The organism is Ligilactobacillus murinus DSM 20452 = NBRC 14221 (genome assembly GCF_001591685.1).
Lineage (GTDB): Bacteria > Bacillota > Bacilli > Lactobacillales > Lactobacillaceae > Ligilactobacillus > Ligilactobacillus murinus.
This window is the reverse complement of the sequence record NZ_BCVJ01000005.1, coordinates 1-57,671: the sequence shown is the minus strand read 5'-3', so window position 1 is coordinate 57,671 and position 57,671 is coordinate 1. Positions and strand designations below refer to the sequence as shown.

52 protein-coding genes and 1 riboswitch (1 of these 53 running past the window's edge) are annotated in these 57,671 nt (G+C 40.2%); of the genes, 47 read left to right on the top strand and 5 right to left on the bottom strand.

Features of this window, described 5'->3' with window-relative positions:
* The 4 genes in view from LMU01S_RS02170 to LMU01S_RS02155 are tightly spaced (at most 15 nt apart) and all read left to right on the top strand, a layout consistent with a single transcriptional unit that may run on beyond the window.
* Window positions 1-291, top strand: the 3' end of a protein-coding gene (locus tag LMU01S_RS02170; protein WP_056958442.1) for a sugar transferase. Its footprint begins 729 nt before the window's first position; 291 of the gene's 1,020 nt are visible here — the last part of the coding sequence; its start codon lies off the left edge, out of view; the stop codon is at window positions 289-291.
* Complete coding sequence (locus LMU01S_RS02165) at window positions 288-1,067, top strand: glycosyltransferase family 32 protein (protein WP_056958441.1); 780 nt, start codon at window positions 288-290, stop codon at window positions 1,065-1,067. Before LMU01S_RS02170 ends, LMU01S_RS02165 begins: the two co-directional genes overlap by 4 nt.
* Window positions 1,064-2,014: a glycosyltransferase family 2 protein gene (locus LMU01S_RS02160; RefSeq protein WP_056958440.1), complete on the top strand. Its 951-nt coding sequence runs from the start codon at window positions 1,064-1,066 to the stop codon at window positions 2,012-2,014. Before LMU01S_RS02165 ends, LMU01S_RS02160 begins: the two co-directional genes overlap by 4 nt.
* Window positions 2,015-2,029: 15 nt before the next feature.
* Window positions 2,030-2,932 carry a deoxyribonuclease IV gene (locus LMU01S_RS02155; RefSeq protein ID WP_056958438.1) on the top strand — a complete coding sequence of 301 codons (903 nt, stop codon included), beginning with the start codon at window positions 2,030-2,032 and terminating at the stop codon, window positions 2,930-2,932.
* 58 nt (window positions 2,933-2,990) lie between these two features.
* On the opposite strand, the gene LMU01S_RS02150 is transcribed toward LMU01S_RS02155, so the two are convergent.
* Entirely contained in the window at window positions 2,991-3,806 is an 816-nt protein-coding gene (locus LMU01S_RS02150; RefSeq protein WP_056958436.1) for a pyruvate, water dikinase regulatory protein, read from the bottom strand.
* 278 nt (window positions 3,807-4,084) lie between these two features.
* On the opposite strand from LMU01S_RS02150, the gene rpsU reads away from it, so the two are divergent.
* From rpsU to clpB, 15 genes are all read left to right on the top strand, one after another.
* The gene (gene rpsU, locus LMU01S_RS02145; protein ID WP_003694124.1) at window positions 4,085-4,270 is read left to right on the top strand and encodes a 30S ribosomal protein S21; all 186 of its coding nucleotides are present in this window, start codon (window positions 4,085-4,087) and stop codon (window positions 4,268-4,270) included.
* Between the two features lie 20 nt (window positions 4,271-4,290).
* Window positions 4,291-4,737, top strand: coding sequence for a GatB/YqeY domain-containing protein (locus LMU01S_RS02140; protein ID WP_004047933.1), 447 nt, complete (start codon window positions 4,291-4,293; stop codon window positions 4,735-4,737).
* A gap of 123 nt (window positions 4,738-4,860) precedes the next feature.
* The gene (locus LMU01S_RS02135) at window positions 4,861-5,844 is read left to right on the top strand and encodes a PhoH family protein (RefSeq protein ID WP_056958434.1); all 984 of its coding nucleotides are present in this window, start codon (window positions 4,861-4,863) and stop codon (window positions 5,842-5,844) included.
* 2 nt (window positions 5,845-5,846) lie between these two features.
* Window positions 5,847-6,326, top strand: a complete 480-nt coding sequence (gene ybeY / locus LMU01S_RS02130; RefSeq protein WP_004047930.1) for an rRNA maturation RNase YbeY — start codon at window positions 5,847-5,849, stop codon at window positions 6,324-6,326.
* A complete protein-coding gene (locus tag LMU01S_RS02125; RefSeq protein WP_004047928.1) occupies window positions 6,310-6,720 on the top strand; it encodes a diacylglycerol kinase family protein in 411 nt (136 codons plus the stop codon). The genes ybeY and LMU01S_RS02125 overlap by 17 nt, the downstream gene beginning before the upstream one ends.
* A gap of 23 nt (window positions 6,721-6,743) precedes the next feature.
* Complete coding sequence (era, locus tag LMU01S_RS02120) at window positions 6,744-7,646, top strand: GTPase Era (RefSeq protein WP_010689126.1); 903 nt, start codon at window positions 6,744-6,746, stop codon at window positions 7,644-7,646.
* A gap of 55 nt (window positions 7,647-7,701) precedes the next feature.
* Window positions 7,702-8,484, top strand: a complete 783-nt coding sequence (gene recO / locus LMU01S_RS02115) for a DNA repair protein RecO (RefSeq protein WP_056958432.1) — start codon at window positions 7,702-7,704, stop codon at window positions 8,482-8,484.
* Between the two features lie 307 nt (window positions 8,485-8,791).
* Window positions 8,792-9,709 (top strand): glycine--tRNA ligase subunit alpha, encoded by a 918-nt coding sequence (gene glyQ / locus LMU01S_RS02110; RefSeq protein ID WP_004047915.1) that lies wholly within the window; start codon window positions 8,792-8,794, stop codon window positions 9,707-9,709.
* Complete coding sequence (gene glyS / locus LMU01S_RS02105) at window positions 9,709-11,787, top strand: glycine--tRNA ligase subunit beta (protein ID WP_056958430.1); 2,079 nt, start codon at window positions 9,709-9,711, stop codon at window positions 11,785-11,787. Before glyQ ends, glyS begins: the two co-directional genes overlap by 1 nt.
* 281 nt (window positions 11,788-12,068) lie before the next feature.
* Window positions 12,069-13,931 (top strand): DNA primase, encoded by a 1,863-nt coding sequence (gene dnaG, locus LMU01S_RS02100; protein ID WP_056958429.1) that lies wholly within the window; start codon window positions 12,069-12,071, stop codon window positions 13,929-13,931.
* Between the two features lie 14 nt (window positions 13,932-13,945).
* Entirely contained in the window at window positions 13,946-15,070 is a 1,125-nt protein-coding gene (gene rpoD, locus LMU01S_RS02095; protein WP_035448208.1) for an RNA polymerase sigma factor RpoD, read from the top strand.
* Window positions 15,071-15,250: 180 nt separating this feature from the next.
* The gene (locus LMU01S_RS02090) at window positions 15,251-15,949 is read left to right on the top strand and encodes a tRNA (adenine(22)-N(1))-methyltransferase (protein ID WP_056958427.1); all 699 of its coding nucleotides are present in this window, start codon (window positions 15,251-15,253) and stop codon (window positions 15,947-15,949) included.
* Window positions 15,942-17,057 carry a Nif3-like dinuclear metal center hexameric protein gene (locus tag LMU01S_RS02085; RefSeq protein WP_056958425.1) on the top strand — a complete coding sequence of 372 codons (1,116 nt, stop codon included), beginning with the start codon at window positions 15,942-15,944 and terminating at the stop codon, window positions 17,055-17,057. Before LMU01S_RS02090 ends, LMU01S_RS02085 begins: the two co-directional genes overlap by 8 nt.
* Window positions 17,058-17,075: 18 nt before the next feature.
* Window positions 17,076-18,320 (top strand): peptidase T, encoded by a 1,245-nt coding sequence (gene pepT, locus LMU01S_RS02080; RefSeq protein WP_056958423.1) that lies wholly within the window; start codon window positions 17,076-17,078, stop codon window positions 18,318-18,320.
* Window positions 18,321-18,373: 53 nt separating this feature from the next.
* Complete coding sequence (gene clpB, locus LMU01S_RS02075) at window positions 18,374-20,971, top strand: ATP-dependent chaperone ClpB (RefSeq protein WP_056958420.1); 2,598 nt, start codon at window positions 18,374-18,376, stop codon at window positions 20,969-20,971.
* A 35-nt stretch (window positions 20,972-21,006) separates the two neighbouring features.
* Here clpB and LMU01S_RS02070 read toward each other — a convergent pair whose 3' ends face one another.
* The gene (locus tag LMU01S_RS02070) at window positions 21,007-21,204 is read right to left on the bottom strand and encodes a YjzD family protein (protein WP_004047900.1); all 198 of its coding nucleotides are present in this window, start codon (window positions 21,202-21,204) and stop codon (window positions 21,007-21,009) included.
* 208 nt (window positions 21,205-21,412) lie between these two features.
* Between LMU01S_RS02070 and dnaE the strand changes: the two genes are divergently transcribed.
* The 3 genes from dnaE (at window position 21,413) to pyk (ending at window position 27,683) form a co-directional block, all read left to right on the top strand.
* Window positions 21,413-24,718 (top strand): DNA polymerase III subunit alpha, encoded by a 3,306-nt coding sequence (gene dnaE, locus LMU01S_RS02065; RefSeq protein WP_056958418.1) that lies wholly within the window; start codon window positions 21,413-21,415, stop codon window positions 24,716-24,718.
* 128 nt (window positions 24,719-24,846) lie between these two features.
* Window positions 24,847-25,809 (top strand): 6-phosphofructokinase, encoded by a 963-nt coding sequence (gene pfkA / locus LMU01S_RS02060; RefSeq protein WP_056958415.1) that lies wholly within the window; start codon window positions 24,847-24,849, stop codon window positions 25,807-25,809.
* A 113-nt stretch (window positions 25,810-25,922) separates the two neighbouring features.
* Window positions 25,923-27,683, top strand: a complete 1,761-nt coding sequence (gene pyk / locus LMU01S_RS02055) for a pyruvate kinase (RefSeq protein WP_056958414.1) — start codon at window positions 25,923-25,925, stop codon at window positions 27,681-27,683.
* A 159-nt stretch (window positions 27,684-27,842) separates the two neighbouring features.
* Here pyk and dapF read toward each other — a convergent pair whose 3' ends face one another.
* On the bottom strand, window positions 27,843-28,835 hold the full coding sequence (dapF, locus tag LMU01S_RS02050) for a diaminopimelate epimerase (protein ID WP_056958412.1): 993 nt from the start codon (window positions 28,833-28,835) through the stop codon (window positions 27,843-27,845).
* A 215-nt stretch (window positions 28,836-29,050) separates the two neighbouring features.
* A riboswitch (Lysine riboswitch) is annotated at window positions 29,051-29,230 on the top strand.
* A gap of 90 nt (window positions 29,231-29,320) precedes the next feature.
* Here dapF and lysA point away from each other — a divergent pair.
* The 7 genes from lysA (at window position 29,321) to LMU01S_RS02015 (ending at window position 36,673) form a co-directional block, all read left to right on the top strand.
* Complete coding sequence (gene lysA, locus LMU01S_RS02045; protein ID WP_056958410.1) at window positions 29,321-30,613, top strand: diaminopimelate decarboxylase; 1,293 nt, start codon at window positions 29,321-29,323, stop codon at window positions 30,611-30,613.
* A 45-nt stretch (window positions 30,614-30,658) separates the two neighbouring features.
* Entirely contained in the window at window positions 30,659-31,369 is a 711-nt protein-coding gene (gene dapD, locus LMU01S_RS02040; protein ID WP_056958407.1) for a 2,3,4,5-tetrahydropyridine-2,6-dicarboxylate N-acetyltransferase, read from the top strand.
* Between the two features lie 5 nt (window positions 31,370-31,374).
* Window positions 31,375-32,538: an N-acetyldiaminopimelate deacetylase gene (locus LMU01S_RS02035; RefSeq protein ID WP_039936002.1), complete on the top strand. Its 1,164-nt coding sequence runs from the start codon at window positions 31,375-31,377 to the stop codon at window positions 32,536-32,538.
* A complete protein-coding gene (gene dapA, locus LMU01S_RS02030; protein WP_056958406.1) occupies window positions 32,538-33,461 on the top strand; it encodes a 4-hydroxy-tetrahydrodipicolinate synthase in 924 nt (307 codons plus the stop codon). The genes LMU01S_RS02035 and dapA overlap by 1 nt, the downstream gene beginning before the upstream one ends.
* The gene (gene dapB, locus LMU01S_RS02025; protein WP_004047889.1) at window positions 33,458-34,237 is read left to right on the top strand and encodes a 4-hydroxy-tetrahydrodipicolinate reductase; all 780 of its coding nucleotides are present in this window, start codon (window positions 33,458-33,460) and stop codon (window positions 34,235-34,237) included. The genes dapA and dapB overlap by 4 nt, the downstream gene beginning before the upstream one ends.
* 17 nt (window positions 34,238-34,254) lie before the next feature.
* Window positions 34,255-35,331 (top strand): aspartate-semialdehyde dehydrogenase, encoded by a 1,077-nt coding sequence (locus LMU01S_RS02020; RefSeq protein ID WP_004047888.1) that lies wholly within the window; start codon window positions 34,255-34,257, stop codon window positions 35,329-35,331.
* Between the two features lie 82 nt (window positions 35,332-35,413).
* Window positions 35,414-36,673: a tetratricopeptide repeat protein gene (locus LMU01S_RS02015; RefSeq protein WP_056958404.1), complete on the top strand. Its 1,260-nt coding sequence runs from the start codon at window positions 35,414-35,416 to the stop codon at window positions 36,671-36,673.
* Window positions 36,674-36,709: 36 nt separating this feature from the next.
* Here the strand turns inward: LMU01S_RS02015 and LMU01S_RS02010 are convergent, their stop codons facing one another.
* Entirely contained in the window at window positions 36,710-37,543 is an 834-nt protein-coding gene (locus LMU01S_RS02010) for a site-specific integrase (protein WP_056958402.1), read from the bottom strand.
* A 213-nt stretch (window positions 37,544-37,756) separates the two neighbouring features.
* Between LMU01S_RS02010 and LMU01S_RS02005 the strand changes: the two genes are divergently transcribed.
* The 5 genes from LMU01S_RS02005 to LMU01S_RS01985 all read left to right on the top strand — a co-directional run bounded on the left by LMU01S_RS02005 (window position 37,757) and on the right by LMU01S_RS01985 (window position 43,522).
* Window positions 37,757-38,629 (top strand): YitT family protein, encoded by an 873-nt coding sequence (locus tag LMU01S_RS02005; protein WP_056958400.1) that lies wholly within the window; start codon window positions 37,757-37,759, stop codon window positions 38,627-38,629.
* Between the two features lie 278 nt (window positions 38,630-38,907).
* Window positions 38,908-40,119 carry a CCA tRNA nucleotidyltransferase gene (locus LMU01S_RS02000; protein ID WP_056958398.1) on the top strand — a complete coding sequence of 404 codons (1,212 nt, stop codon included), beginning with the start codon at window positions 38,908-38,910 and terminating at the stop codon, window positions 40,117-40,119.
* Window positions 40,120-42,000 (top strand): ABC-F family ATP-binding cassette domain-containing protein, encoded by a 1,881-nt coding sequence (locus LMU01S_RS01995; RefSeq protein ID WP_056958396.1) that lies wholly within the window; start codon window positions 40,120-40,122, stop codon window positions 41,998-42,000. It begins immediately after the preceding gene.
* A 48-nt stretch (window positions 42,001-42,048) separates the two neighbouring features.
* Window positions 42,049-43,005, top strand: a complete 957-nt coding sequence (locus LMU01S_RS01990) for a thymidylate synthase (protein WP_056958394.1) — start codon at window positions 42,049-42,051, stop codon at window positions 43,003-43,005.
* Between the two features lie 16 nt (window positions 43,006-43,021).
* The gene (locus LMU01S_RS01985) at window positions 43,022-43,522 is read left to right on the top strand and encodes a dihydrofolate reductase (RefSeq protein WP_056958391.1); all 501 of its coding nucleotides are present in this window, start codon (window positions 43,022-43,024) and stop codon (window positions 43,520-43,522) included.
* 43 nt (window positions 43,523-43,565) lie between these two features.
* On the opposite strand, the gene LMU01S_RS01980 is transcribed toward LMU01S_RS01985, so the two are convergent.
* Window positions 43,566-44,168: a hypothetical protein gene (locus tag LMU01S_RS01980; protein ID WP_056958389.1), complete on the bottom strand. Its 603-nt coding sequence runs from the start codon at window positions 44,166-44,168 to the stop codon at window positions 43,566-43,568.
* Window positions 44,169-44,308: 140 nt separating this feature from the next.
* Between LMU01S_RS01980 and LMU01S_RS01975 the strand changes: the two genes are divergently transcribed.
* From LMU01S_RS01975 to hslU, 13 genes are all read left to right on the top strand, one after another.
* Entirely contained in the window at window positions 44,309-45,253 is a 945-nt protein-coding gene (locus tag LMU01S_RS01975) for an SGNH/GDSL hydrolase family protein (protein WP_056958387.1), read from the top strand.
* Window position 45,254: 1 nt separating this feature from the next.
* Entirely contained in the window at window positions 45,255-45,857 is a 603-nt protein-coding gene (locus LMU01S_RS01970; protein WP_004047868.1) for a YpmS family protein, read from the top strand.
* Window positions 45,858-45,871: 14 nt separating this feature from the next.
* Window positions 45,872-46,093 carry a YozE family protein gene (locus LMU01S_RS01965; protein WP_004047867.1) on the top strand — a complete coding sequence of 74 codons (222 nt, stop codon included), beginning with the start codon at window positions 45,872-45,874 and terminating at the stop codon, window positions 46,091-46,093.
* Entirely contained in the window at window positions 46,094-47,548 is a 1,455-nt protein-coding gene (locus LMU01S_RS01960; protein WP_056958385.1) for a S41 family peptidase, read from the top strand. It begins immediately after the preceding gene.
* Between the two features lie 102 nt (window positions 47,549-47,650).
* Window positions 47,651-48,178 (top strand): signal peptidase I, encoded by a 528-nt coding sequence (gene lepB, locus LMU01S_RS01955; protein WP_004047865.1) that lies wholly within the window; start codon window positions 47,651-47,653, stop codon window positions 48,176-48,178.
* Between the two features lie 52 nt (window positions 48,179-48,230).
* Window positions 48,231-49,085, top strand: a complete 855-nt coding sequence (ylqF, locus tag LMU01S_RS01950) for a ribosome biogenesis GTPase YlqF (RefSeq protein ID WP_004047864.1) — start codon at window positions 48,231-48,233, stop codon at window positions 49,083-49,085.
* A gap of 64 nt (window positions 49,086-49,149) precedes the next feature.
* Entirely contained in the window at window positions 49,150-49,914 is a 765-nt protein-coding gene (rnhB, locus tag LMU01S_RS01945; RefSeq protein WP_004047863.1) for a ribonuclease HII, read from the top strand.
* Between the two features lie 42 nt (window positions 49,915-49,956).
* On the top strand, window positions 49,957-50,817 hold the full coding sequence (dprA, locus tag LMU01S_RS01940; RefSeq protein WP_004047862.1) for a DNA-processing protein DprA: 861 nt from the start codon (window positions 49,957-49,959) through the stop codon (window positions 50,815-50,817).
* Between the two features lie 149 nt (window positions 50,818-50,966).
* The gene (topA, locus tag LMU01S_RS01935) at window positions 50,967-53,081 is read left to right on the top strand and encodes a type I DNA topoisomerase (RefSeq protein ID WP_056958384.1); all 2,115 of its coding nucleotides are present in this window, start codon (window positions 50,967-50,969) and stop codon (window positions 53,079-53,081) included.
* Between the two features lie 15 nt (window positions 53,082-53,096).
* On the top strand, window positions 53,097-54,410 hold the full coding sequence (gene trmFO / locus LMU01S_RS01930) for an FADH(2)-oxidizing methylenetetrahydrofolate--tRNA-(uracil(54)-C(5))-methyltransferase TrmFO (protein WP_004047860.1): 1,314 nt from the start codon (window positions 53,097-53,099) through the stop codon (window positions 54,408-54,410).
* A 228-nt stretch (window positions 54,411-54,638) separates the two neighbouring features.
* Window positions 54,639-55,538 carry a tyrosine recombinase XerC gene (xerC, locus tag LMU01S_RS01925; RefSeq protein WP_056958382.1) on the top strand — a complete coding sequence of 300 codons (900 nt, stop codon included), beginning with the start codon at window positions 54,639-54,641 and terminating at the stop codon, window positions 55,536-55,538.
* 16 nt (window positions 55,539-55,554) lie between these two features.
* A complete protein-coding gene (gene hslV / locus LMU01S_RS01920; protein ID WP_004047858.1) occupies window positions 55,555-56,097 on the top strand; it encodes an ATP-dependent protease subunit HslV in 543 nt (180 codons plus the stop codon).
* Window positions 56,098-56,117: 20 nt separating this feature from the next.
* Complete coding sequence (gene hslU / locus LMU01S_RS01915) at window positions 56,118-57,542, top strand: ATP-dependent protease ATPase subunit HslU (protein ID WP_056958380.1); 1,425 nt, start codon at window positions 56,118-56,120, stop codon at window positions 57,540-57,542.
* The last annotated feature ends 129 nt before the right edge of the window (window positions 57,543-57,671 follow it).

Genomic DNA, 57,671 nt, shown 5'->3' with positions numbered 1-57,671 from the left:
AGTTTTGGAAATTACCTAAAATATAATGACCCTCATAAGACTTCACTGTATTTGAGCTCGGGTCTTCCAGTCATCATCTGGAAAGAAGCGGCCTTGGCTGATTTTATTGTGAAAAATCAAGTGGGACTAACCGTCGAGAACTTAGCGCAATTAGATGAAATGTTAAATGAATTGACACCAGAGATGTATCACCAAATGTGTCAAAATGTAGCTAAAGTAGCTCATAAGATGCGGTTAGGGGCTTATTTGCAAGAAGCTGTGACAAAATTAGAACATGAGGTGACAAAATGATCCCTAAGATAATCCATTATTGTTGGTTTGGTCAAAATGAAATGCCTAAACAGTATCGTCAGTATATTGAAGGTTGGAAAAAACTTTGTCCTGATTATGAGATCATCGAGTGGAATGAAGAAAATTACGATATTGAGCAAGTAGCTTATACTGCGCAAGCTGCAAAAGCTGGTAAGTGGAGTTTTATCTCTGATTATTTAGGATTTGATGTTGTTTACCGCTATGGTGGGATCTATTTGGATACTGATGTTGAATTACTTCAAACGTTAGATCATATTTTAGAAAATGATGCTTTTTTTGCGATCGAAGAAAATGAAAGTGGAGCTGAAGTTGCACCAGGCTTAGGGTTTGGAGCTAAAAAAAATCACCCACTATTAAAGCAGTTGCGCGATATGTATAATGACTTGAAATTTATCCAAGCCGATGGATCGTTAAATACGGTCGCGATCCCAGTTTATACAACACAATTGTTGGAAAAGCTCGGCTTTAAACGCCAAGATAAACTACAGAAGTTGGGCGATGTGACGATCTACCCGACAAATTACTTTGCACCAATGGATTTTTTAACAGGACAGATAAAACTCAGTCCCGAGACGATCAGCATCCATCACTACAGTGCGTTATGGCAAACACCGACCAATTTACGTCATATCGAAAAAATGCGTCGGATCAATCGACGTTTTGGTAAAAAATGGGGGATGCGGATCAATTTTTTGTGGCGTGTTTGGTGGGCACTTGAACGCCGGAGCAAGAAGTTATGGGGGAAAAGTAAATGACAAAGATCAGTGTGATCGTTCCAGTCTATAATGTTGAAGCTTATCTATCAAAATGTATCTCAAGTTTAGTCAAGCAAACTTTCACGGACTTTGAAGTCATTTTAGTAAATGACGGGAGTACTGATAGTTCGGCTGAACTTTGTGAAAGTTATGCTGACCAATACCCATTGCTCATCAAAAGTTATACCAAGCCAAATGGTGGGCTGTCAGATGCGCGTAATTTTGGGATGCAATATGCGACTGGACAATATGTCATGTTTTTAGATTCGGATGATCATCTTGCACCTAATGCTTTGACAAATATGTATGCCTTGACAAATGAAGGCAACAAGAAGATCGTTGAGTGTGATTTTTATTGGGAGTATCCGAATAAAAAAATAAAAGATCAAGCACCTAAATATGTCTCACTCAAAGATTATATGATCCGTGGACGTGTGGTCGCTTGGAATAAGTTATATTTACGGACGTGGCTGTTAGACACAGATGTTAAATTTCCCAAGGGAAAACTCTATGAAGATCAAGATTTTTTCTTTAAATTAGTGACTTATTTAACGGATATCACAGATGTTGCCGTTGATCGCGAGTGTGAAGTTTATTACGTGCAACGCCAAACTTCGATCTCATATAGTGAGACGACGCGGATCGCTGAGATATTATGGATCTATCAAGATATCATCGATTTTTATCGAACAAAAGGGCTCTTTGAGACCTATTATCTTGAATTAGAGTATCGGTTTGTGCGAAACTTATTAGGAAATGTTTTATTACGCAAAGTCGTTAAATTAAAAGATAAACAACTAAAGCGTCAACTCCTAGATCAGATCTGGCAGCAAAAAAAGATCTGGTTCCCAGATTTTGCTAAAAATCCATATTTACGTCAAAAAAGTAAAGTTGATCTATATTTACGTTGTATCAATCCACTAACTTATCGACTATTTTATCTTTAAAAATGAGGTGAAAAAATGCTAATTGGTTCACATGTCGGCATGAAGGGAAAAGAAATGTTGTTAGGAGCAGCAAAAGAGGCAAATAGTTATGAGGCTTCGACCTTTATGATCTATACAGGTGCGCCCCAAAATACGCGGCGTAAACCGATCGCTGAGCTAAATATCGAAGCTGGCCAGGCGTATATGGCAGAACACGGCTTAAGCCAGATCGTTGTCCATGCTCCTTATATCATTAATCTAGGTAATACTAAAAAACCGGAAAATTTTGGTTTTGCAGTTGATTTTTTACGGGCTGAAGTTGAGCGAGCTGAGGCTTTAGGGGCAACTCAGATGACACTTCATCCTGGAGCACATGTCGGTGCGGGAGCAAAGGCCGGGATCGCAAGTATTGCTAAGGGCTTAAACGAAGTCATCCAACCTGATCAAAAGCTTCAGATCGCCTTGGAGACGATGGCAGGCAAAGGAACAGAAGTTGGGCGGAGTTTTGAAGAATTAGCTCAGATCATTGATTTGGTGAAGTATAATGACAAGCTATCTGTTACTTTGGATACTTGCCATGCAAATGATGCAGGCTATGCGATCAAAGATGATCTTTCTGGTGTTTTAACAGAATTTGATAAGATCATTGGTTTAGACCGGCTAAAAGTGATCCATTTAAATGACTCCTTGAACCCTCAAGGAAGCCATAAAGATCGGCATGCTAATCTGGGCTTTGGTACGATCGGATTTGAAAGTTTAGAAAAGATCGCTAAACTTGATGAATTAGCTTCATTACCGAAGATCTTGGAAACACCATATGTAGGACCAGATAAAAAAGATCGTTATGCTCCATATGGGTACGAGATCGCAATGCTACGTGCAGGTGAATTTGACCCTGAGCTACTTGATAAGATCTACCAAAATAAAGGGAAAAAATAGACACAAAAAAACTAAGATCTAAATTGAGCGTTTCAATTTACAGATCTTAGTTTTTTGTTTATCTTTGAGCGTTATTATCCAAACTTTCAGTGATGATCGTTGCAGTCTCTTCGATCGACTTATGTGCAACGTTGATCACAGGACAACCTAGCTTTTTGTAAAGTTCGTTAGCAAAATTCAATTCGCTTTCGATGTTGTCGATGTTTGAGTAGTGTGTATCGGGATCAAGACCATAAGAGATCATCCGTTCACGGCGGATCTCATTTAAGATCTCAGGGTCGTTGGTCAACCCAAAGATCTTGTTAGGATCAACTTTATAGATCTCTTCTGGGATCTGTGCTTTAGGAACAAGCGGTAGATTAGCCACTTTATAGCCCCGATTAGCTAGGAAAAGTGACAACGGGGTCTTCGATGTCCGAGAGATCCCTAGTAAGACTAGATCAGCCTTTAAAAAGCCAGCTGGGTCTTTACCATCATCATAGGTAACGGCAAATTCAAGGGCTTCGATCCGGTTGAAATATTCTTTATCAGTATTGTGATTGATCCCTGCTTTTTGTAATGGTTTTTCACCCGCTTTTTGTGAGAATTTTTGGATAACATCACTTAAAGCATCGATCACGGATAGGCCATTTTCTTGGCAGTAATTATTTACAAAAGTCGATAGTTCCGGATCGACAAAAGTATGCACGATGATAGCAGCTTCGCGTTTTGCCTTGTTCAAGATCCCTTGTACCAAAGAAATGGTCTTGATCAATGGGTAACGTTGGATCTTGAAATCCGCATTAGGAAATTGGACACTAGCAGCTTCGGCGATCGCATAGGCAGTCTCCCCAAGTGAATCTGAGATCGCATAGACATGTAATTCATTTGACATAAAATTGCCTCCCATAATTATGATAAAGTGTTAAAAAACGACTTATTCTATGAAAATTATAGCTTATCTAACGGGCGATTCCAAGAAAAATGGCTAGGGTAAAAAATACTGTAAAACTTCAACTTTTCGCCACGCAAACTACAAATGAACACTAATTATGTAAAAGTTTATAAAGTTATGTTGACTCTAACTTTTAATTTAGTTTATAATAGAAAGGAACTGTTGAGGTTTGTACAATTAAGACGGTTACATTTAAGCTCGGAGGGAGGGAAACAACCATGTCAAAGACAGTCGTTCGTAAAAACGAATCTCTTGATGACGCTCTTCGTCGCTTCAAACGTTCCGTTTCAAAAACAGGTACTTTGCAAGAATATCGGAAACGTGAATTCTACGAGAAGCCAAGTGTAAAACGTAAGAAAAAATCCGAAGCAGCAAGAAAGCGCAAAAATAAGCGTCGTTTCTAGTTTCTAGAGGAGGCTATGTGATGAGTTTATTAGATTCATTACAAAAAGATATGGTAGCTGCAATGAAGGCTAAGGATAAAGGCCGTTTGGCAACTGTTCGAATGCTCAAAGCTGCAGTTACAAATGAACAAATCAACGTTGGACACGACTTGACTCCTGATGAAGAAGTGAGCGTGTTATCTCGTGAGTTGAAGCAACGCAAGGATTCTTTAGAAGAATTCAAAGCTGCTGGGCGTGATGAAGCTGTCCAAAAACTCGAAGAAGAGATCAAAGTTGTTGAAGGTTACTTGCCAAAACAACTCAGTGCAGATGAAGTAAAGGCCGTTGTTGAAGAAACGATCAATCAGGTTGGAGCAACATCAAAAGCTGACTTCGGTAAAGTAATGGGGGCAGTGATGCCTAAGTTAAAGGGTAAAGCTGATGGTAAATTAGTCAACTCTACCGTAATGTCATTGCTTAATAAATAAGCAAAGAGTCGAGATGTTAGATCTCGGCTTTTTTCTTATTTGTTCAAGTTTACTTTGAATTTGATTATCGAATTGATAATCAGTATAATTGGGATTATAAAGTATGATAAGGGAGATGGGCGATTGAGCGCAGAACAATTAGTCGAAAAAAGTTTCGTTCTCAACGATTCTCAATTGCAAATTTCGCTGTCAGGCATCAATGACAGCCATTTTAAATTGATCGAAGAAGGCCAAGATGTGGTATTAAAGCCTTTTGGTGGTACGATAAAGATCACTGGTACTGAAGAAAACGTTACTTTAGTCTATCAGATATTGAGTGAGTTGACGGGACTTTTGCGTAAAAAAATCACTATAAGCAGTGCAGATGTTGTGTCAGCGATGAAGATGGCACAGCGTGGGACATTAGAGTATTTTAAAGATCTCTATACTGAAGAATTATTAAAAGACCGCCGGGGACGTTCGATCCGGGTCAAAAGTTATGGGCAACGCCAATATGTGCAAGAGATCAAGCATAAAGATCTTGTGTTTGGGATCGGACCTGCCGGAACAGGTAAGACTTATTTAGCCGTCGTAATGGCTGTTGCTGCTTTAAAGCGCCATGAAGTCGAACGGCTGATCTTGACGCGTCCGGCAGTCGAAGCCGGCGAATCATTGGGCTTTTTACCGGGAGATCTTAAAGAAAAAGTCGATCCGTATTTACGTCCGATCTATGATGCGCTAAATTCGATCTTAGGAGCAGAACACACGGAACGCTTGATCGAACGCGGTGTGATCGAGATCGCACCTTTAGCTTATATGCGTGGCCGCACATTAGATAATGCTTTTGTTATCTTGGATGAAGCGCAAAATACGACGCGAGCACAGATGAAGATGTTTTTGACCCGCCTTGGCTTTGGTTCTAAAATGATCATCAATGGTGATAGATCACAGATCGATCTACCTAAAGGACACAGTCAAAGCGGTTTGGTCGACGCGGAGAAGATCTTGAAGGGCTCACCACATATCGGCTTTGTAAAATTTGATGCTGTCGATGTTGTGCGCCATCCAGTCGTATCTGAGATCATTCGTGCATACGATAACTATAATTCAATGGAAAATGAGGAATAAAAATGGATCTGGAAGTTTATGATAATACTGAGCAAGTTTCAAGTGAGTGGAAGACACTCATTTGCGAGATCTTGGACTTTGCGGGTGATTATCTCAAGTTACCCTCAAATACTGAAATGTCAGTCACTTTGATGGATAATGCTGAAATCCATCGTATCAACAAAGAATATCGTGGTGTCGATAAGCCAACTGATGTGATCAGTTTTGCGATCGAAGAGGAAGATCCAAATGAGATCCCGATCATTTTACCAGACGAAGCTGAGTTTGAGATCCCTAAAAATATCGGAGATATCATGGTTTCGATCGATAAGGTCAAAGAACAAGCGGAGTATTTAGGACATTCGCAGGAAAGAGAATTGGGCTTTTTAGTTGTTCATGGTTTTTTACATCTCAATGGCTACGACCACATGCAAGCTGAAGACGAAAAGGAAATGTTTGGTTTGCAAAGAGAAATTCTCGAGGCGTATGGACTTAAACGATAAAGAACAAAAACAGCCGGTCAACAGCTGGAAAAATCGCCATTTTTTCCAGTCCTTGCGTTATGCGCTCGTTGGCTTGAAAACGGCTTATAAAGAAGAGCGCAATCTGCGGTTTCATGTGAGTGCGATAACTTTGGTCGTGATTATGGGACTCATTTTTAATGTGACTATCAGTGAGTGGCTCTGGCTATTTTTGAGTATCTTTTTGGTGATCTCCAGTGAAGTCTGGAATTCTGCCATCGAAAATGTCGTTGATCTAGCTACAAACTATAAACGACATCCACTTGCCAAAAAAGCTAAAGATATGGCGGCTGCAGCGGTATTACTAGCAGCGATCTTTTCTTTGATCACAGCAACCTTGGTCTTTGGTCCACATATTTGGCAATTATTTAACTGATATTGATTAGGGAAGTGTATATTTTGGAAGAAAAATTTCATTCAGGTTTTATTGCGATCGTAGGGCGACCTAACGTTGGCAAATCGACTTTTTTAAACAATGTGGTCGGACAAAAGATCGCGATCATGAGCGATAAGGCTCAAACAACACGCAATAAGATCCAAGGGGTATATACCACTGACAACGCGCAGATCGTGTTTATCGATACACCAGGAATCCATAAACCACATAGTCGTTTAGGCGATTTTATGGTCAAATCGGCACTTTCAACGCTTAATGAAGTCGATGCAGTGATCTTTATGGTCAATGCCGAACAAAAGCGAGGTCGAGGCGATGATTTTATCATTGAGCGACTAAAAAATGTCAAAAAACCTATCTATTTAGTGATCAACAAGATCGATAAGATCCACCCAGATCATTTATTAGAAGTGATGGATGATTACCGAGATACTTTAGACTACAAAGATGTCTTTCCGATCTCGGCTTTGAATGGTAATAATTGTGCTGAATTAGTCCACGATCTAGTTGAAGATCTACCGGAAGGTCCGCAATACTATCCAGAAGATCAAGTTACTGATCATCCCGAACGTTTTATCGTCAGCGAATTGATCCGCGAAAAAGTTTTACAATTGACACGCGAAGAAGTTCCACATTCCGTTGCCGTCGTTGTTGATCGGATCAAACGAGAAGATGATGAAAAAGTTTTGATCCAAGCAACTATCGTGGTCGAACGTTCTAGTCAAAAGGGAATTATCATCGGTAAAGGTGGTAAGATGCTAAAAGAGATCGGAACAAGAGCACGTAAAGAGATCGAATTTATGTTAGGTGATAAAGTCTTTTTAGAGCTTTGGGTCAAAGTTCAGCCTAACTGGAAAGACCGTCAAGTCGATCTAAAAGCGTTTGGTTACCGGCAAGATGATTATTAATTAAGGAAAAGAGGGGAAAATTCTCCTCTTTTTTGAGATTTTTGGGGGTAAAAAGATGGTGCTACAACAAGGTGTAGAGTTTTTAGGGATCGTAGTCTCACGTAAAGACTATAAAGAACGCGATATGCTAGTCAAAATTTTGACTGACAAATATGGCTTTAAAACTTTTTTTGTCCGTGGGGTCCGCAAGCGGGGCTTTAAATTAGGGGCAGCGATCTTACCCTTTACTCATGGGACCTATCTTGGAAGTATCAGTGATGAGGGCTTATCATTTATTACGACGACCCGTGACATCAGCCAATATCAACAGATCACGCAAGATATCGAGTTGAATGCTTATGCTTCGTATATCTTAAGTTTGATAGAACGTGCTTTAACGACGGAAGATCTTGTGAATTTAGGCTGGTTTTTAAGAGTTAAAAAAGCACTTGAGTTGATCGATGATGGTTTTGATCCTGCGATCATCACCAATATCATCGAGATCCAGTTACTTGCTAGTTTCGGGGTGAGACCGCAACTTGAAAGCTGTGTGATTTGTCAAAATACTACCCGTGCTTTTGATTATTCAGAAAGTTATGGGGGCTTATTGTGTCAGGCACATTGGCATTTGGACCCGCATCGGTTGCATTTAGACCAACGGACAGTCTATTATTTGCGCTTACTATCAGTTGTAGATATGGAGCGTTTAAATTCGATCAAGGTCAAAGATCAAACTAAAGCTAATTTAAGAAGAACTTTAGATGAGATCTATGAACATCAAGTTGGAATTTACGTACCAGCCAAAAAATTTCTCGATCAAATGGCGTCATGGGATCAATTTTTTAAGGATAATAAGTGATTTTACAACTAAATATGACTTGACAAAAAAACGCGGTTAAACTATCCTAAAAATATCAATAATGAGACGTTGATAAAAGAGGATCGGTCTAAGGGTAGAGTTAGCGAGTCTGGGATGGTGAAAGCAGATATCTATTGAGACATGATTGGCACTTTTGGAGTCTTAACGAATTAAGCTGCTAGTTATACTAGAAGTAGGGTGGAACCGCGATTTTCGAAAATCGTCCCTATGTGGCCAAAGGCGCTACATAGGGACTTTTTTGTGCGTTATTTGGCTGATTCGAAAATAAATCTTTGGAGGCAAAAAGATGGCAGATAAATTGTCAATGCAAGATATTATTTTGACATTACAACAGTTTTGGGCAAAGCAAGGCTGTATGTTAATGCAATCCTATGATACAGAAAAAGGGGCTGGCACGATGAGTCCTTATACTTTCTTACGTGCGATCGGACCAGAACCTTGGAACGTTGCCTATGTTGAACCTTCACGTCGCCCAGCTGACGGTCGCTATGGTGAAAATCCTAACCGTTTGTATCAACACCATCAATTCCAAGTGATCATGAAACCTTCACCAGATAACATCCAAGAACTTTATTTGGATAGTTTACGTGCCTTAGGGATCGATCCTTTAGAACATGATATTCGGTTCGTTGAAGACAACTGGGAAAACCCATCAATGGGTTGTGCCGGTGTGGGTTGGGAAGTTTGGCTCGATGGGATGGAGATCACCCAATTTACTTATTTCCAACAAGTTGGGGGCTTAGAAGTTCGTCCGGTCGCCGTTGAAGTGACTTATGGGCTCGAACGTTTATCCTCTTACATCCAAGATGTTAATTCAGTCTTTGAACTTGAATGGGCTGATGGAGTCAAATACGGCGATATCTTCAAAGAACCTGAATTTGAACATTCTAAGTATTCATTTGAGGAAAGCAACCAAGAGATGTTGTTTGAATTGTTTGATACTTATGAAAAAGAAGCTAAAAAGCAGATCGAAAATGGTTTAGTTCACCCAGCCTATGACTATATCCTAAAATGTAGTCATACCTTTAACTTATTAGATGCTCGGGGTGCAGTTTCAGTGACTGAACGTGCCGGTTATCTATCGCGGATCAGAAATATGGCTCGGATGGTCGCACGTGCTTTTGTGGCTGAACGTAAGAAATTGGGTTATCCATTGATCAAAGATGAAGCTTTACGCGCTAAATTGTTAGAGGAGGACAAATAATGGCACATACATTTTTGTTAGAGATCGGATTAGAAGAGATCCCAGCTCATGTCGTTACACCAAGTAGCCAACAATTGGTCAAAAAGATGACGGCATTTTTAGAAGAAAATCGCTTAGACTTTGATGAGATCAAGGCTTACTCAACTCCAAGGCGGTTAGCGCTCAAGGTTTTAGGCTTAGCTGATAAACAAGCTGACATTGAAGAAGAAGCTAAAGGTCCAGCTAAAAAGATCGCCTTGGATGCTGATGGAAATTGGTCTAAAGCTGCCCAAGGCTTTTCACGAGGACAAGGTTGCACCCCAGATGATATCTTCTTTAAGGAATTAAAAGGGGTCGAATATGCTTATGTTAAAAAATTCATCCCCGGTAAGAGTGCTAAAGAAGTTTTAAGTGATGTCAAAGAAGTCGTGATGGATCTTAAGTTCCCAACGATGATGCGCTGGAGCACTAATGATTTTGAATATGTACGTCCGATCAAGTGGTTAGTTTCCTTGTTGGATAAAGATGTCGTAGATTTTGAGATCTTAAACGTTAAGGCAGGGCGCCAAACATTAGGTCATCGTTTCTTAGGTAAAGCGATCGAACTTGCTGATGCCAATGATTATCCAGCTGCTTTAGAACCACAAATGGTGATCGCTGATGCCAAGAAACGTAAAGAAATGATCGTTTCTCAGCTAAATGAGCTTGCGCAACAAAATAACTGGCAAGTAGTGATCGATCCTGAGTTGTTAGAAGAAGTTAACAATTTGGTCGAATATCCAACTGTCTTTGCAGGAAAATTTGATCAAAAATATCTGACGATCCCAGATGCTGTTTTGATCACTTCCATGAAAGATCATCAACGGTTCTTCTACGTAACTGATGAAGCTGGTAACTTGTTACCAAACTTTATCTCAGTGCGTAACGGTAACCAAGCTCATTTGGAAAATGTGATCGCAGGTAACGAGAAAGTGTTGACGGCACGTTTAGAAGATGCTGCTTTCTTCTATGAAGAAGATCAAAAACAAACGATCGCAGATTATGTTGCACGTTTGAAGAAAGTAATGTTTCACGATAAGATCGGCACGATCTATGAAAAGATGGAACGTGTTCACTTGATCGCACATTACCTAGGCGAAAAATTGGGCTTAAGTGAGCAAGAGTTAGCTGATCTTGATCGTGCAAGTCAGATCTATAAATTTGACTTAGTAACTGGAATGGTCGGTGAATTTTCAGAATTGCAAGGTGTCATGGGTGAGATCTATGCTAGATTGCAAGGTGAAAATGAAGCAGTTTGTGTTGCGATGCGTGAAGAATACCTTCCAACCAGTGCTGAAGGTGAATTACCACAAACTAATGTTGGCGCAGTCTTATCGATCGCTGATAAAGTTGATAGCATCCAAGCTTTCTTTAGTGCAGGAATGTTACCAAGTGGTTCCAATGACCCTTATGCCTTGCGTCGTCAAGCTTTAGGGATCGTCCGGATCGCTTTAGCTAAAGGCTGGGCTCTTTCAACTCCATTGTTGCAAGCGGCAGTTGAATCTGCTTATGCTAAGCGCCCAGATCTATACGAAAAGATCGCTCCTGCTGAAAATAAAGCTATGATTCAAGACTTTATCGCAGATCGTTTACAACAGATCTTGAATGGACCGAACTTACGTCATGATGTGCTTGAAGCAGTTATGGCTAATAAAGCTAATGCGTTTACGTTAGCCCAAAAAGCAGCTGATCTTTTGGCAAAACATTTGGCAGACGAAGATTTCAAAGCAAATATCGAAGCTTTGACTAGAGCAAGTCGTTTAGCTAAAAAATTAGATGATCAAAGTGATCTTACGGTTGATACAACTTTATTTGAAAATGAAGCTGAACAAGGTCTTTACGAAGCCGTTGAAGCAGTTAGAAAAGATTTCAAAGCAGCTGATCTTGAAACCAAATTTATTGCTTTGAAGAATTTACGTGAACCGATCAATGCTTATTTTGAAAAGACGATGGTCATGGCTGATGATGAAAAGGTCAAGTTGAATCGTTTGCGCCAATTAGCGCAGATCGCACGTTTGACAGCTGTTTTTGGGGCTTTAGATGCCTTGAATACTAAATAATTTTTTAAGAGTGAGTCTAGTTTTTAGACTTGCTCTTTTTTTCGAGCAGTTATGTTGTCTAAAAAATGGTACGGTGTATTATTTAGATGTAAAAAAGCAGAGGAATAATTTTTGGAATAATGCTTGTCAAAAACATGCCAATTTGATATAGTAATTGTTTACGTTTACTCTTGCAATAAAGATATATCTATTATAAAATTAGTATCGGTATAATTTTATTATGAAAGGTCGTGCTTTTGTGTGCGACCTTTCGTAACTATATTTAAAAATGGGGTGAGGCCGTGGTAAGTCAACGTAGGATACCGACTGATGTGATCGATCAGATCAGATCGGATGTCAATATTTTGGATATCGTAGGCCAATATGTCCAGTTACACCGTTCTGGGAGCAATTGGTTCGGATTGTGTCCCTTCCATACAGAAAAAACGGGTTCATTTTCTGTAAACGAACCCAAGCAGTTCTTTCACTGTTTTTCATGTGGTCGCGGAGGAAATGTTTTCAAATTCTTGATGGAGATCGAGGACCTGACATTTCCGGAAGCCGTTTATCGTACGGCTGAGTTAGCTGGGATCGAGCTTGATGCTAAGTATTTACCGCAAAATGCTGGTGCAGAAGACACGCAGTCTGAGACTGGTAAATTAAAGCGGCTTTATGCGCAAGCTGGGCAGTTATATCATCACATTTTAGTAAATACTAAGTTAGGTCAGCCAGCTTTGGATTATTTGCATGAACGTGGTCTAAGTGATGAACTGATCGCAGAGTTTCAGTTGGGGTATGCCCCGCAAGCTGAGATCTTACAAGCCTTTTTTCATGAAAAAAAGCTTGATGATTATCAGACTTTGCGAAAATCGGGTTTGTTTAGCGAACGTGAAGGTGAAGATCTAGCTGAACGTTTCAATGATCGGATCATGTTTCCGATCAAAGATCAAACTGGATCGATCATTGCTTTTTCAGGACGACTCTTGACCCCTGATAAGAAATTGCCTAAATATCTCAACTCACCCGAGGGGATCTTATTTAATAAACGTAAAGTTCTCTTTAATTTTGATAAGGCTAAAAAGACGATCAGACATGAAAGTAAAGTCTATTTATTTGAGGGTTTTATGGATGTCTTAGCGGCATGGCGGGCCGGGATCAAAAATGGTGTAGCCTCGATGGGGACGAGTTTAACGAGTGAACAGATCTATCTTTTAGAGCAAACGGCAAGTAAACTCTATATCTGTTATGATGGCGATCTTCCGGGGCGCAAAGCTACTAAGCGCGCTTTGGAGTTGATCGCACCGTTGAGCAAGTTTGAGCTTGGAGCGATCTTATTACCTGAAAAGCTTGATCCAGATGAATATGTTCGTAAATACGGTCCAGAAAATTTTAAAGATTTTGTGACGTCACATGAACGCACTGAGTTAGAATTTTATCTAGAATATTTTCGGGTAGGCCGTAATCTTGAGACTGAAAGTGATCAATTAGCGTATATCACAGATGTTTTAGAAAAAGTTGCGCAGGTCAAAGATCCGTTGGCACGCGATCTGACGCTCAATCGTTTAGCCAAAGAGTTCGAGCTAGATAAGAATAACTTAACTAGTCAACTTCAGGCTTTGATGCAACAGGTCCAGTCAGAACAATTAAAACAAGATCAGGCAAATTCACTCAAACGCTCGGATAAAGTCGTTTATAGTACCCAACAGCGTCAAGAAAAAAAACGCTATAGCCCAGCTGAACAAGCCGAAAGATTATTATTGTACCGTTTATTACATGAACATGATGTCTTTTTGCGCATCAAAGGTCTAGCTGATTTTTCATTTATCCACGAAGAGTATGAAACGATCTTTTTATTGGCTGATGGATACTTTGATCGTTATTCCGAGTATGAAAGTGCGAGTTTTTTAGACTTTTTAAAAGATGAACATTTAAGACAGATCATCATTTCACTTGAATTAGGTGATTATGGTGAAGTAAATGAACAAGAGATCAGTGATTGTCTAGCCTTTATCATGCAACATTCTCCGTTAGAAGAGCAGATCAAGGTGGTAAAGACCCAATTAGAGCAAGCAAAACGTCTGGGAGATGCTAAAGCGATCATGGAACAGACGACTAAACTGATCGAATTATTGAAAAAAAAGCAGACAGAGAAGTCAATCATTTAAGGGAGGCCTCTATTTTGGCAGAAGAGAAAAAAAATACGAATTTCGATGCGGTGGCATATAAGAAAGCATTGCGTGAGTTATTACGTGAGTATAAACCAAAAAAAGAAATCAGATATGATGAATTGACTGATAAAATGGTAACGCCATTTCACTTAGATGCCGAACAAATGGACAGTTTGATCGTGCGGGTCGAAGATGCTGGGATCTCAGTTGTGGATGAAAATGGTGATCCAAGTGAACTTAGCTTGAAGAAAGCTAGTCATGAAGAAAAAGAATTAGCAAAAAGTGACTTATCAGCTCCATCTGGTGTTAAGATCAATGATCCAGTTCGGATGTACCTTAAAGAAATTGGCCGTGTCAATCTCTTGACTGCTGACGAAGAAGTGGCTTTAGCTTTGCGGATCGAAGAAGGCGATGAAGAAGCTAAGCAACGTTTGGCCGAAGCAAACTTGCGCTTGGTCGTTTCGATCGCTAAGCGCTATGTTGGGCGCGGAATGTCATTTCTTGACTTGATCCAAGAGGGTAACATGGGCTTGATGAAAGCCGTTGAAAAATTTGACTATCGTAAAGGATTCAAATTCTCAACTTATGCAACTTGGTGGATCAGACAAGCGATCACGCGTGCGATCGCTGACCAAGCACGGACGATCCGGATCCCTGTGCACATGGTGGAAACGATCAATAAATTGATCCGTATCCAACGCCAAATGCTCCAAGATCTCGGGCGTGAACCGATCCCTGAAGAGATCGGGGCAGAAATGAACATGCCAACTGAAAAAGTACGTGAGATCTTAAAGATCGCGCAAGAACCTGTTTCTTTAGAAACACCGATCGGTGAAGAAGATGATTCGCATTTAGGTGATTTTATCGAAGATCAAGATGCAACAAGTCCAGCTGAACATGCTGCTTATGAGTTATTAAAAGAACAGATCGAAAGTGTCTTAGATACTTTGACTGATCGTGAAGAAAATGTTTTGCGCCTACGTTTTGGTCTAGATGATGGTCGGACGCGGACTTTAGAAGAAGTTGGTAAAGTTTTTGGCGTTACACGGGAACGTATTCGTCAGATCGAAGCCAAAGCCTTACGTAAATTGCGTCATCCTTCACGGTCCAAACAACTAAAAGACTTCTTAGAATAAGCTTTGTCACAGGTCCGCCACTTTTTTGGTGGACCTTTTTTGTCGAGTCTGAAGATAAATGGTAAAATAATTTTTAAGAAACAACGTCAGCGGAAATAAAATGTGGCGCTGAGTCCAAAAAGTAGTAAACGAAAGGAATAGCTATATTTTCTAACCACATTTGATATAGCTAATAGTAACATGGATGCACATCATCTTTCACAACGCCTCTTATGTGTGGCTGATCTGATCGAAAAAGGAGCACGTTTAGCCGATATCGGTTCTGATCATGCTTATTTACCAGCATATTTGGCTTTAAAGGGGCAAATTGAATTTGGGATCGCGGGTGAAGTGGTCAAAGGACCTTATGAAAATGCAAAGCAAGAGATCAAAAAAGAGGGGCTAGAAGATAAAGTCCAAGCCCGCTTAGCTGATGGCTTGAATGCGATCGAGTTGGCTGACCAGATCAATGTGATCACGATCTGCGGGATGGGTGGTACGTTGATCTGTGATATCTTAGAAGCTGGCAAAGACAAGTTAAGCGAGCATCCACAGTTGATCTTACAGCCTAATGTTGGTGAAGAAAATGTTAGACGTTGGTTGTTAGCTAATAATTATCAGATCACAGCTGAATATATCATGGAAGAAGATGGACATATCTATGAAGTGATCGCAGCGAGCTATACTGATGAAAAACAAACTTTAACATCAGCAGAGTTACAGTTTGGCCCGTATCTTTTACAAAAGAAAAATGCTGCCTTTCAAGCTAAATGGCAAAAAGAGATTGCTAAGTTAGAAACTATCTTAAAAGAATTGAATAAAGCAAATCAAGTTCCAGTCGCTAAAAAACAAGCACTTAAAGCAAAAATAGCACAGATCGGAAGTGTTTTAAATGGTTAAAGTCAAAGAGATCGTGGCTCGTTTTGAGGAATTTGCCCCCCAGCAGATCGCCGAAAAAAACGACCCGATCGGATTACAATTAGGTAGTCTTGAGCATGAAGTCAAAAAAATGATGGTCACCTTGGATGTCAGACCAGAAGTCGTGGAAGAGGCGATCGCAGCGGGAGTAGATTTTATTTTTGCCCATCATCCAGCGATGTTTGTTCCGGTAAAACATTTTGATCTAGCAGATCCACAAAATCAAATGTATGCTATGCTCATCAAACACGACATCACGGTCTATGCAGCTCACACCAATTTGGACAATGCTAATGGTGGTATGAACGATTGGCTAGCAGAAGTATTAAATATTGAAGATCCAAAACCGTTACTACCACCTAAAGCTGAAATTTGGTATAAATTAGCAGTATTTGTTCCTAAAGAACATGCTACAGTTTTACGTCAAGCCTTAGCTCAAGCTGGTGCTGGACATTTAGGTGAGTATACGGCGTGTTCATATTCTTTAAGTGGGACAGGGCGTTTTAGACCCAAGGAAGGTGCTACCCCATATTTAGGTGAAGTTGGTCAAGTAAGTAAAGTAGCTGAAGAAAAAGTCGAAGTGGTTTTTCCAGCTAAAATAAAAGCAAAAGTTTTGCAGGCAATGCAAGCTGGGCATCCCTATGAAGAGATCGCTTTTGATCTATATCAAGTCGAAGGACTGGGTCAAAGTACGGGGATGGGGCGCGTTGGTAAGTTGAATGCGCCGATGACAGTAAGTGAGTATGCAGTGTTTTGTAAACAAGTTTTAGGACTAAAGGGCTTGCGTTTAGTAGCTAAAGATCCTACCAAAACGGTGAAACGAGTCGCGGTCTTAGGCGGTTCAGGGGCTAAATTTTATCCCTTTGCGTTAAATGCGCAAGCTGATGTTTATGTTACAGGTGATGTCTCTTACCATACAGCTCATGATATGTATGAAAGTGGTTTGGCAGTGATCGATCCAGGACATCATTTTGAAGCGATCTGTAAGCCCCATCTAAAACAACTTTTTACTCATTGGAATGAGCAAAATACTTGGCAGATCGAGGTAATTTCTTCTAAATTAAATACAGATCCATTTACATTTATCTAGCAGAAAAGAGGAGTTATAATGACAAAATATGATAAATTAGTACCACGTTTTTTGGATTATGTTAAAGTCGAAACACGTTCCGATGAAAATTCGATAACGATCCCCTCGACGCACTCACAAGTTGAGTTCGCCCAAAAACTAGCGGCTGAATTGACTGCGATCGGCTTAGAAAATGTCCGTATCTCAGCTAAAAGTGGTTATGTTTTTGCTGAATTAAAAAGCAATTTGGCCGATGATACCGGTGTAAAAAAAGTCGGCTTTTTAGCTCACATGGATACGGCTGATTTTAATGCAACTGATGTAAGACCACAGATCATTGAAAATTATGACGGGAAAAGTGATATCAAATTGGATCCAGCTGGCGCCTATGTCTTATCACCAGCTGAATTTCCAAGTTTGAAAAAATATCAAGGGCATACCTTGATCACCACTGATGGCTCAACTTTACTTGGGGCTGACGATAAAGCGGGAGTAGCTGAGATCATTACGGTCATGGAATATTTAGTGGCTCATCCCGAGATCAAACACGGGGATATCAAGGTCGGGATCGGACCAGATGAAGAGATCGGAACTGGCTCACGGCAATTTGATGTGGCCGAATTTGGGGCTGATATTGCTTATACGGTCGATGGTGGTCCTTTAGGGGAATTAGAGTATGAGACCTTTAATGGAGCGCAGGCTAAGGTCAAATTCATCGGCAAAGACGTTCATCCGGCGACCGCAAAGGGGATCATGGTCAATGCGATCCAGTTAGCAATGGATTTCCATGCTTTATTGCCTAAAGATGAAGTTCCTGAAAAAACAGAAGGACGTCAAGGCTTTTTCCATGTGCTTGATATGCAAGGAACAGTTGATCAAGCTAGTTTGACTTATATCATTCGTGATCACGATCATCAAAAATTTGAACAACGTAAACAATTGATGCAAGACATTACAGCTGAGTTAAATGAAAAATTGGGACAAGAGCGCGTTGTTCTTGAATTAAAGGATCAATACTACAACATGCGCGAAGTTATCGAAAAAGATATGACAGTCGTTGAACTTGCTAAACAAGCGATGGAAAATCTTGGTATCACACCAGAGATCTATCCTGTTCGTGGGGGGACAGATGGTTCAACGATCTCATTTATGGGCTTACCAACACCTAATATTTTTGCGGGGGGCGAGAATATGCACGCCCGCTATGAATACGTTTCTAAGCAAGTTATGGAACAAGCAGCTGACGTGATCTTAGAGATCATCAAGTTGGCAGCAACTAAATAGTTTTAAAGCGTGACAAGTAAGTCGCGCTTATTTGTGAAATGGGGTAGTTAAAGATGAATAATGAGGATAATTTGACTTCAGCAGTTCAAGCCGCATTGGGTGAAGCTCAACAGATCGCGATCACGCGTAAACAACAAGAGATCGATATTGTTCACCTCTTTAAATTTTTAGTGCAACCAGGTGAACTTGTTGGTGAGATCTATAAAAAAGCCGGGGTCGACCTTAAAAACTTTGAACAAGAGATCGACCGTGTCTTAGAACAATTACCAGTCATTTCTGGCAGTGTCCAATATGGTCAAGCATTTAGCACAAAGTTATTGCAGCTATTGCGTGATGCTGATGAGATCAAGCAAGAATTTGGCGATGAATACATCTCTTTGGATACTTTGGTCTTGGCTTTGATGAAACAGACCTATGATCCATTAGTACGGTGGTTGACCGAGCATGGTGTTACTGTTACTAAGCTACAACAGACCATCACTAAGATGCGAGCTGGTGAGCGGGTGACTTCTAAAAATCAAGAAGAACAATATCAAGCTTTGGAAAAATATGGGGTCGACTTAGTTAAACAAGTACGCCAAGGTAAACAAGATCCGATCATCGGCCGGGATGAAGAGATCCGTGATGTGATCAGGATCTTATCACGCAAGACGAAAAATAATCCGGTCTTGATCGGGGAGCCAGGGGTCGGTAAAACTGCGATCATTGAAGGTCTGGCGCAACGGATCGTCAGAAAAGACGTACCTGATAACCTAAAAGATAAGACGATCTTTTCTTTAGATATGGGCTCTTTGATCGCAGGCGCTAAATACCGGGGCGAATTTGAAGAACGCTTGAAAGCTGTTTTAAAAGCTGTTACCAAAAGTCAAGGACAGATCATTTTATTTATCGATGAGATCCATAATATCGTTGGGGCAGGGAAGACAGAAGGCAGTATGGATGCTGGTAATCTGTTAAAACCAATGCTTGCTCGAGGCGAATTGCATTTGATCGGAGCGACGACTTTAGACGAATATCGTGAGTATTTGGAAAAAGATAAAGCCTTAGAGCGTCGTTTCCAAAAAGTTTTGGTCAAAGAACCGACCGTTGAAGACACGATCTCAATCTTACGTGGACTAAAGGAACGCTATGAGATCCACCACGGTGTTTCGATCCATGATAGTGCCTTAGTGGCAGCAGCGACTTTATCTGATCGCTACATCACCGATCGTTTCTTACCAGATAAAGCGATCGATCTAGTCGATGAAGCTTGTGCTGAGATCAGAGTAGAAATGAATTCGATGCCGACCGAACTCGATCAGATCACGCGACAATTGATGCGTCAAGAAGTCGAAGAAGCGGCCTTGAAAAAAGAATCTGATCCCGCTTCTAAGAAACGCTTAGCTGAAATGCAAAGTGAGTTAGCTGAGTCGCGTGAGAAAGCTAACCAGTTAAAAATGCGTTGGGAAAGTGAAAAAGAAGACGTCCAAAAGATAAGTGATAAAAAATCAGAACTTGATCAGGCTAAGCATGAACTAGAAGAAGCAGAAAATAACTATGACCTTGAAAAAGCTGCTAAATTGCAACATGCTGTGATCCCAGAATTGGAGAAACAATTGGCCAAACTAGAACAAGTAAAGCGCCCTGATAATTGGTTAGTCGAAGAATCAGTGACCGAAGAAGAGATCGCTTCAGTCGTCAGTCGCTTAACAGGTGTGCCTGTAGCTAAATTAGTTCAAGGTGAACGGCAAAAGCTCTTACATTTAGCCGAAAATCTGCATAAGCGCGTGATCGGTCAAGATGAAGCGGTCGATGCAGTCTCAAATGCGGTCTTACGTTCCCGGGCTGGGTTGCAAGATCCATCTAAACCATTGGGCTCATTTATGTTTTTAGGACCAACTGGGGTCGGTAAAACTGAATTAGCTAAAGCCTTAGCCGAAGATCTCTTTGATTCCGATAAGCATATGGTTCGGATCGATATGTCAGAATACATGGAAAAAGCTAATGTTTCCCGCTTGGTCGGAGCTGCTCCAGGGTATATTGGCTATGAAGAAGGGGGACAATTGACCGAAGCGGTTCGCCGTAATCCATACACGATCGTATTATTCGATGAGATCGAAAAAGCTCATCCGGATGTCTTTAATATCTTGTTACAAGTCTTAGATGATGGTCGTTTGACTGATGGACAAGGGCGAACGGTCGATTTTAGAAATACGATCTTGATCTTAACATCTAACTTAGGTTCAGAGATCTTGTTAAATGATCTCGAAGCTGACGATAAGATCTCACCTGAGGCTAAAAAACAAGTATTGGATGTTGCTAAAGCCCACTTTAAGCCAGAATTTCTCAACCGGATCGATGATATCATCATGTTCTCACCATTATCGCTAAATGCTATTGGAAAGATCGTGGATAAATTCATTGCGCAACTATCAAACCGCCTTGAAGAACAAGAGATCAGCTTGACGATCAGTGATAGTGCGCGGCAATGGTTGGCTCAAAAAGGGTATGATCCTGCCTATGGAGCCCGCCCACTTCAACGCTTCATCACTAACCAAGTCGAAACACCATTGGCACGTGAGATCATTTCAGGTGAGATCTTGCCCCACAGTAAAGTTGAGATCGATCTAAGGGATGAAAACTTAGTCTTTAATAAGACAGTTATTGAATAACAAAAAACCGAGGCTACAACTAGTCTCGGTTTTTATTACTTATCAGTTTTTGTTGCCTTTTTTGGGCTTTTAACAAAAGCGAGTAGGCAATTTACGGCGATAAAGCCACCGACCATTGCGATCAGCCCACTTTGAAGTGGTTCAAAGGGACTACCGGAAAGTGCAGAAAGCACATAGCCGATAACTTCACCATAGATAAAGCCCCAAAAAAGAATTGTAAGTTGTTTTGCCATTTGACAACACCTCGCATTCTCATTAAGTAGTTTAGCACAAAGAATTTTAATTTACAACGAATGACTAGGGGCAATTTTAGTAGACTGTCGCAGTTATCTATCCGGTATTTTCCGTACTATGATAAAAAGGCGAACGTATTTTTGAAAAGATACGGACAAATTTGTATAATTAAGACAAAGACTTTTATTTAGAAAGGTGGCGGTCGTTTTGTTTGCACCATTACAAGTTATCAGTGCTAATAGTTTGTTAAAGAGCACTTTGCGTATTGAAGATTATGTCAAACGTGCTGCCGATCTAGGATACCAAAGTTTAGTTTTAAGCGATATCGATGTGATGTATGGTGTTTTAGATTTTTATCATGCCTGTCAAAAATACCAGATCAAGCCGATCTTTGGCTTGACATTAGAATTTGAAAGTGATGCGAAACTGTTATTGATCGCCAAAAATAACACGGGCTACCACAATTTACTCAAATTGTCTTCGCTAAAAATGACAACGTTCAAGCAAGAACTTCCAGATCTAGAAGAATTTTTAAAAGCGGTCATGACCTATAGTCAAGACCTCTTTATCATTTCACCAGCTAAGGAAAGCCTATTATTAAAATACTACGAACAAGCGGGTGCGATCTTAGAGCGTTTGAAACAAACTAAGACTGCTGGGATCTACTTAGGGATCGATCCACTCTTATCTAAACAAGAATTATTAGCGATCAAATTATTAGCTCAACAAACGCAGACAGCATTGATCGCTGCCAGTGCAGTTCATTATTTAGAACCAGCTGATTATTTTGAAGTCAAAGTTTTGCGAGCGATCGGCAAAGCAGAGAAGTTAGGTGGGGGATGGAATAAGAAAAACACTTTAGGCAAAAACTATCTCAAAGAGATCCGGCAATATCATGAAGAATATCAGAATTTGGGTTTAAAAAAAGCATTAGATGAAAATGCCAGGCTGTGTGATCTGGCACAAGTGACACTAGCTTTTCCCAAGACTAAATTGCCTCACTTTAAGACGCCTAATGGGCTAAGTGCTAAAGCCTATTTACAAAAACTTTGTCAAGAAGGGTTGCGGCAACGATTAATAGCTGATCAAATAACCGAGACCAAGCCGTATTTTGACCGGTTGAAGCAAGAATTAGCCGTGATCGATGAGATGGGCTTTGATGATTATTTTTTGATCGTTTGGGATGTAACTAATTATGCGCACAACAACCAGATCCGGATCGGCCCAGGGCGAGGCTCAGCAGCTGGATCGTTAGTTTCATATGTTTTAAAGATAACCGATGTCGACCCTTTACGGTATGGCTTGTTATTTGAACGTTTCTTAAATCCAGAACGAGCCCAAATGCCCGATATCGATCTGGATATTCCAGATGCTAAACGTGATCGGATCATCAAATATGTTCACCAAAAGTACGGGCATGAACATATGGCTCAGATCATAACCTTTGGAACTTTGGGGGCACGCCAAGCGATCCGCGATGTTGCTCGAGTTATGGGGTTGACGAGCTTTGAGATCGATGAATGGTCAAAAGCATTGCCTCATAAATTTAAATTGACCTTAAAAGAGGCCTATCAGGAATCGCAAAAGGTCAAAAATTTGATCGCTGATAGTCAAAGAAACGAAGTGTTGTTCAAAACAGCGCTTAAATTAGAGGGACTACCGCGACATTATTCGACGCATGCCGCAGGGGTGATCTTAAGTGATGAGGTCTTGAGCGACTTGATCCCAGTTCAATTAGGGACTGATCAGATCTTGTTATCACAGTTTGCTAAGGACCAAGTTGAAGAAGCTGGTCTATTGAAGATCGACTTTTTAGGCTTACGGAATTTGACGATCTTAGATAATGCACTTAAATTTGTCCGTAACGGTTACCAAGAAAAATTAGACCTAAAACAGCTCTCTTTAGATGATCCTTTGACTTTACGCCTCTTTCAAGCGGGACAGACAAATGGCGTCTTTCAATTTGAATCGACGGGGATCAAAAATGTTTTACGGCGTCTACATCCAACTTCATTTGAAGATGTTGCTGCGGTCAATGCTTTATATCGTCCAGGACCGATCGGAAATATCGATGAATTTATTGCGCGTAAACATGGAAAGCATCCTGTTAGCTATCCAGAAAAAAGTTTAAGACCGATCCTAGCTAAAACTTATGGGATCATGGTCTACCAAGAACAAGTCATGCAAGTTGCTTCAGCGATGGGAGGCTTTAGTTTAGGTGAAGCTGATCTCTTGCGGCGAGCGATCAGCAAAAAAGATCAATTGAAGATCGATAAATTGCAAGCGCGGTTTGTTATGGGAGCTGAGAAAAAAGGATATACGGTCGCTAGTGCGCTAGAGGTCTATGAGTATATGAAACGCTTTGGTAATTACGGTTTCAACCGCTCACACGCAGTTGCATATTCTAAAATGGCGTTTGAGTTAGCCTATCTTAAGAGCCATTATCCAGCTGCTTTTTTTGCTGCTTTATTGAATTCGGTGATCGGAAATGATAATAAGTTAAAAGAATATCTAGGTGAGATGCGCCAGTTCAAGTTACAAGTTGCTGGTCCAGATATCAACACCAGTCAGCTCTATTTTTCACTTAAGAACAAAAAGGTCGTCTTTGGCCTAGGATCGATCAAAACTTTACGCGGTGATCTGGTCAAAGCGATCTTACAAGAGCGCCGACAAAACGGTAATTTCAAGAGCTTGGCCGATCTTATTCGGCGTTTAGATAAAAAGCTCTTAAAAGAAGAACAACTAAAAGCTTTGATCTATGCTGGAGCCCTTGATCAAATAGAGTCAGATCGAAGCAAGCTATTATCACAATTACCGATGGTGTTGAGTAATATCGCTTTAAGTGGCGAAAATCAGACTTTGTTTGAGATGTTAGCGCCTAAAGAAGAAAAGTCGGCTGAAAAGCTCTCAACGGCTGAGCTTTTAGAAAAGGAATTTTATTACTTAGGGACGTATCTATCGGGACATCCAGTCGAAAAATATGCTTGGCTACGTCAAAGGCAACATGCAAAACTATTAGCAAAACTTATACCAAATGAAAATATCAAGACGGTCGTTTACGTTAAAAATAAGCGCGTGATCCGAACTAAAAAAGGCGAGCAGATGGCCTTTTTACAAGTTGCTGATGAAAGTGGTGAAACTGAATTGGTGATCTTTCCACGGGAATATCGGCGTTTTGCTACTTTATGTGAGCCACAAAATATCTTATTAGTAAGTGGAAAAGTTGAGGTGCGCAATGAAAGAAAGAGTATCTTAGTTTCAGATATGGTTGCTGCAACTGACATCAAAAAGCAATACTACTATTTACGTTTAGAAAGGTCACTAGCTGAGAAAACACGCCAGCAACTTTGGCAGATCTTGCGCGCCCATCACGGTGATGTTCCTGTAATCATAATCGAAGAAAATGAGAATAGGAAAATAATTTTGCAAGAAAATTTATGGTTACGTCCAGATGAAAGTACAAAAGAAGCGCTAACAACCTTATTAGGTAGCAAAAATGTCGTTTTGAAGTAATGAAAATTCATGAAAACTGCTTTTAAATTATTGGTGAAAATGCAATTTTTTACAAGACAACGGCGCTCAAAAGTGATAAGATTACATTTGGAGAATGTAGTACTACAATTATTACTTGAGGTGAAGAAATGAAACGCATTGGTATTTTAACAAGCGGTGGCGATGCCTCCGGGATGAACGCTGCTGTACGTGCGATTGCTCGTTCCGCTATGAATGCGGGCCTTGAAGCCTATGGTGTCAACTATGGCTACAAGGGTCTTGTTGAAGGTAACATTTTCAAGATGGAATCTTCCCAATTGGACGGTATCATCAATCGTGGTGGCACCATTCTTTACTCTGCACGTTTCCCAGAATTTGCAGAAGAAGAAGTACAATTAAAAGCGATCGAACAACTTAAAAAGTTTGGGATCGATGCTTTAGTTGTTATTGGTGGCGACGGTTCTTACCACGGTGCTTTGAAACTTACAAAGCATGGCTTTAACTCGATCGGTGTTCCAGGAACGATCGATAACGACATTCCAGGAACTGATTTCACGATCGGTTTTGATACAGCTGTCAACGTAGCAACTGATGCTTTAGATCGTATCAACGATACAGCAACATCACACCAACGTGTCTTTGTTGTTGAAGTTATGGGTCGTGGCGCTGGGGATATTGCATTATGGTCTGGGATCGCAGCCGGAGCAGATGCAATCGTTATTCCAGAACGCGATTATGACGTCAAAGCAATTGCTGATAAGTTGACTAAGAACCGTGAACAAGGTAAAGACCACGGCTTGATCGTCTTAGCTGAAGGTGTAATGTCTGCTAAAGACTTCAAAGAAGAACTTGACAAGCATGGTGAATTTGACAGTCGTGCAATTACTTTAGGCCACGTTCAACGTGGTGGCGTACCAACTGCTAAAGACCGCGTGTTAGCTAGTCGCTTCGGTGATTATGCTGTCCGTTTATTGCTTGAAGGCAAGGGCGGTTTAGCTATTGGTATTCGCGACAACCAACTTGTTGCAACTGATATCATCGATACTTTAGAAAACCACAAGCATGTGACAGACGTGTCATTGCTTGACTTGAACGAACGTTTGAGCTTCTAAAGTAGCAATTTATAGGTAGAGTTGAAACTACCTTAACAGGCAACTGTTTAAACTTTTGATATTTCAACGTAAAATGCAGAGCATTTAAGATTTTCAAAGGAGAGAATTAACTCATGAAAAAGACCAAGATCGTAAGTACACTTGGACCAGCTAGTTCAGATTTAGATACAATTTGCAAATTGATCGAAGCAGGCGCTAACGTCTTCCGCTTCAACTTCTCTCATGGTGACCATGAAGAACATTTAGGCCGTATGAACCTTGTGCGTGAAGCTGAAAAGGTTACTGGTAAGATGGTTGGTATCATGCTTGATACAAAGGGTGCTGAAATCCGTACAACTGTTCAACAAGGTGGCAAGCTTCACTTCAACATCGGCGATGAAGTTCGTATTTCTATGGATTCTTCTATCGAAGGTACAAAAGAAAAGATCGCTGTTACTTATGCTGACTTATACGATGATGTTCATGAAGGTGGCCACGTATTATTTGACGATGGTTTGATCGACATGAAGATCGAAAAGAAAGACGAAGCTAACCGTGAATTAGTATGTACAGTTCTTAACGAAGGTACACTTGGTTCACGTAAAGGTGTTAACGCTCCTGGTGTTTCCATCAACTTACCTGGTATTACAGAAAAAGATGCTGACGATATCCGCTTTGGTTTAGATAACGAAATCAACTTTATCGCTGCTTCCTTCGTACGTAAGCCTCAAGACGTTTTAGATATTCGTGAATTATTAGAAGAAAAGAACATGGAACATGTTCAAATCTTCCCTAAGATCGAATCTCAAGAAGGTATCGATAACTTTGATGAAATCTTGAAAGTTTCTGATGGTTTGATGATCGCTCGTGGTGACATGGGTGTTGAAATCCCAGCAGAAAATGTTCCTTTGGTACAAAAATCATTGATCAAGAAGTGTAACGCTGCTGGTAAAGCTGTTATCACAGCTACACAAATGCTTGATTCTATGCAAGAAAATCCACGTCCTACGCGTGCTGAAGCTTCTGACGTTGCTAACGCTGTGTTTGACGGTACAGATGCAACAATGCTTTCTGGTGAATCTGCAAACGGTGACTACCCAGTTGAAGCTGTTGCAACAATGGCTCGTATCGACGTTAAAGCTGAAAATGCATTACGTCAACACAAGTCATTCTCATTGAACGAATTTGACAAGACAGACGTTACAGAAGCAATCGGCCGTGCCGTTGCTGAAGCAGCTGACAACTTGAACATCAAGACGATCGTTGCTGCTACAAAATCTGGTCACACAGCTCGTATGATCTCCAAGTATCGTCCAGATGCTGATATCTTGGCAGTTACATTTGACGAACGTACACGCCGTGGTTTGTCTGTAAACTGGGGTGTCTTCCCTGTTGTTGCTGAAACACCAGCTTCAACAGATGAAATGTTCAACTTAGCAACAGAAAAAGCTAAAGAAGCTGGCTTTGCTAAGGAAGGCGATTTGATCTTGATCACAGCTGGTGTTCCAGTTGGTGAAAAGGGTACAACTAATGTTATGAAGATCCAATTGATCGGTTCTAAATTAGTTGAAGGTCAAGGTGTTGGTGACGAAACTGTTATCGGTAAAGCTGTTGTAGCTACATCTGCTGCTGAAGCTAACGAAAAAGCCGTTGAAGGTGCAGTTCTTGTAACAAAGACAACTGACAAAGACTACTTACCAGCTATCGAAAAAGCATCTGCTTTGATCGTTGAAAACGGTGGTTTAACATCACATGCTGCTGTTGTTGGTATCTCAATGGGTATTCCTGTTGTTGTTGGTGCTGCAAACGCAACTGAATTGATCGCTGACGGTGAAGTTGTAACAGTTGATTCTCGTCGTGGTATTGTTTACCACGGTGCATCAAACGCACTTTAAGCCGAACGCTTAAATTTATAATAAATAACTAGTTATCGGGCCCGCTTCGTTTGAGGTGGGCCTTTTTTTGTGTATACAGATACTTTTTTAATGATAGATCAAAAAAACTGCGTAATGAATAATATCATTACACAGTAAAAAGTATAGCGTCTATTTTTATTAGGCATTTAGATGTTGAATAAATTTTAAGTAAGCTTCCTGTTCACCAGTCGCTTGGATCTGGCAAACATCAGGAGTAACTGTGTTGTGGTGCAAGTGTTTTTCAGCAACTAAAATATCGTGAGTGAAAGTTGCATTACCGATCAACTGGATCTTAAACTGATCATCCAATTGTTGCACTTTAGTTTTGACCATTCCCCCAGGATTGAAGACTGTGATCTCTTGTGTGAGATCACATTGCTCAGGATGACTGAGATAAAAGGCTAAACTTGTAGCTGACATTCCAGTCCCACAAGCATTAGTAAAACCTACGCCCCGTTCATAAGTACGCACAAATAGTTTGTTTGGACCTAGGATCTGAGCAAAGTTGACATTGACGCCATCTGGGAAATAAGGATTTAGAGTATTTAATTTAGCACCCAACTCGCCTAAAAATGTTCCGGCTTTCTCAATATCGGGTACGAAACTGATCAAGTGGGGATTAGGTACAGCCATGATCGTAAAGTGTAATTTTTTCTGAGGTTCAAATTCCACTAAGGGACGGTCGATGATCTGCTCAGCTCCTAAGTTATCAAAGGGGAGGTAGCGCTTCTCAAAATGAACAGGTGAGATCTCAACACCAAATGCAGGAACATTAGGGGCTAGTTCAGCCTGCTTTTGAACTTCTAAGTCGCTTTGGCGAGTCTGGACTTTAAAAGAGGTCAGCGCGTGTTTTTCGGCCAAATAACGTGCAACTGTGCGAAGACCATTGCCACACATCGATGCTTCGCTACCATCAGCATTGATAACCCGCATTTGTGCCACCGTATTGGGAGTGGAACTCTTTTGAACGACTAAGATGCCATCAGCGCCCCCTAAGATACCGGTAGCTTTATCTGTGAGTGTTTTGGTCAATGTGACCAATTCTTGTTCAGTCAAAGGTGTAGTTAGTAATGTTTGATCTAAGATAAAAAAACTATTCTGTGATCCATGGACTTTTTTTAAATTTATCATGAATACTCCTCCAATTTTTTAAGCGAATAAGGGGACATTTTACCTCATCTCATATGGTGAGGGGTGATCTCGCTTTAATTTTTCGATAACTGAATTGTATCATTTTTTAATTAATAACAAGTATAAAATTCTAGATTTTTTATAAAAAAGTGGATTTTCAAAAAAATAATATTAAAATTCCTTGACGTATCACATTAAAAATTATAATATTATGTTAAATCGAAGAGGCGCAACTGACATGAGTAAAGACCCTTAGCTGCTATAACAGTGTTTGAATGGTTCTAAAAAGGGGAAGTTGCCGAAGCTTTAGGTGTTTATAGACGCTTGATGCTGGGCTGTGGTTTAAGAGATCACAGACTGTCGCAAACTAAACTTTGCGGAGTGCTATCGATCAAACAGAATTTTGCAATTATTCCAGCAAGATCTTTTTAGGCGATAGGACTAAAAAGATCTTTTTTTGTGCAATTTATTTTGGAGGAAAGCTTATGATGTTACCAACGAATAAAGCTGGTCATTTAACGATCGGCGGTGTAGATGCAGTCAGCTTAGCACATCGATATCAAACTCCATTAGTCGTGTATGATGTGGCTTTGATCAAGGAGCAGATCACTAAATTTAAACGAGTTTTTGAAGAACAAGCTGTTGAATATGAAGTCAGCTATGCTAGTAAAGCATTTTGTGCAGTAGCGATCTATCAGGTGATCAATGAATTGGATTGTCATACAGACGTTGTGTCTGGTGGTGAATTAGCAACTGCCTTAAAAGCGGGTTTTCCCGCTGAAAAGATCAGTTTCCATGGAAATAATAAATCGATCGCTGAACTTGAATTTGCGATCAAAGCAGGCGTTGGTGTGATCATCGTGGATAATTTTTATGAGATCGACCTTTTACAAAGAGTTTTACGGGAGCAAAATGCTAAAACTAAAGTCATCTTGCGTGTGACGCCTGGTATTTCAGCACATACCCATGAATACGATCAAACTGGCCAGACTGATAGTAAATTTGGATTTGATCTAGCTTCAGGTCAAGCTGACAAAGCTTTGACTCAGTTACTGGCTGATCCACAGATCACAGTTTTAGGACTCCATGCCCATATTGGGTCCCAGATCTTTGAATTAGGTGGCTTTGAGCTGGTGGGCCAAAAGTTGATGGAAGTGGCTCATTCTTGGAAACAAAAATACGGTTATACGACTAAGGTTATCAACGTTGGTGGTGGCTTTGGTATCAAATATACAGCTGAAGATGATCCTTTAGCACCAGAAAAGTTTGTCGAACAGATCATTAAGGTTGTAAAGCAAAAAGCTATAGAATATGAGTTAGAGCTTCCAGCGATTTGGATCGAACCAGGGCGTTCGATCACGGGACCAGGAGGATATAACTTATATACAGTAGGGGCAAGAAAAGATATTCCAGACCATCTATCATATTTAGCAGTTGATGGTGGAATGGGAGATAATATTCGCCCTGCCTTATATCAAGCTAAGTATACGGCTGTTTTGGCCAATGATCCAAACGCTAAAGTGACTCAGACAGTGCATTTAGCTGGAAAATATTGTGAATCGGGTGACATTTTGGTCGATAGAGCGACTTTACCTAAGACAAAACCAGGTGATATTATCGCATTGTTAGCAACGGGAGCATACGGTTATGCGATGGCCTCAAATTACAATCGCAATCCGCGTCCTGCAGTCGTTTTTGTCGAAAATGGGCAGGCTAAGTTAGTAGTCAAACGTGAGACTTACGCTGACTTATTGAAATTGGATCTACCTTATAAATAAAATTAAGAAAGGAAAGCTACTTTTTAGTGGTAGCAATTAAAGAAGATGGCAGAATTAAACGCACAAGAAATTATCAATTTTATCGCAAATGCAGACAAAAAGACACCAGTCAAAGTTTATTTGAATGCTCAAATCGCTGACCTTGATATCCCAAATGAGATCAAAGTTTTTAGAGGTGCAGATAGTGCCGTATTATTTGGTGACTGGCAGATCGTCAAACCATTTTTAGCTACTAACCAAACTAAGATCAAAGACTATGTGATCGAAAATCAAACGCGAAATTCCGCTGTACCGTTATTAGATCAAAAAGACATCAATGCCCGGATCGAACCCGGCGCTTTGATCAGAGACCAAGTCTTGATCGGGGACAATGCTGTCATCATGATGGGAGCGATCATCAACATTGGGGCTGAGATCGGTGCTGGTTCAATGATCGATATGGGCGCTGTTTTAGGTGGTCGTGCGATCGTAGGTAAGAATTGTCATATCGGTGCCGGCACTGTTTTGGCTGGCGTAGTCGAACCAGCTTCCGCAACGCCTGTGATCATTGAAGACGATGTTTTGATCGGCGCTAATGCTGTCGTTTTAGAAGGTGTCCGGGTCGGTAAAGGCGCAGTCGTGGCAGCTGGTGCGATCGTGACTAAAGATGTTGAACCTTACAGTGTTGTTGCTGGTGTACCAGCTAAATTTGTTAAATACACTGATGATAAGACAAAAGAAAAGACAGGTTTAGAAGATGATCTAAGAAAGTTGTGAGCAAAATGTTAAGTGAAAGTAAGTTGACAAAGATCTATCAAAAATTACATCAGATCCCAGAGTTAGCATTAGAAGAAGTCAAAACGAAAGCCTATTTACAACAAGAGATCGCAAAATTAGATCAAAGTTACTTAGAGATAAAAGAGATCTCTGAGTTACCAACGGCTTTATTGGTCAAAGTGTTGGGAAGTGATCCTAAAAAAACGATCGGCTATCGGTGCGATATCGATGCGTTGCCCCTCACAGAAGAAACGGGCTTAGAGTTTAGTTCGAAAAATCCCGGGGTGATGCATGCTTGTGGTCATGATATCCATATGACAGTAGCATTAGGAGTTTTAGCTTATTTTGCAACTACTCGTCCTAAAGATAACTTGATCTTTTTCTTTCAACCAGCTGAAGAAAGTAAAAATGGTGGTAAATTAGCTTATGAATTGGGCGTTTTTAGTGGAAAATGGCGTCCAGATGAATTCTATGCTTTACATGATGCGCCTGAACTACCTGCTGGGGCGATCGGATGTAATTTAGGAACTTTATTTGCAGGAACAACTGAAGTCGATATCCATTTGTATGGTAAAGGCGGACATGCAGCTTATCCACATCAAGCCAATGATATGATCGTTTGTGCTAGTGCTTTGATCATGCAGGCTCAAACGATCATCTCGCGCAACGTCGATCCGACTAAGGGTGGCGTCTTAACATTTGGTGAATTAAGGGCCGGTACGATCAGAAATGTGATCGCCGGAGAAGCGATGATCAAAGGGACCATTCGTGGTCTGACACAAGAGATGATCACCTTGATCCAAAAAAGGTTACGAGAGATCTGCGATGGTGTAGCCCAAAGTTTTGGTGCTAGAGTCGAGCTTAACTTAAATCAAGGTGGTTATCTACCAGTCGAAAATGATCCTTTATTGACGAATTTTTTTATTGAATATATGCAAAATGCTCCAGATGTTGAATTTATCGAAACTGAGCCGAAAATGACCGGGGAAGATTTTGGATACTTACTTTCAAAATTTCCTGGGACGATGTTTTGGTTGGGTGTAAATGATGTACATGCTTTACATAGCAATAAGCTAGTACCTGATCAAACAGCGATCCTTAAAGGGGTCAATGCAATAACTGGATTTTTATGTGCCCGTATGAAACAAGAGAAAGAAGTGGATGCTTAATGTTAACAAGATCACAGATCATAACCGCGATCGTGACACCATTTACAGCTGAAGGTCAGATCGATTATCCTGCATTGGAAAAATTGACTGAATATTTGTTACAAAGTGGGGCCCAAGGCTTTGTAGTCGGCGGTACAACGGGTGAGACACCGACTTTGACGCATCAAGAAAAACTAACGCTTTACCAAAGATTTGCGCAAATAGTTGCTGGGCGTGTCCCAGTGATCGCTGGTTGTGGCACTAATGCGACCCAAGCGACTTTAGAATTTATCAATGAAGTTGCAAAGATCTCGGGAATAGATTACGCTTTGACGGTAGTCCCTTATTACAATAAACCAGATCAAGCTGGGATAAGAGCACATTTTGAATATTTGGCAAAAAGAGCTGAACTTCCCTTGATCATGTATAACATCCCCAGTCGAACTGGGGTCAAACTTAGCCAAGAAGTGATCGTAGACCTAGCCAAGTTGGATAATATTGCTGGAGTAAAACAATGTGGCAGTCTAGCTGAGTTAGAATATATCATCGATAATACGCGTGATGAAGATTTTAGTGTCTTTACTGGTGAAGATGCTCAGGCTTTAGCAGCTAAGAAATTAGGCGCAGTTGGAGTTATTTCAGTGGCGGCCCATATTTATGGTGAACAGATGACACAAATGTATCAAGCATTCGCTAAGGCTGATCAAAGTAGAGCTAAAAAATTGGAACAATGGCTGCTCCCTAAGATGCAAGCTTTGTTTATGTATCCATCACCTGCTCCAGTCAAAGCTGTGTTGAATGCGCAAGGTTTTGCTGTTGGTGGGCTTAGATTACCGTTGCTTGCTTTAAATGCTACTCAAAAACAAGAGTTAGCATCAAGATTAGGTTTAGATAAAAATGCTTTATCAAAGCGATTATCATTAGATTTGGGGGAAATAAAATGATCAAGATCTTAGTTGCAGGTTATTCAGGTTCGATGGGCCAACAGGTCTTAAAGTTGATCGATGAGACGCCTGATTTTGAATTGGTAGCAGTTTTTGCTTTAGGGGCTACAGAAAATGATCGTCAACGCTTGGGCCTTGGTGAACAAGTCAAGATCTATAATGAGCTATCACAGATCGAACAAGGAGCAGATGTTTGGATCGATTTTACCGCTCCGAGTGCTGTATTTGAAAATGTCAAATTTGCTTTAAAACATGGAATGTGTCCCGTAGTAGGAACTACCGGCTTGACAGATGAAGAGTTAGTTGAACTTAAGCAGTTAGCGTTAGCACAGCAGCTAGGTGGTTTGGTAGCACCTAATTTTGGAATGTCAGCGGTATTATTGATGAAATTTGCCAAAGAAGCAGCCAAATATTTCCCTGATGTCGAGATCATTGAAATGCATCATGATAATAAAAAAGATGCACCCTCAGGGACGGCTTTGATGACGGCCAAATTGATCGCACAAAATCGCTTGCCTCATCATCAAGGTGTAGCTGATGAGACTGAAACGTTGGCGCATGTACGTGGTGGCGATTATGAAGGTATCAAGCTCCATTCAGTTCGGTTGCCAGGCTATGTGGCTCACGAACAGGTCCTTTTTGGTGGTGCCGGCGAAGCCTTGACGATCCGCCAAGATTCATTTGATCGGGCTTCATTTATGAGCGGTGTAAAGCTCGCAGTAAAAAAGGCTCAGGCATTAGATGGTTTAGTAGTTGGGTTAGAAAATATTTTATAAAAAGAAGGTAAAGTAAAATGAGAGAATATACGGTTGCTATTTTAGGTGCTACTGGTGCAGTTGGTTCACGGTTGATCGAACAGTTAGAACAGTCAACGATCCCAGTCAAGAAGGTAAAATTGCTTGCTTCTAAGCGTTCTGCGGGTAAGCAGCTCAATTTTAAGGGTCAAGCGATCACGATCGAAGAGGCAACACCAGAGGTATTTGAAGGTGTTGATCTAGTTTTAGCCTCAGCTGGTGGGGCTGTTTCTAAGAGATTACTCCCTGAAGCAGTTAAGCGTGGAGCGGTGTGTGTCGATAATACGAGTGCTTTTCGGATGGAACCAGAAGTACCACTAGTCGTTCCAGAAGTCAATGAACAAGCATTATTTGAGCACCGTGGGATCGTAGCGAATCCTAATTGTTCAACGATCCAAATGATGGTCGCTTTAGAACCGATCCGTCAAAAATTTGGCTTAGAACAGATCATCGTTTCGACTTATCAAGCAGCTTCAGGAGCAGGCCAAACCGCTTTAGACGAAATGCTTTCAGAAGCTAAAGACTATTTGAATGGGGAAAAAATGGAAGGTAAGATCTTTCCAGTCAAGGGTGATAAGAAGCATTATCCGCTGGCTTTTAATCTTTTGCCCCAGATCGATGTCTTTGAAGACGATGGTTATTCCCATGAAGAATGGAAGATGATCCATGAAACAAAAAAGATCATGCAAGGCGACATGAATGATCCAAAACTCAAAGTGACCGCGACTTGTGTTCGGGTCCCAGTCGTGATCGGACACGGTGAATCAGTCTACTTTAAGACTACAGATACGACTTTGACTGTTGAACAGCTTAAAGAAACGCTTCAAACTGCACCCGGAGTAGTTTTACAAGATGATCCGGCCCACCAAGAATATCCACAGCCACTGACAGCTGAAGGTAAACGTGAGACTTTTGTGGGGAGGATCCGTGCTGATAAGGAAAATCCCGGGAGTTTCAACATGTGGATCGTGTCAGATAATTTGTTGAAAGGCGCTGCTTGGAATACGGTTCAGATCGCTGAGCGCTTAGTTGAAAATGATCTTGTACATGTTCCAACTGAGCCATATTTAGGATAGTACCAAAGAAGTTGTTATTAATTTAGCAACTTTTTTATGTTATGATGGTAGCTAGAAGTTATTAAGTAAGGGTGGTAACCACATGACTTATTCGGAAGAAACACTGGATCATTTGGCGCAGGGAGATTTTTTAAAAGCAAATGAAACTTTAGAGCTTGCGTTGACTAGAGACGAAGATGATATGCTATACAGTTTGGCCGAAGAGCTGTATTCATTGGGCTTTTCTGAGATGGCTGCTAAAGCATACGAAACTTTGGTCAAACGCTACCCCAATGAAGATAGCTTAAAGACCGCTTTAGCCGAGATCCAGATCGGTGAAGGCAATGATGATCAAGCCTTAGCGATCTTGTCTCAGATCACTCCAAAATCTAATGCTTACTTGGAAGCACTTTTAGTTAGTGCTGATCTCTACCAGACTCAAGGGGCTTTTGATGTCAGTGAACAAAAATTGCTAACGGCTTATCAATTAGCACCGGATGAACCCGTGATCGAATTTGCTTTAGCCGAGTTATACTTTAACATTAAAGAATATCGTAAAGCAGCTCAATTTTATCGTTCTTTATTAAAACAAGGGATCTTGGAGTTTTCTCGGGTCAATTTAGTGGCTCGTTTGGGTCTTTCTTATGCAGGCTATGGCAAGTTTGAGACAGCTTTAGGCTATTTAGAACAGATCCCAGAAGAACAACTCGATAATGATACGTTGTTCCAATTAGCTTTTACCCAACGTGAATTAGGCAATCTTGAAGCTGCTACAGCTAACTTTGAGAAGTTGCGCAAACGTACACCAGATTATGTGACGGTCTATCCCTATCTAGCTGATCTCTACGAGCAAGCTGGTCAATTTGGTCAAGCTTTGATCACGGCCCAAGAAGGTCTAGCCGTGGATGAATTTAACGAAGCATTATATCAAAAAGCCAGTCAGTTAGCTGCTAAATTAGGCAAAAACAAGGAAGCAACTGATTACTTAAAAGAAGCTCTAGCACTAGATCCAAGTAATTTGACATTAGTTTTAGAGTTGAGTAATCAATTATTGGCTACACAACAAGATCAAGAAAATATTGCACTCTTGAAAGATTATTTAGCTAAAGATGAAGTTGATCCACAGATCTATTGGAATCTAGGGCGTTCGTATGCCAACTTGGATGATTATGAACAAGCTTTGCCTAATTACGAAACGGCTGATTGTTATTTAGATGATAATGCCGAATTTTTAAGAGATGCGGCTTTCTTCTTTAGAAACGCAGGTCGCCGTGTTGAGGCTAGTGCAGCGGCTAAAGCTTATCTCATGCAAGTTCCGACCGATTATGAAGTCGAAGATCTATTAGATGAATTACAGTATTGATAGTAATAAAAAGCGCTCGAGATCGAGCGCTTTTTATTATTGAAGTTCGTATCGGATCAGTTCTTGCCGATAATAGTTGAGTGAAGTCCCATCAAGGTGCAATTTGTCACTAAGTTGCTGCTCAGTTAAGTGTTGTTTTGTCAATAAAGCATTGAAAATCGCAGCTTGGTAGAGCTTACGAGGAATCAGAGGTAAGAAGCATTTAGGTTGATCGGCTTTGAGATATTTATGTAAGCCAGGTAAAGTCAGTCGTGGTTCGACTAGATCGATCCGCTGTTTTAAGAAAAGATCTTGACTGTGTTGTTTAGTTTGCAAAGGAACAAGATATTCTTTAAAGCAGGCTAAGAAGTGCTGTTCGTTTGGCGCAAAGTTTTCCGTGTCTAATATTTGATAAAAGCCACTTTGTAAGATCTCAGTGATCGTATAGTAGTGTGAGATGAATAATAAAGTTGCGCGCGTATAATATGATAAGTCATTGTTTTCCAGTAATAGCGACAATTCTTCTTGCCAATTTACAGGTACCAAATCATTTTTAGAGCGTTTTAATCCCTTCAATGGCAGGGTCGGTAGACTAGTTGAAAGCCGTTCATTGAAGAGAAAAGTAAAATAGACATTAAGGTGTGTCAGATATTTATTGTAAGTCGTGTTTTTGATCTCACGTTTGACTTGTAGCATATTTAAATAATCACGGATATCGCTTTCAGTCAGGTTAGACAGGTCTGGATCTGTGCGGTAAAGACTATTGAAATTTCTTAGGTAGTTAAAGAGATCAGCGACATCACGACAAAGATCATCACAAGTATTTTTTTCAAGTACCCGATCATATTCTAAATAATGCCGAAATCTGTCTTCATAAGGAAATTGCGCCATCTTCGATCACCTCAATAATAATAATTTGTTACTTTAACAATAGCAAAAAAACCAGCTCAGCACAAGTTATTAAAAAAATAAAATGTTACTTTAACTTAGAGAAAAAAATAAAAGACTGCGCCAAAAACCGGCGCAGTCCACAAAACATTTTTCGCACGATCACGCATTAGCAACTAACTTATGCTATTATAAAACAGGAAAGGGTGTGTTTGCATGGTATCAAATGAACGTTTAAGTATAATAGATCTTATCATGATAAGTTTAGGGTGTGCTTTTTATGGTTTGGGGCTGGTCTCTGTCAATATAGCCAATCATTTAGCTGAAGGTGGAGTCACAGGGATCACGTTGATCATTCGTTATTGGTTACATATCGATCCAGCGTTATCAACGATCTTGATCAATATTCCCTTGATCATCATTGGCTATCGTTATTTAGGGAAAAAAGCTTTAGTTTATACCGTTTATGGAACATTAGCGCTGTCATTTTGGATCTGGTTTTGGCAAAGATTTTATATTCCAATAAATATTCATAATGATCTCTTTATTGCCGGTATCTTAGCTGGGATCTTTGGGGGTGTTGGTTCTGGGATCGTTTATAAATTCGGGGGGACCACAGGTGGGACCGATGTCGTAGCTCGGATCTTGGAAAAAGAAAAAGGGATCCAGATGGGAAAAACACTACTTGCGTTAGATGCTGTCGTTTTGACGTTATCACTGAGCTATTTAGATCTACGTCAAATGATGTACACTTTGCTTGCTTCATATGTTTTTTCACAACTAGTTAATTTTATCCAAGGTGGAGCGTATGCAGCGCGAGGAGTTGTCATTATTTCACGTTTTCCAGATGAGATCGCAAAATCGATCATCCAAGATCTTGATCGAGGTGTTAGTTATTTAGCTGGACAAGGCGCTTTTTCCAATCAAGACTTTAAAGCGATCTACTGTGTCGTCAGCCCTAGTGAATTGACGGCTATCAAGCGGATCGCAGAACATCATGATCCTAAAGCATTTATCTCAGTTTTAGATGTGACAGAAGCATTAGGTGAAGGGTTTACGTATAATCGGCCCAAGAAAAAAATCCTCTGAGCTGAGTATGTTCGTTCTAAGTGAGCCCAAAATATTTGTAGATTTTCATGTACGAGTACGGAGTTTAACTTAACAGGTGAAAAACATTATGATCTAGAAGAATTTTACTGGCCTAAGTAACGCCCGCAAAAAAAGAATATATCATAAAATTAAAATAATTTACCTTAGCATTCAGCAAAAGTTGAGTGCTTTTTTGTTAGATACTTTTAATTGTAACGCTGAATTGAGACAGCTATAATAATACTGACTATATATTTAGAATAGGTTGGATATAGATTATGCAAGTAGAAAAAATACCTCAAGAATTTATGGTAGCTTTACCGTTGTTACAACAGATAAGAGCTGCTGGCTTTGAAGCTTATTTTGTGGGAGGAAGTGTCCGGGATACGATCCTAGGCTTGCCGATCCACGATGTTGATATTGCAACTAGTGCATATCCGGCCGAGATAAAAGCGATCTTTGAGCGGACAGTTGATACTGGGATCGAACATGGAACTGTTATGGTGTTAGACCATGGTGAAGGTTACGAAATCACGACTTTTCGGACAGAAAGTGGCTATCAAGATTTTCGGCGACCTGACAAAGTCGAGTTTGTCCGTTCTTTAAAAGAAGATCTCAAGCGACGTGACTTAACGATCAATGCTTTAGCTTTAGCACCTGATGGAACTGTGATCGATACGTTTTCTGGTTTAGATGACTTGGAAAATAAGACGATCCGTGCCGTGGGTGATCCGACTGAACGTTTCTTTGAAGATGCTTTACGCATGATGCGGACAGTGCGCTTTGCTAGTCAGCTGGATTTTAAGATCGAGCCTCAAACTTTACAAGCGATCAAAGCCAATGCACATTTACTTGAAAAAATCGCAGTTGAACGGATCCAAGTCGAATGGATCAAATTACTACTAGGTAAAAATGTAGTCCAAGGCTTAGACGCTTTTTTAGAAACAAAACTATATAAATACTGCCCACAATTTGCTACGCGTGAGCAAGCTTTACGTAAAATTGCAAAATTACCACAATTAAAACTAGCCGATGAATTAGAGTGTTGGGCGTTATTGGCCTATGTCTTTGAGCTTACGCCTAAACAAGTGCGTAGTTTTCTCAAAGCTTGGAAAACTTCAAATGAGATCAGCACAGAAGTTCAAAATGTCTTGTCGATCCTTGAGCAAGCTACATCTGATCTTGATCCTTTGGTCTGTTATCATGCTAAAGAACGCGCAACTAAAGCAGCAAGTCATCTATTAGATATTCTACAGTTACCTTTAACAGGTGCTAAACTTTTACAGACTTATACAGCATTACCGATCAAAGATAAGGCACAGTTAGCTTTGAATGGTAAAGATCTCCTCCATACACTGGGACTAAAACCGGGACCAGGCTTAGGAAAGATCTTGAATACGCTCGAACAAAAAGTTGTGTTAGGTGAACTAGCCAACGATAAAACAGTTTTATTAGCTCAAGCTGAAAAATTAAGTAAGGAATTGAATTAGATGCAAACACTTCGAATTGAAAATTTAACTAAGACCTATGGCGATAAAACATTGTTTCAAGATGCAAGTTTTATCATCAATGAACATGACCGGATCGGCTTGATCGGGACTAATGGTTCGGGGAAGACAACTTTTTTGAATGCGATCAGTGGTTTTGATCCCGCTGATTCTGGTGAATTGATCGCGCCTAACAATTATCGGATCAGTTATCTAAAGCAACAACCGGAATTGGATCCAGAAAAAACGATCATGGAAGCTGTTTTTGATGGTGCAGCTCCCGTTTTTCAGACGATCAAACATTATGAACAAGCATTGACTGCCTACAGTAATGATCCAGAAAACGAAAAGCTCCAAAAACGCTACGATGAGGCTGAAGCTAAGATGAATCAAGAAGATGCTTGGAGTGCTGATAGTGATATCAAGACGATCTTAACACAGTTACACATCAACGATTGGCATCAAAAGATCAAGACACTTTCTGGTGGTCAGGTCAAGCGAGTCGGCTTAGCCCAAGTTTTGATCCAAGAACCAGACCTATTGATCCTAGATGAACCGACAAACCACTTGGATTTTGATTCGATCGCTTGGTTAGAAAATTATTTAGCTTCGTATAAGGGCGCGCTTTTAGTCGTGACCCACGATCGTTATTTCCTAGACCAGATCGCTAATCAGATCGTTGAACTATCATTTGGTAAATTATATTTTTATACTGGAAATTATCAAGATTTTGTTGATCAAAAGGCAAAACGTGTTGAGCGTGAATTAACTGCTGAACATAAGCAACAACAGCTCTATAAAAAAGAATTAGCTTGGATGCGTACTGGAGCTAAGGCACGAACGACTAAACAGCAAGCTCGGATCAATAGCTTTAATGAATTAAAAGGAAATCTCAACAAAGTTCAAGTTGATGGCAAAGTCGATATCAACCTAGGACAACAACGCTTAGGTAAAAAAGTTTTAGAACTAAAACATGCTTCATTGAACTTAGATGAGCATACGATCTTAAAAGACTTTGATCTGTTGATCCAAGCCGGTGATCGGATCGGGATCACGGGGATCAATGGGGCTGGTAAGTCAAGTTTATTGAATGTTTTAGCTGGAAAGCTAGCTTTAGACAGTGGTGAGTTGATCACAGGTGAGACAGTCAAGATCGCTTATTACCAACAAAAAACTGAAGGCATCCCTGAAGATAAACGAGTTATCAGTTATCTAAATGATGTTGCCCAAACGATCGTCAATAAAGATGGTGAACATGTTAGCACAACACAATTACTGGAGCAGTTTCTCTTTCCAAGATCAATGCATGGTACATTGATCAAAAAACTTTCAGGGGGTGAAAAACGGCGCTTATATCTGTTAAAACTACTGATGATGCAGCCAAATGTCTTGATCTTAGACGAACCGACAAACGATTTAGATATCGGTACATTGACGGTATTGGAAGATTATCTTGATCAATTCCAAGGAACGGTGATCACAGTTTCCCATGACCGTTATTTCTTAGATAAAGTAGCCGATTTGCTTTTGATCTTTGAAGGTAATGCTAAAATAACACGACATTATGGTCTTTTCACAGATTATCTAAAAAAAGAGCTAGATAAACGTCCTGCCAAAAAAGTTGTCAAAGAAAAGCCAGTTGTCAAAGCAGTCAAACCAAAGGAAAAAACGAAATTGACTTATGCTGAGCAACTTGAATTTGATAAATTAGAACAAGAGATCGAAATGTTGGATGAAAAGCTAGAACAATTACAGACGCAAATGGGAGAAGTGGATGGATCAGACTATCCTAAGCTCGCCAGTTTGCAACAAGAGATCGACGACCTAAACGCGCAAAGTGAACAAAAGATGGCGCGGTGGGAAGAATTAGGGCAATATGTCTAGTAAAATGATATAATGATCTATCCCAAATAATTGCATCGGAGGAAGAAAATGACTGCACTTGAAGAACCGTATTTACAATTGATTCGAGATATTTTAGAAAAAGGTCATCAAAAAGGTGATCGAACTAAAACAGGGACGACCAGTTTATTTGGTTATCAAATGCGCTTTGATCTAAGCCAAGGTTTTCCTTTATTGACAACTAAAAAAGTTCCTTTTGGCTTGATTAAAAGTGAGTTGCTCTGGTTTTTGAAAGGTGATACCAATATTCAATACTTATTGCAACACAATAATCATATTTGGGATGAATGGGCCTTCAAAAATTGGATCGAAAGTGATGAATACACTGGACCAGATATGACTGATTTTGGTTTGCGAGCTCAAAAAGATCCAGCATTCAAAGAAGTATATCGAGCACAAAAGAAGCAATTTTGCGACCGGATCGTTAATGATGATGAATTTGCAGCGAAATATGGCAATTTAGGTGACGTCTATGGTGCCCAATGGCGTCATTGGAAAACACGTACAGGTGAAACGATCGATCAGATCAAAGAGGTGATCGAGACGATCAAAACTGATCCCAATTCTAGGCGAATGATCGTCTCGGCTTGGAATCCTGAAGATGTACCTTTCAGTGCTTTACCACCATGCCATACGTTATTTCAATTTTATGTCAATGATAATAAGCTGAGTTGCCAGCTTTATCAACGAAGTGGTGATGTCTTTTTAGGTGTGCCGTTCAATATTGCCAGTTATGCTTTGCTGACGCATCTGATCGCACATGAGACAGGCTTAGAGGTAGGCGAATTTATCCACACTTTAGGCGATGCGCATATCTATTCTAACCATCTCGAGCAAGTCAAAGAACAATTAACTCGTACGCCTAAAGCTGCACCTAAGTTATGGTTGAATCCAGCTAAAAAAGATGTTTTGTCATTTGAAATGGATGATATCAAATTAGAAGGCTATGAATCTTTTGGAGCTATCAAAGCTCCCGTAGCTGTATAAGAAAAGGGGTAAAAAAATGATCTCATTTATTTGGGCTGAAGATAAGGCACATCATATCGGATACAAGGGGAAGTTACCTTGGCACCTACCAGCTGATCTAGCTTTTTTTAAAAAGCAAACTATCGGTCACCCGATCGTGATGGGACGCAAAACTTTTGCTAGCTTTCCAGGATTATTACCTAAACGCCAACATATCGTCTTGACTCATAGTGAAGAACTAAAAAAAGAAGCAAAAGCAACCGAACGTTTGACGATTTTTTCAGATCTATCTGAGTTGAAGGCTTGGTTATCACAGCAGTCTGAGGAAGTTTTTGTGATCGGTGGAGCTTCATTGTTCAATAGTTTACAAGAAGAAGTTGAGCGGTTATATGTAACTAAGATCGCTTCTGAATTTAAGGGGGATACGCTCATGCCGGAGCTAGACTATTCAAAATTTAGAGCGATCTTTCAAAAAGAAGGTGTGGTCGATGAAAAAAATCATTATCCACATACCTTCTATATCTATGAACGTAAATAAAAAACGGGGATGTTTTGTTACGACATCCCCGTTTTAATTATTACTAGTAGATCAATTGTATTAGACCTAAAAGCCAAGTCCAGATCATCAATGTTTCTGCAATGCATGAAAGCCAAAGCAGATCAGGCTGGGCTTTATTCCACCAATAGGAAAAGATCCCCAAGACGATGGCGATAATAAAAAGCGGTGTAAAGATCTTACCCGTAAATACCAAGATCAAACAAACCAGCCAAACGACCAAGCTAACGGCGTAGACCCACTGCCAGTATTTTAGATAAAAAACACATTCATAGAGCAATGTTAAAACAGCCCAAGCAGTCACGAGTCCAAAAGCGACCCAGCCAGCTGCAAAAAATTTCACCCCAAAGCAAAGGGGGTAAAGGAGTGTCATAAGCATCAAAGCGCCTAGGCTTCGGGTTATCGTGTCTAAAGGGCGGTGAGCTTTAGTATTATAAAGAGCTAAAGTAATGATCTTTAGCAATAAATAAAGGCTAACTGTGCCCAAAATAAGTGAAAGTGCAACAATGAAAGCTGTTTTGGGATGTCCGGCTAGAAGCGTAATGATCGTTAAAAAGACAGAGCCTAGTAGAGCGATCCCTGTGATGATCGAACTGGCGATCAGGTTTTTGTTATTATATTTAGGCAAATAGATCGACCTTTCTGATAAAAAATTTTGATCAATTACATTGTAACATACCAGCAAGTACAACTTACATGAGATAAGTATTTAAATTAAAGTGCATTTAGCTTACAATAAAGTCAAGACTAATTAAAGGGGGATATTTTTTGAAAGCAATCAAAAAAATAGCGGCGTTTGTTGGTTGTATCGTTGGAGTAGCTGCTGTTTTTTATTTGATTTTACAGCTTGTATTACCACAAAAACAAGAGTTGGACCCAGTCAAAAAAGTTACCGCTAAAGTAGAACGAGCTACTACCAAAAAGGTTAAACCGACCTTGACATTGACTGCTTTAGGCGATTCTTTGACTTTTGGTGTGGGTGATACCACGGATAAAGGTGGTTATGTTGGCTTGATCAAGACTAAGCTCGAACAAAAACAAGCTCTAACGGTAACTACACACAATTATGGCAAGACTGGCGATCGTAGCGATCAGATAAAACAGCGTGTGCTTGCTTCAAAACAGCTCCAGTCAGATCTTAAAAAAGCTGATGTGATCACAATGACGGTCGGCGGAAACGATCTGATGAAAGTTCTTCAACAAAACTTCAATAGTTTAGCTGAAAATAAACTCAGTAATGCAATGCCTAAAGCAAAAGCACAATATGCAACTGAACTTCAGAGCTTGTTAACGACAGTCCGCCAATACAATAAGACAGCACCGATTTTTTTGATCAGTGTCTACAATCCGTTTTATGTGTATTTTCCAACTTTGACTCAAATGCAACAATATACCGATGAATGGAATGAAGTTGCTAAAGACACTATCGCAAATGAAGCCAAGATCTATTTTGTAGATGTAAATAAGCAACTATCTGAAGGCCAATATTACGGTAGATCGAAAGCAACACTGCAAAAAAATGCGACGATTGATCTAAATGAAGTTGCCGATAGTAAACTTGAGCAACTTCTAAGCGATGATAAGGAGAAAAATGACTATTTATCTGATGAAGATCATTTTCATCCTAATGATAAAGGTTACCGCTACATCACTGCTAGACTATATCAAGTGATGCTCAAACATAAAAGTACATGGTTAGAAGGTGAAAAATAGGATGAAAAAACAAAGCGATCCTTGGAAATGGGCGTTTGCGATCCTTTTAGGGCTGGTATTGGGCTTTATTGTCTTTGTTTGGTTTCAAGTAACGACTCCAAGCTCAGATCAAAAACAGATCGCAACGCAAACGACACAAAAACAAGGGCAATATGCCAATGTCAATGTTGTTTTGAATAAAGAACAATTAAGTGCAGCGGTCAATTATTACCTGCAGCAAAACCAAAAGAAAGGCGCGATCAAGTACCGTTTCGTCTTGGATAAATCTGCGATCTTGATGGGGACGACAAAGATCTTAGGCAAAGATGTCTCTTTTACGCTATATGCGACGCCCCAGCTTGACGATTCAGGAAATCTAGTGCTAAAAACTAAATCAGTTGCGATCGGATCTTTGAATGCTCCACCAAGTTTTGTCTTAGGTTATATCAAAAATAATTACGATCTTGGTAAATGGGCTAAGATCAACGCTTCCAAAGCAACGATCACCCTTGATCTAAATCAATTGACCAAAAAACAAGGGATCAAGATCCAAGGTGAAAAATTTGATCTCAAACAAGATGATCTGCAATTTAAAGTCGCTTTCCCATTGAGTAATACTAATTAAAGGCAGGTAGATTTATGCGTGAAAGTTTTTATCGTTATTTGATGACTAAACGTGATCCAAATGGTATAGATGAGATCAGTCATTTTGCCAATGCAGCATTCTTTGATCAAGCTTTTCCTAAACATTCGGATGATTATCATGAGATCTCGCATTATCTTGAATTGAATGCGACGTATCTACCTTCAATGAGCGTTTTCGATGAAGCTTGGCAAGGATATTTGGAAGAGGTAATTTAAGTGGAAAAAGAGAAGCAAAAAAAACGAAAACTTAAAAGAGTGTTTTTACAAAAAAAGTACAATTTATTGACTACCGTGCTGGTTGCGTTGTGTGTTGCCTTGCTCAGTGGTGGTGGTGTTTTTTGGCTGATGGATCGTCAAGTAAAAGGGCTCGAGTCAGCTAATCAAGCAATGGGCAAGATCAACACGGTCTATAATGCTCTTTACTATAACTACTATAAAGATGTCAGCCAACAAAAGCTGGTTGATGGTGCTTTAAATGGGATGGTCGAGGCTTTAGGTGATCCTTTTACCGAATACATGAATAAAACTGAGAGTCAAGAATTAAATGATTCGATCTCGGGGAGTTTTGGTGGGATCGGAGCCCAAGTGCAAAAAAGTGGTTCAAAGATCAAGATCATGGCACCGATCGCAGGGACACCAGCCGCTAAAGCTGGTTTGAAGGCTAATGATGTTATCGTCAAGATCGATGGCAGATCAACTAAGGATTACTCCTTGAATAAAGCTGTTTCATTGATGCGTGGTAAAGTTGGTACTAAAGTTTCTGTCACGATCGAGCGAAATGGAACGACTTTCACGAAAACTTTGACTCGGGCTAAGATCCCTGTTAAAACCGTTGAAGGCAAATTAGCTACTAATAAACAGATCGGTTATATTCAAGTAACTTCATTTTCTGAAAATACTGCTAAAGAATTTAAACAAACAGTCCAAAGTTTGCGCAAAAAAGGGGCTAAGTCCTTTATCATTGATGTGCGTAATAATCCGGGCGGTTTGATGGATCAAGCTTTAGCGATGTCTTCAATGTTTGTTGAAAATGGCAAACCGATCTTGCAAGTTGTTGGTCGTGATGGCAAACCAACGATCTATAAGGCAAGTAATGAACTGGATGATGGCTTCAAGGTCAAAGAAAAGGCGATCGTCTTGATCAATGGTGGATCTGCTAGTGCTTCAGAGATCTTTGCAGCAGCACTCAAACAATCGGGCAATAATGTCACTTTGATCGGAACTAAATCATATGGTAAAGGAACGGTTCAAAATACCTTGCCATTCAAAGATAAGACAGAATTAAAATTAACGATCGCTAAATGGTTGACGCCAGATGGAAATTGGATCCATAAAAAAGGGATCAAACCTGATGTTAAAGCTGATTATCCTGATGTTGCCTATTTGACTGCGATCGATACAACTAAAGCCTATCAAGCGGGACAAAATTCAAAGCAGATCAAGAATTTACAACAAATGCTGGTCTTTTTAGGCTATGACTTGGATGAAAAATCGGGTTACTTTAATGAACAAACTAAGCAAGCTATCGAAAAATATCAAACAGATAACGGCCTAACCGTTAACGGCACGGCCGATAAAGCGACTGTTGAAAGCATTGAAACTAAAGTTGCTCAAAAAGTTACTGAGTCAGACAACGCCTACCAAAAAGCTGTCGAAAAATTAAGTGAATAAGTTTTTTAACGGGACGTCTCAAAGTAGACGCCCGTTTTTTATCTTTCCAAAAATTATGTTACAATATGGATGTATTTTTCAGAAAGGGACGTAAAGATCATCATGAAAGTGCATGTAGATAAACAAAAGCTCAAAAAATGGAGTGGTCCCTTCAGCTTAGCGCTTGTGATAGCGCTCTTTGTTCGCTTTTTTTTAGTCACACCATTGGAGATCAATGGTAATTCGATGTTACCAGTACTTCACGATCACGATGAAGTCTTGGTGCGACATTATGGCACGATCAAACGCTTTGATATCATTACTTTCAAGCTCAATAATGGTGAAACTTATATCAAGCGGGTGATCGGTTTACCAGGTGATGAGATCAAATATGAAAATAATCAGCTTTACGTAAATCAAAAGAAAGTTCCAGAAAAATTCCTAACAGATCCAAATTTGGGTGAGACCTCCGATTTTACATTGGATGATTTTTTTACCACTACTAAAGTCCCAGCACATAAATATTTTGTATTGGGCGATAATCGTCGGATCAGTCAAGATTCGCGCACTTTAGGGATGATCGATGAAACGAAGATCTCAGGGCGAGCTTGGATCATTTATTGGCCTATCTGGCATTTTAAAGTGCTATGAGGCATGGTATAATAGCAAAAGCTGATTTAATTTTATGAAAGGATGCAAAAACATGGCAATTATTCAATGGTTCCCTGGTCACATGGCCAAAGCCTTACGTCAAGTCAAAGAAAACCTCAAACTGGTGGATGTCGTTTTAGAATTAGTCGATGCAAGACTACCTGAATCATCACGTAATCCCCAGCTAAAGGATCTATTACAAGACAAGCCAAGTATCATCGTGCTGACCAAAATGGATCTAGCTGATCCTAAAGAAACACGTAAATGGATCGAATACTACGAAAAAATGGGGCAACCTGCCGTAGCGATCAATAGTGTTCAAGGTTCATTAAAAGTGATCGATAAGAAGATCAAAGAAGTCTTAGCTGAAAAATTAGCCAATAAAAAAGCACGTGGGATCTTATCACAACGCATCAAAGTCATGTGCATCGGCATCCCTAACGTAGGTAAATCTACGTTGTTGAATCATTTGGTCAAAAAAAATGTTGCTCAAGTGGGCAATCGTCCTGGGGTCACCAAGTCTCAGCAGTGGTTAAAAGCCGGTAAAGATCTCCAATTATTAGATACACCGGGGATCTTGTGGCCTAAGTTCGAAGATCCGATCGTGGGTAAAAAACTAGCTTTGACGGGTGCGATCAAGGATACTTTATACGCAAAAGATGATGTTGCTTTATATGAGATCGAAGAATTTAGTGCAAAAAATCCACAAGCTTTGATCGAACGCTATAAGATCGACGAAGAACTTTTGGAATTACCGACAGTTGAAGTTTTACTAGAACTAACTCGTAAATTAGGTTTTAAAGATGACTATGAGCGAGCAAGTGAACGTTTGATCTTTGATTGTCGTAAGGGAAAATTAGGGCGTTATACTTTGGATGACGTTCCTAAAGATCCAGCTAAAGTTTAGATCATATTCGAGAGGGACCTGCAGTAGCACGCCCCTCTTAATTTATTAATTGGGGGAATTTATTTTGGGCCACACGATCGCACAGATCAAGGCGCTATTAAAGGCTGAGCCTAGCGCTGAAACATTAAAAAAATTGCAGGACGACCCACGTAAAGGCGTTCAGACTGCTTTAAAAACGTATTATAAACAAAAAGAAAAACAGGCACAAAAGTTAGTCAAATTTAAAGAACGTTTACGTTTAGAAAAACAACTATGGAGTAACGGTGTTGAATATGTCGCTGGGATCGATGAAGTCGGTCGCGGCCCTTTGGCTGGTCCAGTCGTCACAGCTGCAGTGATCTTACCACATGATTTTCAATTAGTTGAAGTCAATGATTCAAAACAGTTATCTGAAAAAAAACGTGAGGAACTTTATGACAAGATTTTAGAACAAGCTGTTGCGGTAGCCGTTGGGATAGCAGAAAATGAGCTGATCGATGAAGTCAATATCTATCAAGCAACTCGGATCGCAATGAAAGAAGCCTTGGAAGCTTTAACGATCAAACCCGGTCATATTTTGATCGATGCGATGCAGATCGACACTGACATCCCGCAAACAAAATTGATCAAAGGTGATGCTAGATCAGCTTCGATCTCGGCCGCTAGTATTGTTGCTAAAGTCAACCGTGACCACCTGATGAAGTTTTATGATACGGTATATCCAGGCTATGATCTGGGAAATAATGCTGGCTACGGGACACCTAAACATTTGGCTGGCTTAGCTCAAAAAGGGGTCACCCCGATCCATCGTAAGACATTTGAACCAGTCGTTAAATATTTAAGCAAATAGATCCCCACCTTTTGCGTATTTATATAGCGAGAGGTGTTTTTCATGAACGAATTAGAATTTTTCTTGTTGAAGCTACATTTATGTAACCTAGACCTTAAAAATGAATTACGGGTCGTTCGTTATATGCTTTCATTTGAGCGTTGTCCTAGTAAAGATGAACTCTTTTTACTTTTAAAATTAGGTCAAACGCAAAAAAATGATCTGTGGAATGCTCTACAAAGTAAGCAATTATCTCAAAAGATCCAGCAAAATCTAAAAGTCAGCCATTTTTTGACGATTTTAGATAAGCGCTACCCATCACAATTACAAGAGATATATTCACCACCGGTCGTTTTGTTTTATCAAGGAGATCTCGAACTGCTGGATTCTAAAAAACTCTTAGGTGTCGTCGGGGCACGTCAATGTAGTTCATATGCACTGCAAGCCTTGACCCAATTATTACCTAACGTGATCCAACAAAAACTTATCCTTGTCAGTGGTTTAGCTAAGGGTGTCGATGGACTCTCCCATCAATTGGCTTTAAAGCATCACGGTAAAACGATCGCTGTGATCGGTAATGGTCTAGATATCAGTTACCCCAGCTGCAATCGCGCTTTACAAACACAGATCGCACATGCGGGACTGTTACTTAGTGAATATCCTTTAGAAAGTCGCCCGTTGAAATATCATTTTCCCTTGCGTAATCGGATCATTGCGGGGCTATGTCAAACAGTGTTAGTTGTTGAAGCAAGACATCACAGTGGGAGTCTGATCACAGCCAATCTCGCACTACAAGAAAATCGTAATGTCTTAGCTTTACCAGGACGGATAAATGATATCTATTCGACGGGATGTAATGAATTGATCGCAGCAGGTGCCAAACCAGTCTTAAATAGCAACGATATCTTAGAAGAATTTATTTAGGTAAGGTAAACATTGATTGATAAATGTTCAAACTGCTTGACAAAGTTAGTTTAAATAGCATAACATGAGTATCGAATTTCGTGACTGGTCAATTGATCGGGTCAACAGATATTTTTAAATCAAGACTATAGTATGAGGGAGTTGTTGGTATGCCGAGGTCTACAACTGGGACTGCTACCAAAAAGAAAACAAAACGTAAAGTAAAAAAGAATTTAGTGATCGTGGAATCACCTTCCAAGGCTAAAACGATCGAAAAATATTTAGGCTCACGCTATAAAGTTATGGCTAGTTTAGGGCATATTCGTGACTTGCCTAAGAGTAAGATGGGGGTCGATGTTGAAAATAACTACGAACCACATTATATTTCGATCCGCGGTAAAGGTGATGTGATAAAAGAACTAAGGAAAGAAGCTAAAAAAGCTGCTCACGTTTATCTTGCAGCCGATCCGGACCGTGAAGGAGAAGCGATCGCATGGCATCTATCTTACCTTTTAGGACTTGATCCAAAAGACAAAAATCGAGTCGTGTTCAATGAGATAACTAAAGATGCTGTTAAAAATGCTTTTAAAAACCCCCGGGCGATCGATATGAATTTAGTTGATGCCCAACAAGCTAGGCGAGTTCTTGATCGTTTGGTAGGTTACTCGATCTCACCATTATTATGGGCTAAGATCAAAAAAGGACTATCAGCCGGTCGCGTGCAATCGATCGCTTTAAACTTGATCATTCAACGTGAACAAGAGATCAAAGCTTTTAAACCTGAAGAATATTGGACTTTAGATGCCCAATTCAAAAAGGATAAAGCTAAATTCGATGCTAGCTTCTATGGTCTAGACGGTAAGAAAGCTGAGCTAAAGAACAACGAAGAAGTTCAAAATGTTTTAGCTAAGTTAGACACTAAGAAACCATTTACTGTTTCAAGTGTCACTAAAAAGGAACGTAAACGGATGCCACAGCCACCATTTACAACTTCGACTTTGCAACAAACTGCCAACAACACATTGAAATTCAAGACGCAAAAGACGATGATGGTAGCCCAACAACTCTATGAAGGGATCAGTTTAGGGCGTGGTGGAGCCGTTGGGTTGATCACATATATGCGGACTGATTCCACGCGGATCTCTAGTGTGGCTAAACATGAAGCATCAACATTTATCCATGAAGAATATGGCGAAGAGTATGCCGCTTTAAAGCCACGTAAGACTAAGTTATCTGAAGGAGCACAAGATGCCCATGAAGCGATCCGTCCTTCTTCAGTTATGCGGACCCCTAAATCGATCGAGAAATATTTGACTAAAGATCAAATGAAACTCTATTCTTTGATCTGGTCACGGTTTGTGGCAAGTCAGATGACGCCAGCGATCGTAGATACGATGCGGGTCGATCTAACACAAAATGGTGTGACCTATCGTGCGAATGGATCAAAACTAAAATTTGATGGTTTTACTAAAGTCTATGCTGAATCCAAGCGCAAAGATAATATCTTACCAGATCTAAAAGAAGCCGATGAAGTTTTGATGGTCAAAAATCAACCTAATCAACACTTCACTTTGCCACCAGCTCGTTATACTGAAGCTAGTTTGATCAAAACGCTCGAAGAAAACGGTGTTGGGCGCCCTTCGACATATGCGCCAACACTAAATGTTATCCAAAAGCGCTACTACGTTAAATTAGCTGCACGTAAATTCGAACCAACGGAATTGGGTGAGATCGTTGATAAGATGATCCAGGAATGCTTCCCTGATATCTTAAATGTTGATTTTACTGCTAATTTAGAAGGTCAGTTAGATGAGATCGAAGAAGGTAAACAAGAATGGGTCTCTATTATTGATGAATTTTATCAACCATTCTCTGATGAGGTCAAAGAAGCTTCTGAAAAATTAGCGAAGGTCACGATCAAAGATGAACCTGCTGGTTTCAATTGTGAGATCTGTGGAGCCCCAATGGTCATTAAAATGGGGCGTTATGGCAAGTTTTACGCTTGTAGCCGGTTCCCAGATTGCCGTAATACACAAGCGATCATCAAACAGATCGGAGTAAAATGCCCGGTTTGTGGCAAGGGACAAGTTGTTGAACGTAAATCCAAGAAGAATCGCGTTTTCTATGGCTGTTCACGGTATCCAGACTGTGAATTTGTTTCTTGGGACAAGCCGGTCGGTAGAAATTGCCCTAAATGTGACCACTATTTAGTCTATAAAAAGACTAAAAAAGGACAACAAGTCAAATGTCCAAATGGTGACTATGAAGAAGCCATTCAAAAATAACTAAGGAGTAAAATAATGACAACTACTAGCATTAATGTTATTGGTGCCGGTTTAGCCGGCAGTGAAGCCGCTTGGCAGATCGCCAAACGTGGCCTCAAGGTTCGACTTTATGAAATGAGGCCTGAAAAAAAGACCCCAGCCCACCATACACAAAATTTTGCTGAATTGGTCTGCACTAATTCGTTGCGTGCAAATCAATTAACAAATGGTGCGGGGTTGTTAAAAGAAGAGATGCGGCGCTTAGATTCGATCATCATGGAGGCAGCTGATGCGCATAATGTTCCCGCTGGTGGAGCGCTAGCCGTTGACCGTGAGACTTTCTCTAGTGCGATCACAGAAAAATTGACAAACCATCCTAATGTGGAAGTCATCCGCGAAGAATTGACCGCGATCCCAGAAGGGTTAACAGTGATCGCAACTGGTCCATTGACTTCTGATCCATTAGCGCAAGCGATCAAACGTCTAACTGATGATGAAGGACTATATTTCTATGATGCCGCTGCTCCGATCGTTGAAAAATCATCCCTTGATATGGATAAGATCTATTTGAAATCACGCTACGATAAAGGCGAAGCGGCTTATCTCAACTGTCCAATGACAGAAGAAGAATTTTACAATTTTTATCATGAATTGATCAATGCTGAGATGGCTGAATTACATGATTTTGAAGATCAAAAGTTCTTTGAGGGATGTATGCCGATCGAACAAATGGCTTCACGTGGTGAAAAGACGATGCTCTTTGGGCCTTTAAAACCAGTTGGCTTAGAAGACCCTAAAACAGGTAAGGAACCCTTTGCAGTCGTTCAATTACGGCAGGACAATGCTGCTGGTAACTTATATAATTTAGTTGGTTTCCAGACGCATCTCAAGTGGGGCGAACAAAAACGGGTCTTTTCAATGATCCCAGGGCTGGAAAATGCTCAATTTGTCCGTTATGGTGTGATGCATCGTAATACTTACTTGCGCTCACCAGAATTTTTAAATGCAACATATCAAACTAAAAAACGTTCTGACTTACTGTTTGCCGGTCAGATGACAGGTGTTGAAGGCTATGTTGAAAGTGCAGCTAGTGGCCTTTATGCGGGTATCAATGCAGCCTTGATCGCTCAAGGTAAAGAACCAGTCATTTTCCCAGAAGAAACAATGATGGGAGCAATGGCTCACTATATCACTCATGCTAGCCCTAAGCATTTCCAACCGATCAATGCAAATTTTGGGATCATCCCTCGTTTAGAAAAGCGGATCCGTGAAAAACGTGAACGTAATTTAGCTCTATCACAGCGTGCGTTAACTGTTTTAGAAGAATTTAAAACAACAGCTGATATTTAAAAAGTAAAACTCGTATTTCTCGTGTGAGATGTACGAGTTTTTTTAGTGTGCTTATCGCTTTACACGAACATATTTTCGCTTTAAGATATACATGATCATAGACCACGAGATATCTCAAACATCTAACCTTAAGAAAGTTTAAAAGTTTTAGACATATATGCATTTAGGAGCTTGACTAATATTGACCAATATTAGAAAATAGCTTTAGATAGGTGAAGGAGCAAGCAAATGGAAAAAAAGTGGATCACAGAATTTAAAGAATATCTTCGAGTCGAACGACAGTATTCACCTAAGACGATCACTGCTTATTTAGAAGATGTCACTGAATTTGAGCATTTTTTAGCTGAAAGTGGTCATCCTAAATCGTTTGCGAAGATCACGACTTTTGACGTTCATGTCTTTATGAGCGAACTTTATGATAAAGATCTCAAAATGAGTAGCATTTCCCGTAAAGTTTCAAGTTTGCGAGCATTTTATCGTTTTTTATTACGCAATGGATATGTGACTAAAGATCCTTTTGCGTATGTACAGATCAAACAAGATCCACGACGTTTGCCACGGTTCTTTTATGAAAAAGAACTCGAGCTTTTATTTGAAGAAACAAGGCGTCCTGACAAACTTTCTTTACGTGACAATGCCCTGCTCGAAACCCTTTATTCAACCGGGATGCGGGTCAGTGAATGTACGGGGCTCAAGCTTGAAGATATCGACTTTGAACTAAAAACGATGCTTCTTCACGGAAAGGGACGCAAGGATCGGTATGTGCCTTTTGGGTCATACTGTTATACTTCACTTAAACATTATTTGGCAAAGTCACGTAAGCCGCTGATGGCCAAATACAAACGTGAACATGATCATGTTTTTGTGAACCATCATGGTGATCCCTTGACAGCTGCTGGGGTCTCTTATGTTTTAGACCAGATCGTTAAGCGAAGTTCGCTTTCAAGTACGATCCATCCTCATGAGTTACGGCATACTTTTGCCACACATTTATTGAGTAATGGGGCAGATCTACGGGCGGTCCAAGAACTTTTAGGCCACAGTAGTTTATCGACCACACAAATATATACACACGTTACGCCGGAACACTTACAACGAGATTATCGAAAGTTCTTTCCACGAGCGTAATTTAGGAGGAATTTACATGTCTGTTTCATTTCACGCAACTACGATCTGCGCTGTACGCCACAATGGGCATACTGCGATGGCCGGGGATGGTCAAGTTACCATGGGCGAAAAAGTCATCATGAAGGGTTCTGCCCGTAAAGTTAGGCGGATCTATGATAATAAAGTCGTAGTTGGTTTTGCTGGAAGTGTCGCTGATGCTTTTAATTTAGAAGATAGATTTGAAAAAAAACTCAATCAATATAGCGGTAACTTACAACGAGCAGCTGTTGAATTGGCACAAGAATGGCGTAGCGATCAAGCTTTGCAAAAACTTGAAGCCTTATTGATCGTAATGGATAAAGAAAACTTGCTATTAGTTTCAGGATCAGGTGAAGTTATCGAACCTGATGATGATATTTTAGCGATCGGTTCTGGTGGAAATTATGCCTTTGCAGCAGCCAAAGCGATGACAGCTTATGCTAAAGATCTAAGTGCAGCTCAGATCGCTCAAAATGCGATCTCGATCGCTGGCGACATCGATATTTTTACCAATCATAATATCATCGTAGAAGAACTTTAATCAAGGAGTGACAGATTTCTATGGAACATAGTGAAAAAACACCTAAACAAATCGTAGCTGAATTAGATAATTACGTTATTGGTCAAGACCAAGCTAAAAAAGCGATCTCGATCGCTTTACGTAACCGTTACCGCCGAATGCAGCTACCCGAAGATATGCAAGAAGAGATCACCCCTAAAAATCTCATGATGATCGGACCTACTGGGGTGGGTAAGACTGAGATCGCACGGCGTTTGGCTAAGATCGTTGATGCACCATTCATTAAAGTTGAAGCAACAAAATTTACTGAAGTGGGTTACGTTGGACGCGATGTTGAATCCATGGTGCGTGATCTAGTCGAAGTTGCTTATAAGATGGAACAAGATGAGCTCTTTAAAAAAGTTAGAGGTCAAGCTGTGCAAAAAGCAGATAAGCGCTTAGTAAAATTATTAGTTCCAGCTCAAAAACAGCAAAAACGTCAAAATGAACAAGAAAATTTCATGCAGTTCATGCGTGATCTACAAAGCGGAAAAATGCCAAACATGCCTGGGATGCAAGGGGCTGAAGAAAACGAAAATGTAACCGAAGATGTTAGACGTGAACGCTCTAGTGTAGCTGAAAAACTTCAACGTGGCTTACTTGAAAACGAAGAAGTTACGATCCAAATGGAAGACCCTGCTCAAAAATTCCAAGGTGCCGATGGGATGTTAGGCCAAATGGGCTTAGATCTATCGGATACGTTAGGTTCACTAGCACCAAAGCGAATGGTAACACGAACGCTGCCAGTTAAAGAAGCACGTGAAGTATTTGTACGTGAAGAATCAGAAAAATTGATGAATACCGCTGATGCAGCTAATGCAGCGATCAAGCGTGCAGAAAATACCGGGATCATCTTTATCGACGAGATCGATAAAATAACTTCAAAATCTCAACAAAATGCAGGTGAAGTTTCACGTGAAGGGGTCCAACGAGATATTTTACCGATCGTTGAAGGCTCGCAGATCAAAACTAAGTACGGCATCATTAAGACAGATCATATCTTGTTTATTGCCTCAGGTGCATTTGCTCAAAGTAAACCAAGTGATCTGATCGCCGAATTACAAGGGCGTTTTCCGATCAGAGTCGAATTAGAAGACTTGAGTAAAGATGATTTCGTTAAGATCTTGACTGAACCTAACAATGCATTGATCAAGCAATATATCGCGATCATTGGAACTGATAACATTAAGGTCACATTTACGATCGAAGCGATCGAAAAAATCGCCGAGATCGCTTATCGTGTAAACCATGAAACTGATAATATCGGGGCACGACGGTTACACACGATCTTAGAGAAATTACTTGAAGACTTACTCTTTGAAGGACCAGACATGCAAATGGGTGAGATCACGATCACAGAAGCTTATGTTGAAGAAAAAGTAGGCAAGATCGTGGCTGATAAAGATCTTAGTCAATACATCCTATAGTCCGAACGTTTCTGTAATATCCAAAAGTGTTTTCTCGGAGAATTTTGAGAGTTTACCGAACGATAAAACAAATCACACCTTATATAGTTCGATAGTGATGCAAAAAGCAGCATTTCCATATAAAGCGGT

Bases quoted from the DNA above. Each gene is read 5' to 3' on its own strand.
- LMU01S_RS02165 (WP_056958441.1), top strand. From the start codon at position 288: ATGATCCCTAAGATAATCCATTATTGTTGGTTTGGTCAAAATGAAATG.
- LMU01S_RS02160 (WP_056958440.1), top strand. From the start codon at position 1,064: ATGACAAAGATCAGTGTGATCGTTCCAGTCTATAATGTTGAAGCTTAT.
- LMU01S_RS02155 (WP_056958438.1), top strand. From the start codon at position 2,030: ATGCTAATTGGTTCACATGTCGGCATGAAGGGAAAAGAAATGTTGTTA.
- LMU01S_RS02150 (WP_056958436.1), bottom strand. From the start codon at position 3,806: ATGTCAAATGAATTACATGTCTATGCGATCTCAGATTCACTTGGGGAG.
- rpsU (WP_003694124.1), top strand. From the start codon at position 4,085: ATGTCAAAGACAGTCGTTCGTAAAAACGAATCTCTTGATGACGCTCTT.
- LMU01S_RS02140 (WP_004047933.1), top strand. From the start codon at position 4,291: ATGAGTTTATTAGATTCATTACAAAAAGATATGGTAGCTGCAATGAAG.
- ybeY (WP_004047930.1), top strand. From the start codon at position 5,847: ATGGATCTGGAAGTTTATGATAATACTGAGCAAGTTTCAAGTGAGTGG.
- LMU01S_RS02125 (WP_004047928.1), top strand. From the start codon at position 6,310: ATGGACTTAAACGATAAAGAACAAAAACAGCCGGTCAACAGCTGGAAA.
- recO (WP_056958432.1), top strand. From the start codon at position 7,702: ATGGTGCTACAACAAGGTGTAGAGTTTTTAGGGATCGTAGTCTCACGT.
- glyQ (WP_004047915.1), top strand. From the start codon at position 8,792: ATGGCAGATAAATTGTCAATGCAAGATATTATTTTGACATTACAACAG.
- glyS (WP_056958430.1), top strand. From the start codon at position 9,709: ATGGCACATACATTTTTGTTAGAGATCGGATTAGAAGAGATCCCAGCT.
- LMU01S_RS02090 (WP_056958427.1), top strand. From the start codon at position 15,251: ATGGATGCACATCATCTTTCACAACGCCTCTTATGTGTGGCTGATCTG.
- LMU01S_RS02085 (WP_056958425.1), top strand. From the start codon at position 15,942: ATGGTTAAAGTCAAAGAGATCGTGGCTCGTTTTGAGGAATTTGCCCCC.
- pepT (WP_056958423.1), top strand. From the start codon at position 17,076: ATGACAAAATATGATAAATTAGTACCACGTTTTTTGGATTATGTTAAA.
- clpB (WP_056958420.1), top strand. From the start codon at position 18,374: ATGAATAATGAGGATAATTTGACTTCAGCAGTTCAAGCCGCATTGGGT.
- LMU01S_RS02070 (WP_004047900.1), bottom strand. From the start codon at position 21,204: ATGGCAAAACAACTTACAATTCTTTTTTGGGGCTTTATCTATGGTGAA.
- pfkA (WP_056958415.1), top strand. From the start codon at position 24,847: ATGAAACGCATTGGTATTTTAACAAGCGGTGGCGATGCCTCCGGGATG.
- pyk (WP_056958414.1), top strand. From the start codon at position 25,923: ATGAAAAAGACCAAGATCGTAAGTACACTTGGACCAGCTAGTTCAGAT.
- dapF (WP_056958412.1), bottom strand. From the start codon at position 28,835: ATGATAAATTTAAAAAAAGTCCATGGATCACAGAATAGTTTTTTTATC.
- lysA (WP_056958410.1), top strand. From the start codon at position 29,321: ATGATGTTACCAACGAATAAAGCTGGTCATTTAACGATCGGCGGTGTA.
- dapD (WP_056958407.1), top strand. From the start codon at position 30,659: ATGGCAGAATTAAACGCACAAGAAATTATCAATTTTATCGCAAATGCA.
- LMU01S_RS02035 (WP_039936002.1), top strand. From the start codon at position 31,375: ATGTTAAGTGAAAGTAAGTTGACAAAGATCTATCAAAAATTACATCAG.
- dapA (WP_056958406.1), top strand. From the start codon at position 32,538: ATGTTAACAAGATCACAGATCATAACCGCGATCGTGACACCATTTACA.
- dapB (WP_004047889.1), top strand. From the start codon at position 33,458: ATGATCAAGATCTTAGTTGCAGGTTATTCAGGTTCGATGGGCCAACAG.
- LMU01S_RS02020 (WP_004047888.1), top strand. From the start codon at position 34,255: ATGAGAGAATATACGGTTGCTATTTTAGGTGCTACTGGTGCAGTTGGT.
- LMU01S_RS02015 (WP_056958404.1), top strand. From the start codon at position 35,414: ATGACTTATTCGGAAGAAACACTGGATCATTTGGCGCAGGGAGATTTT.
- LMU01S_RS02010 (WP_056958402.1), bottom strand. From the start codon at position 37,543: ATGGCGCAATTTCCTTATGAAGACAGATTTCGGCATTATTTAGAATAT.
- LMU01S_RS02005 (WP_056958400.1), top strand. From the start codon at position 37,757: ATGGTATCAAATGAACGTTTAAGTATAATAGATCTTATCATGATAAGT.
- LMU01S_RS02000 (WP_056958398.1), top strand. From the start codon at position 38,908: ATGCAAGTAGAAAAAATACCTCAAGAATTTATGGTAGCTTTACCGTTG.
- LMU01S_RS01995 (WP_056958396.1), top strand. From the start codon at position 40,120: ATGCAAACACTTCGAATTGAAAATTTAACTAAGACCTATGGCGATAAA.
- LMU01S_RS01990 (WP_056958394.1), top strand. From the start codon at position 42,049: ATGACTGCACTTGAAGAACCGTATTTACAATTGATTCGAGATATTTTA.
- LMU01S_RS01985 (WP_056958391.1), top strand. From the start codon at position 43,022: ATGATCTCATTTATTTGGGCTGAAGATAAGGCACATCATATCGGATAC.
- LMU01S_RS01970 (WP_004047868.1), top strand. From the start codon at position 45,255: ATGAAAAAACAAAGCGATCCTTGGAAATGGGCGTTTGCGATCCTTTTA.
- LMU01S_RS01965 (WP_004047867.1), top strand. From the start codon at position 45,872: ATGCGTGAAAGTTTTTATCGTTATTTGATGACTAAACGTGATCCAAAT.
- lepB (WP_004047865.1), top strand. From the start codon at position 47,651: ATGAAAGTGCATGTAGATAAACAAAAGCTCAAAAAATGGAGTGGTCCC.
- ylqF (WP_004047864.1), top strand. From the start codon at position 48,231: ATGGCAATTATTCAATGGTTCCCTGGTCACATGGCCAAAGCCTTACGT.
- dprA (WP_004047862.1), top strand. From the start codon at position 49,957: ATGAACGAATTAGAATTTTTCTTGTTGAAGCTACATTTATGTAACCTA.
- topA (WP_056958384.1), top strand. From the start codon at position 50,967: ATGCCGAGGTCTACAACTGGGACTGCTACCAAAAAGAAAACAAAACGT.
- trmFO (WP_004047860.1), top strand. From the start codon at position 53,097: ATGACAACTACTAGCATTAATGTTATTGGTGCCGGTTTAGCCGGCAGT.
- xerC (WP_056958382.1), top strand. From the start codon at position 54,639: ATGGAAAAAAAGTGGATCACAGAATTTAAAGAATATCTTCGAGTCGAA.
- hslV (WP_004047858.1), top strand. From the start codon at position 55,555: ATGTCTGTTTCATTTCACGCAACTACGATCTGCGCTGTACGCCACAAT.
- hslU (WP_056958380.1), top strand. From the start codon at position 56,118: ATGGAACATAGTGAAAAAACACCTAAACAAATCGTAGCTGAATTAGAT.